This window comes from Azonexus sp. GW821-FHT04F04, from assembly GCF_059420025.1.
On the sequence record NZ_JBWKSX010000001.1, the window covers coordinates 1 to 56,639 of the forward strand.

Sequence of the window (56,639 nt, forward strand, 5' to 3'; positions counted from 1 at the left end):
CTGCGAGGATATTGGGCGAAGCTCCAAGCGCAATGGCAGTCAGAACTACAGCGAATATGGTTTTCATCGGGTCTCCTATTTCATGGGCGCAATACCCAACCAATATAGTCAACTAATCTTAACGCAAGCTTAAGGCCAAGACGGGTTTCCGTGGCTTGTTGAGTCCGCCAGCCGAAGATATTTTCAGCCCAAGTTCAAGCATCATTGGCATAACCCATATTGGCTATTCCTTCAATTTTTGTTATGCACTGAGCGATACTTAAGGAACTGATGTATCAGAGTTTATCGTGTAGGCGTTGCGGCGGGTATCAGCGATAACCAGTCAATCAAATGGCTGCAGATAAAAACAGGCGACCGTCCGCTCATGGCCGATACCAGCGCCAGCCTGAGCGGAATACTGGCAGCAGTGGGGGCTGGGTTCGGCATCACGATGCCTGACCCGGCCGGTCTGCCGGGCAATCTGCAGATTTTGTCAGGCATGCCGGAACTGCCCAGCATAGGCCTGCTACTGCATCGGGCGGAAGCGGAGCCAAACGCTGTCGTCAAGCAACAGGAAACCATCATCCTGGACAAACTCGGGCAACTGCTTCCTGCCCATTGAAGATTCGCCGGTAGATAGAGCAATTGCGGTCAGGATTTGTCGGCGCGTCCCGCGCATAGTGTGCGCTGTGAACCGAGGATGAAAGATGAGCAACACACAGGCTGAAAAATACGCAAGGCGCTTCGCGAAAGTGCTCGACCATATCGAGTCCAACCTGGGCGAAACGCTGAGCACGGACCTTCTGAGCCAGGTCGCCAATTTCTCCAAGTTTCACTTCCATCGGCAATTTGCCGAATACGTCGGCACCAGCGTCGGTCGTTATATCCAGTTGCTGCGTCTGCGGCAGGCCAGTTATCGGCTCGCTTTCAGTCGCCAGGACAAAATCATCGACATCGCCCTGGATGCCGGCTTCGAAAACCCGGAATCGTTTACGCGTGCTTTCAGGAACACTTTTGGCCAGTCGCCCTCCGCATTCAGGCGGCAACCGGACTGGGAATCCTGGCATGACCGCTATCGCTTCCGTATCCCGGAAAGGAAACAAACCGTGCAAGTCGAGATCGTCGATTTTAATACCACCCGTGTCGCCGTCATGGAGCATCGCGGCCCGACCGAAAGGGTCAATGACTCTGTCGGCCAATTCATTGACTGGCGAAAGGCGAGCGGTCTTTCGCCAAAGAACAGCAGCCGGTCCTTCGGCATTGTCTACGACAACCCGGACACCTGCGAACCTGCAGACTTCCGGTTCGATATCTGCGGAGAAGTGCATGACGAGGTGCCGGCCAACCCGCAGGGCGTGATCACGAAATACATTCCCGGCGGCCGTTGCGCGCGGGTGCGGCATAACGGCTCCCACACAAGGATTGGCGAGAGTATCTACCCGCTCTACCGCAGCTGGTTACCGGAGAGTGGAGAGGAGCTGCGTGATTTTCCGCTCTATTTCCATTACCTCAACTTGATGCCGGAAACACCTGAGCATGAACTGGTGACCGATATCTACCTGCCTCTGAAGTCGTAGATCCATGGCAGCTTCCGCGAAACGGGCGTGCAACGAGACGTCATGCCAATTTCTGGAAGCTGCCGATTGTTCAGGTAGGGCGCAGGACCAGAATGCTGCCGAGCGAGCGCAGCCCAACGACTTCTTCGAGCGCCAGCCCGCCGGCCTGAATGAGCGATTTCCATTCACTGAGCGTCCGTTCTCGCCCTCGGCTCCCGACGAACATCTGCATGTCGAATGATGCGCTGGCGACATCAGCGCCGGTTTCCGGTACGACCATTTCCAGCACTGCCGCGCGGGCGCCACTGTCGCCCATGGCGGCACGGAGCTGGCGCATGAGCCGCACGCAGGTCGCATCGTCGAAGGCATGCAGGACGGCCGAAAGTAGATAGATATCCCGCGGACCAGTGGCGGCGGGAATGCTATCGAGCAGGTCTCCGGCCTCAAAATGCAGGCGCTCGACTCCTTGTGCCGGGTGGTTGGCCCAGTAGCGTTGGGCTTCCTCGACGACCTGCGGGCGGTCCACCACCAGCGCGGACAGTCCGGGATGGCGTTGCACGATGGCCAGTGCCTTGCTGCCTCGCGAGCCGCCTAGGTCGATCAGCCTGTCAAACCGGTCCCAGTCCATATCGGTGGCAAACCCGTTGCCGGCCAGGCTTTCGACGCTATCCATAGCGCCCGAGAAAAGCCGGTCGAAATCGGCATGATGGTCGAGATAATCGAACAGTTCCTCCCCATGGGCGAGCAGGAAGGGCGGCGTGCCGCTGCGGATGCCGGCTTCAAGTTGCTCGAACCAGGGGCGGCTCATGGTTTCGGAGTTGTGCAGCAGGATCATGGCGCGAACGCTGTGCGGATCGTCACTGTGCAGGTAATGGGAGAGCTTGTTGTTGCGGAAAACCATGGGTGCCGTTTCTTCGAATACGCCAATTGCTGCGAGCAGGCGCATCAGGCGTCCGAGCGCATCGCCACTTGCACCAAGGCGCCCGGCGAGTTCAGCTGCGCTCAGGCACTCTTCCCCAAGATGCGTGGCAACATCGAGTCGCGCTGCCACGAAGAGCGCCCGCGATTGCCAGTAGGCAGAACCGATCTGGACGAGCCGGAAAGGCGCAGGCATCAGTTTGCCGGGAATCGACTGCAACCAGGCGCCGAATTTCATGGCCTTGGCGAATCGGCGTACCGCGCCGGTATTCATTTGCAGCGTCATTGTTTTTCTCCTTCCTTGCCAGAGACAGACGGCGCCAGGCCGGCGGCGAACAGATGGCCGTTGAACGCTGCCAGGTTATGCAGAAAGGCCTCGTCCATGGGACGGTCCATCTGTTCCTCGAAGATTTCCTTGAGCAGCATGGGTGTCATGGCCAGGCTGACAAAGGCCAGGCGCAGGATGTCTGGATCGATGACCGCTGCGATCTGCCCGTGCGTCTTTAACTCGGCGACCTTGCCTGCGCCGCGGGTGCGTCCGCGCTCAAGTAGCTGTTGGATGAAACGGCGGCCCGGCCCGTGGCGGAGTGCTAGCACCTTGAGAATCAGCTTGGGGAATTCCGGGCGGGCCGACATGGTCCGGTAATACAGTCCGAGGAAGTCCGCGAAACCGGCCGTCGAGGCGAGTAGCTGCCCATCGAGGACGTCGAGCAGCGGGCTCAGGGTCTCGCGGATCATCTCCTCGTAGAGCCCTTCCTTGCTGCCGAAGTAGTAGCGGATCATCGACACATTGGCGCCGGCGCATTCGGCAATGCGGCGGGTGCTGACCTTGTGATAATCGTCGGCGAGGAAGCAATCCAGTGCTGCTTGGATCAGGCGGCTGCGAAGGGGGGCGTTAGCGTTGGATGTTTCCACGATCGGCTCGACTGGTTTTGATGATGGTCAGGTTAGCAGCCGTCCAAGTCCAATCGGTAGGATTATCGTCAATCAATTATGGGGAAATGATTGGTTTGTCAGGGGGATCGGCCAGTGCGAAGGAAATGACCGAAGCCGGGCGTTGCTGCAAGACAATATCGTGAGTAGGCATTTGCTATTGATCGGCGTTCAGGGCTAATAGGTATCGTCGACACGCTAAACGCGGTATCTCGAGGTTTGCGTAATCTGGATCAGACGATTGGTTACTATGCCGAATAGCTGACCCACTGGGGATAATGGCAAACGGAGTGGTGTAGGGAGGTAGCTCGAATTTCCGCTGCTGCTGTTCAGCGGTCGTTCATGAAATGCAGCTTCACCGTCAGCTCTGGCCGAAGAACGGTCTATAAAAAAGCCCACCAGTTTTTCTGTGGGCTATCTTTTGTTGGCTTAGTGACGAAATTGCTGAACATTGTGAAGAAACAATAATTTTGCATTCACTGCAAATTAGGGTGCCAATCTCAGCAGGTCAAAAAAACTTAAAGCAATTTATGGCGTATTTCAGTTTCAACCAATAAGTGGCTAACACGCCAATTAATGGTTAAGAGCACAGCAGATCAACGACCTGCCTGAATTCTATGTGGAGCGGGCGATGGGAATCGAACCCACGGCTCTAGCTTGGGAAGCTAGGGTATTACCATTATACGACGCCCGCTCAGGACAGCAGGCCGCCATTCTAAGCGCAGAAGGCGGCCGGTTCAATGTTCCTGTGCGGGGTCGGCCCGCTTGTTTAGGCGGTCACTGAGAGCAGCGTGGCAGTTCCGCTGTTTTCCTGATCCTGGCCGGTGCCGTAGGCGTGCATCAGTTGCATGATTTTCATCATCACCTCGGCATCGCTGTTGTTTGCCGTGGTCGTCGCGGTGGCTGTGCCGGTATCGGAGGCTGAGGTCGACTCGGTTGATTTGTCGTAGGCCATGGCCTCCTTGAAGCTGACCTTGCCGTCGCTATCGGTGTCCGCTGCTTCAAAATTCTCGACGATCTTGTTGATCAGCTCGGTTCGTTTCGTATCGCTGCTGTCGACCGATTCGAGCTGGCTGGTCAGTTCTTCCTTGGTGAAGCCGGCGTCGTCGGCTGGCGGCGGGGGTGGCATGCCGCCGGGGCCTTGCATCGGGCCGCCGAACTGGCTGCTGACAGATTCCTGCAGTTTGGCGAGAACGGTGGCGAATTCGTCTTTGGTGACCTTGCCGTCGCTGTTGCTATCGAGCGCAGTGAAGACGTCTTCGGCGCTCGTGCTGCTGGTGCTTTGACTGGCGTTGGTGGTGATCTGGCTGAAGGCTGCGGCCAGATCGCTTTTTTCGAGATAGCCCTGGCTCTTGGTGTCCAGTTTTGAGAACAGCATGCTTGCCATTTGAGATGCCTGGTTGATTCCGCTCAACATGATTCGCTCCTTGGATGAAATTGACGAGATGCCTGGCCTTTGGCCAAGTAGCTTTCCTTGTGCAAGTTATCGGCCCGAACCGGGGTGTTTTGACGGCGCTTTGGGTTAATCCGGGTAAAAGAATGTTAAGAAAAACTGTATTCGTGGCGTTTTGTTGGGGAAAAACCGGCAAAAACCGGATTTTTTGGGCAATTGGCGGCAAAAACCGCTCGCCGGCAATATTTGCCGATCGTTACCCGACCGGAGCAATCGGGAATGAGGTAAATCTCTGTAAATCAAGCGCTCCCAGTCGCCGGCCTTGGCTATGATTCAACTGGATAATTTTGTGGGTGAATAGGCAATGGCGGCAGTTTTGCTGGTGGACGACGACGTTGAACTGGCCGAGATGCTGGGCGACTATCTGGCCCAGGACGGCTTTGTGGTGACCACGTTGCACGACGGCCTGAGCGGTGCCGAGGCGGCGCTCTCGGGGCAGTACGCCATTGCCGTGCTTGATGTGATGATGCCGGGCCTTTCCGGTGTCGAGGTCTTGCGCCGGATTCGGGCAGTCAGCGCGATGCCGGTGCTCATGCTGACGGCCAAGGGTGACGACATGGATCGCATCGTCGGCCTTGAGCTGGGCGCCGACGATTATGTCCCCAAGCCCTGCCAGCCGCGCGAGCTGGCCGCCCGCCTGCGGGCCATCCTGCGTCGTGCGGCGCCATCGGCCGAGCCGAGCAGCGCCCCGCTGGTGGTTGGCGAGCTGTGCATTCGGCCGGAACAGCGACTGGCCGAATGGGCTGGCGTCGCTGTGGACCTGACCAGCACCGAGTTCAATTTGCTTGAAGTGCTGGCCCGCAACGCCGGGCGGCCGGTGAGCAAGGGCGATCTGTCGGAGCAGGCGCTGGGCCGGGCGCTGGTCCGTTTTGACCGGAGCATCGACGTCCATCTGTCGAGCATCCGCCACAAGCTGGGCACACTGGCCGATGGGCGCTCGTGCATCCAGACGGTTTATCGGCAGGGCTACCAGTTGATCCGGTCCTGAGATGGGGCGCCTGTTCTGGAAGTTCTTTCTGTTCATCTGGCTCGGTCAGGTGGCCGCCGTGATCGGCACTGGCACTTTTTTCTGGCTGGAGCGCGAGCAGTCGTCGATGCGGGCTGATCGCCCACGTCCCCCGCCGCCTGATTTTGAGGCGCACCGGCCGCCGCCGATGGAGTTCGATCGAGGCGGACCGCCCCACCGCCCGCCACCCCCCGGCGACAAACGACCGGGCGGCCCGCTGCCGATATTTCCCATGATCGCTGCCCTGATCGCCAGCCTGCTCTGTGCGGCTGGCGTGGCCTGGTATTTCGCCAAGCCGATTCGCCACCTGCGAAATGCCTTCGCCACGGCGGCCGAGGGTGATCTCGATACCCGGGTGGGCGGCGCCATGGGCGGCCGGCGCGATGAACTGGCCGATCTGGGCCAGGATTTCGACCGCATGGCCGAGCGCCTGCAGGCCTTGATGGCGGCCCAGAAACGCCTGCTGCACGATGTTTCGCACGAAATGCGCTCGCCACTGGCCCGCCTGCAGGCGGCGATTGGCCTGGCCCGCCAGCAGCCGGGGCGGGTTGAGGATTCGCTGGCACGCATCGAGCGCGAGGGCGAACGCATGAACGGGCTGATCGGCGAGTTGCTGACGCTGTCCCGCCTGGAGGCGGGCGTTTCAGGCCCGCTGGAAAAGCTTGATCTGGGCGAGTTGCTGGCCGGGATCGTCGAGGATGCGCGCTTTGAGGGCGTGGCCGAGCAGGTTGGCGTCGACTTCGCGGCGTCGCCGGGGCTTTTCGTGCAGGCCAATCCGGAGTTGTTGCACCGGGCCATCGAGAACGTGGTGCGCAACGGGCTGCGCTTTTCGCCGGCCGGAACAAGCCTGCAGATCGGGGCGAGACTGGAAGCTGACGGCTTGATCCACCTGCACATCGCCGATCAGGGCAGCGGTGTGCCGGAAGCCGAACTGGAGGCGATTTTCACGCCGTTCTATCGCGGACGGAATCTGGCGACAGGCGACGGCTATGGTTTGGGGTTGGCGATTGCCCGGCAGGTGCTTTCCACGGTCAACGGGAAAATTGCCGCAAAAATGAAAGAGGACGGCAGCCCCGGCCTGCTCATCGAGATCGTTCTGCCGGCGGCAAATTGAGGCGGGAACTCAGGCGAGTTCGGACAATTCCCGATAGCGGCCGGCGTGGAACAGCAGCGGCGCGAGGTCTGGCGTTTCGCTGAAGCGTTCGACGCTGCCGACGAAAATGGTGTGATCGCCGGCCGCGTGTTCGGTGACCTTGGCCATCTCAAAGGTCGCGCAGCATCCCGGAAAAAGCGGGGCACCACCGGCTCCGGCGTGCCACGGCAGGCCGGCAAAGCGGTCGGCCGGCCAGGTGGCGAAGCGATTCGACAGATCCTGCTGGTCGGCAGCCAGCACATTGATGGCGTGGTGCGTGGCCTTGCGGAAGGCTTCGAGGTTGTGCGACTTGTTGTCGAGGCACCAGAGGACGAGCGCCGGATCGAGTGAGACAGCAGCAAATGAATTGACGGTCAGGCCGATGGGATGGCCGTCCGGGTCGATGGCCGTGACGATGGTGACGCCGGTGGCATAGCGGCCCAGGGCGTTGCGCAGGGCGCGGCTGTCGTTTTGCGGTTGGGTCATCGGAGCTGACGGATATGCCGGAAGAAAAAGAGGCCGTATTATCCGTGCTCCCGCAGCCCGCGTCGAGGCAGAATTTGGCCGCCCAGAACCGTTTTACCGCACACCTGATCGCCTGGCAGAAGACCGCCGGCCGCCATGACCTGCCCTGGCAGAAGACGCAAGACCCCTACCGCATCTGGCTTTCCGAGATCATGCTGCAGCAGACGCAGGTCAGCACGGTGATCCCCTATTACGCGCGCTTTCTGGCCAGTTTTCCCGATGTGCTGGCGCTTGCCGCGGCGCCGATCGATCTGGTCATCGAGCATTGGGCCGGCCTCGGCTATTACGCCCGGGCCCGCAACCTGCACCGCTGCGCCCAGCAGATTGCCACGGTCCACGCCGGAAAATTCCCCGAAACCGAGGCGCAGCTGGAGGAATTGCCCGGTATCGGCCGGTCGACCGCAGCAGCCATCGCCGCCTTCGCCTTCGGACGCCGGGCGGCGATTCTCGACGGCAACGTCAAGCGCGTGCTGTGCCGGCAATTCGGCGTCGACGGCTTCCCCGGCGCCAAGGCCGTGCATGACCGCCTGTGGCTGCTGGCCGAAAGCCTGCTGCCGGAGAACGACATCGAGGTTTACACGCAGGGGCTGATGGACCTTGGCGCCACGCTGTGCACGCGCAGTCGGCCGCGCTGTGGCGATTGCCCGGTGGCAGCCGAGTGCGTCGCCAAACGTGATGGCCGGCAGGGCGAATTGCCGGAAGCCAAACCGCGGGCGGCGGTACCGGAACGCACCTCGACTTTTGTTCTGCTCACCGACGGCCAGCGCCTGCTGCTCGAACGGCGTCCGCCCTCCGGCTTGTGGGGCGGCTTGCTGGTGCCGCCGGAAGGCGAGCCGACGGCGGTGGCGGCCCGCTTCGGGATGACGCTCGGCGAGATGACGAAGTTGCCACCGTTCAAACATGTCTTCACGCATTTCCGGCTGACGCTGGAGCCGGTGCTGTGCCGGATCGACGCCCGGTTTCAGGCGACCGAGCCGGGGCTGGAATGGGTTGAAATTGGGCGCGCGGCCGATGCCGGTGTGCCGGCGCCGATCAAGAAGCTGATCAGGCAGGTTGCCAGCGCAAGGGACTGATGCCCCAGCGCTCGAAGTTTTCGGCCCGGACGATCTGGCCGTAGTGGTTGCCGATCTTGCGGGAGAGGTCGACATCGACCGGCGTGGTGACATATTGCTGACGGCCGGTGTGATAAATGACGCGGACGACAGGAGTCAGCATGTTGTCGGAATGGAGCTGCTCCACTACCGCCAGATGCCCGCTTTCGAGCAGGACCAGCGTGCCGACCGGGTAGATGCCGACGGTCTTGACGAAGGCGGCAACGAGCGTCGGATCGTATTGGAAGCCGGCCTCGTCGTAGAGCTGGCGCAATGTGTGCGACGGCGACATGGCGGCCCGGTAGGGGCGATCGGAGGTCATCGCATCGTAGGTGTCGACGATGGCAGCCATGCGGCCGGCCAGGGAAATTTCGTCGCCGGCCATCCGGTACGGGTAGCCACAGCCGTTGTAGCGCTCGTGGTGTTCGAGGACGACGGCGACCGAGGTTTCGGACAGCCTTGAGGTGGCATCGAGCACGGCCAACCCTTCCTCGACATGGCTCTGGACAATTGAGTATTCGGCCTTGGACAACATGCCCTGCTTGGCGGTGAGCCGAGCATCGAGCGAGGCGTGGCCGATGTCCTTGACCATGGTGCCGAGCGCCAGTTTTTCGATTTCCGGCTCGGGCAGGCCCTGATGCCGGCCGAAGGCGATGATCAGCGCCGCCGTCGCCACGGCGTGTTCGGTGGCATAGGCATCGAGCCGCTTGAGGCGGGCCAGCGGCACGAGGGCATCGGGATTGCGGATGACCGAGGCGATCATCTTGCTGACGACCGGTTCGAGATGAGCGGCATCGACCTTGCTGCCGGCCTTGGCGGCGAGCATCAGCCCGCTCACTGTATTGCTGGCTTCATTGAGCAGCCGGCCGGCCCGGCGCCGTTCCTCGCCGAGCGACACCGTGGGCGGCTTGGCGGCGCGTATTTCGGCCAGCGACTTGAGCTTCTGTTCGATCTGGTTGATGCGCGCAATCGGCGTCGGCGGCAGGTCCGCCCCCTTGTCGGTATCGATGCTGACTTCGCTGATGCCTTCTTCCCTGATCTTCGAAACATGCGCATCGTCGCGCACCTTGAATTTCGATTGCCACAGGGAATGGTCGAACCAGCGCTTGTGCAGGTCCACGACATACATGCCGGGCAGCAACTGGTCGATGGTTATCTTGCGGATCATGCCGGCAGTTTCGCTTATTTTTTCTCGGCGGCCTGAGCGGCACGCTGCTCGGCTTCACGCTTTTTTTCGGCAACGCGAGCGTCGTGGTCCGCTTGTTTTTTGCGCTGCTTTTCCGCCTCGGCGATCTTGCGTTTTTCACCTTCGGCCGCCTTGGCGGCCTTGGCGGCGCGGGTTGCGGCCATCTTGTCCTCGGCCGCCTGGCGGGCGTTCATCGACTCGGCCTGACGCAGTTCGAGGTCGGCAGCGCGCCGCGGCGCCTCTTCGGCCTGCACCCTGTTCCGGTCGCTCAACTGCTCGCGCTTCACTTCGCGCTCGATGGCCCTGCCGTCAATCCCCAGACGGCGTGCCTCGCGCGTTGTTTTCAGGTGTTCCCGGGCGGCGGCGTTGCGGCAGTCGTTGATCAGGAATTTGGTCGCGCATTCGGCATTTCTCTTGGTCAGCAATTCGTCAGCTTCGTCCTGGCGCGCCTTGCTCTCGGCCTGCAGCGCCGCGGCCTTGTCGAGGCGCATCTGCCAGGCAGCCTGCTGATCGGCGCTGACTTCGCCCTCGGCGGCGAGCGTGGCAAACGGCAGGGCAAGCAGGACGATCAGGCCGGCAACCACTGATAGGGATCGATTTTCCATTTTTCGTAACTCTCAATACTGGCGACGCGATCCTGCATCTTGGCGAGATCGACGATCTCGGGTGGAACATAGTGCTGCTGGCCGGCATGGTAAAAAACGCGAACCACGGGTTCGAGCAGCTTGCCATCATTCTGCTCGATGACAACGCCCATGCGGTTGCTTTCCAGCCGGACCAGCGAACCGGTCGGATAAATGCCGACGGCGCGGATGAATGCCTGCACCAGTTGCGGATCGAAGTGGTGTTTGCTCCATTCGAGGAGTTTCTTGAGCGCCTGCGTCGCAGGCATGCCGTGGTTGTAGACCTTTTCCGAGGTGATCGCGTCGTACACATCGACGATGGCTGCCATCTGCCCATAGAGGGAAATCTGCGCGCCGACCAGCCGGTTCGGGTAACCGCTGCCATCGATGCGCTCATGGTGCTCACCAACTACCTTGCGTACGACATCGCTGATGCCGGGGGCGTTTTCCAGCAGCTTGGTGCCGGCGCTGACATGTGACTGGATCAGCCGATATTCGTCGTCGGTCAGCTTGCCCGGTTTGTCGATGATGGAATCAGGTATCTGAATCTTGCCGATATCGTGCAGCAGGCCACCGAGGGCTAGCTCCTTGATGGTTTCCTTGGGCAGTTTCATGACCCGGCCGAAAACGATGAGCAGCGCGCTGACGCCAACCGAGTGCTCGAATGTGTAGTCGTCGAGCTTCTTCAAGCGGGCCAGTGGCAACAAGGCATTCTGATTGCGGAACACCGACTCCATCATGCTGTCGATCAGCGGTTCGACGCGGTCTATCTGGATTTTCTGGCCGAAACGGATGTCGTCCAGCACCTGCCGGACGACCTTGTTGGCCTCGGCATGCAGACGCCGGGCGCGGACGGCTTCGTTTTTCAAGTCGGCGACCACCGGCTTTTCGACGGGCTTTTGGGCGATTTCCTGCAGGCGGCGCTCGAGGTCGGCATTGACCTCGGTTTGCGGCCGGGCCTCCCAAACATCCGCCCCCTTCACCGTATCGATGTAGAGCTCGCGGATGCCCAGTTCGAGAATCTTGTCCACGGTGGCCTGATCGCGCACCTTGAATGTGCTGGACATGAAGGAATGATCGAGCCAGCCGCAATTGAGGTCATGAATGAACATGCCCGGCTTGAGCTGGTCGGTGCGGATCTGCTTGATCATTCAGTGATTCTAGCAGGCTGTCGCAAATCGTAGCTAAAATGACTGGAAAGCGCGGCAAGCCTTTGTAATGTTTCAAATTTTGGCCAATTTTTCCGGTTGACCGTGGAAGTCGGCTGAAACGCTGAAAAACCCGTTTCCGGACCCCGCCTCGCTATAATCACCCCCCTCATGATCGCCTTACGCCAAGTCACCTTCGCCCGCGCCGGCCGCCCCCTCGTCATCGACGCCTCCGTCCAGATTCACCCCGGCTGGAAAGTCGGCGTCGTCGGCGCCAACGGCTGCGGAAAATCCAGCCTCTTCGCGCTGCTCGCCAACGAACTGCACGCCGAATCCGGCAACGTCGAAATCCCCGCCAGCTGGCACATCGCCCGCGTCGCCCAGGAAACGCCGGCCCTGCCCGATGCGGCCATCGATTTCGTCCTCGACGGCGACGTCGAACTGCGCCGCATCGAACGCGAACTGGTCGACGCCGAAGCCAGCGGCGACGGCGTCGCCATCGGCCACCTGCACGCCCGCTACGCCGACATTGGCGGCTACTCGGCCAAAGCCCGTGTTGCCGAAGTGCTGCACGGCCTCGGCTTCACCGATGCCGATTTTCAGCGTTCTGTTTCCGAATTCTCCGGTGGCTGGCGCGTCCGCCTCAACCTCGCCCGCGCCCTGTCGTGCCGCGCCGATCTGCTGCTGCTCGACGAGCCGACCAACCACCTCGACCTCGACGCCGTCTTCTGGCTCGAAAACTGGCTCAAAAACACGCCGGCCACGCTGCTTTTGATCTCGCACGACCGCGACTTCCTCGATGCTGTCGTCGGCCAGATCATCGCCATCGACCTCCAGCGCCTGACCCTGACCAGCGGCGGCTATTCCGACTACGAACGCGCCCGCGCCGCCCGCCTCGCCACGCAACAGTCGTCCTACGAAGCCCAGCAACGCGAAATCGCCCACCTGTCGAGCTTCATCGAACGCTTCAAGGCCAAGGCGACCAAGGCCCGCCAGGCGCAAAGCCGGATCAAGACGCTCGAACGCATGGAAATGGTCGCCGCCGCCCACGTCGACTCGCCCTTCCACTTTGCCTTCCGCCAGCCCACCGCCCTGCCCGATCCGCTGCTGACCATCGAAAGAGCCTCGGCCGGCTACGCCGATCACAAGATCATCGACCACGTCACGCTGACCCTGCGCCCGGGCTGCCGCATCGGTCTGCTCGGCCGCAATGGCGCCGGCAAATCGACGCTGATCAAGCTGCTGGCCAACTCAATTCCCCAGCAAGGCGGCGAGCGCAAGGAAGCCAAGGCGCTCAACATCGGCTACTTCGCCCAGCACCAGCTCGAACAACTGCGCCCCGACGAGTCGCCGCTGCAACACCTCGTCCGCCTCGACCCGACGGCCACCGAACAGGAACTGCGCGACTACATCGGCGGCTTCGATTTCCGTGGCGACATGGCGACGCGCGCCATCGAACCCTTCTCGGGCGGTGAAAAATCGCGCCTTGCCCTGGCCCTGCTCATTCGCACCAAGCCCAACCTGCTCCTGCTCGACGAGCCGACCAACCACCTCGACCTCGAAATGCGCGAAGCCCTGACCTTCGCCATGCAGGATTTCGAAGGCGGCGTCGTCTTCGTCTCGCACGACCGCCATCTGCTGCGCACCTGCGCCGACGAACTGCTGCTGGTGGCCGACGGCAAGGTCAGCGAATTCGAAGGCGACCTCGATGACTACGCGGCCTGGCTGGCCGCCCAGCGCAATGCCGAAAAAGCCCCGGAAGCGGATGTCGCCGCCGAAAAATCGGAACGCCTGGCACTACGCGCCGATGCCAAGGCCAATCGCCAGGCCTTGCTCGCCCTACGCCGGCCGCTGGTCAAGGAAATCGAGCAACTGGAGCGCAAGCTGGCCAAGTGGAATGAGGAAAAGGCGGCGCTGGATACGCAATTCGCCGACCCGGACTTCTATGCCACGGTCGACCGGGCGAAAAGCGAGGAAATGCACAAGCAGGCCGGCCTGCTCGGCGAGCAGATCGACGAAGCCGAAATGCGCTGGCTGGAAGTGCATGAGGCGCTTGAGGCCTTGCCATCGGCCGATTGAGCCGAGCGGGAGTTGCTCCGGCCTGCGGGGTTTCCGGAAGCATCACCGCTCGGCAATGCTTCCGTCTGGCCGCCTTGGACTATCGACGCCCGATCAGCATGCCGAGCACCAAACCTATACTGGCCGCGATCCCGACCGATTGCCACGGATTCTTCCGGATACAGGCATCCGTCGCCGCGGCAGCAGCCTTGCTCTTTTCCAGAACAGCGGCCTCGGCATTCGCAACCCGCACCTTGGCAGCCCCCAGACGCTCGCTGATGCGCTGACGCACGTCGACCATCTTGTCGCCAGCAACGCCGGCAGTCTCGCGAAAAATATCTTCGGCATCGGAAACAACCGCTTTCATGTCGGCAACAATTTTCTGGCTGTTGCTCAGATCAGTCACATTGGACATATTTCACCTCGGCAAATTATTAGTAGCCAAACCCGCGGTCCTGGCGCACAGGCAATCCGGCGTCAGCACGGCGCGACACGCACCAAGCAACGCCCCAAGCCTACCAATTGATGTTTTCGCCCTAGCGGATCGCCGGTTTGGGTTGCGGTTTCTTACCCTTTGATTCCTTCTTTTTGTCTTTGCTGCCCATGAGCTTCTCTCCTGACTGGATTGGCTGGAAACTACTTAATTCACGCATTCATCCTAGTCCGGATATTCGATCTTGGCCAATGTTGGCAGATGTATTTTTTTCTTGTTTGGCCAAAAGAAAGTCATGCCGCCACCCCACGGCGGAGGACAACGCCCTATCCCACGGTCAACCGGAAAAACCGCCCAAAAACAAAGCCTGCATCGGGTAAAATCGCGGTTTTCCCGAACTCGCCGCTGGAGCCAAACCGTGCAAATCGTCTGCCTAGACCTCGAAGGGGTCCTTGTCCCCGAAATCTGGATCGAATTCTCCAAGCGCACGGGCATTCCCGAGCTGATGCGGACGACCCGCGACGAGCCGGATTACGACAAGCTCATGACCTACCGCCTGAACATCCTGCGCGAGCACAAGCTCGGCCTGCCGGACATCCAGAAGGTGATCGCCGAAATGGGCCCGATGGCCGGCGCCCGTGCTTTTCTCGACAAGCTGCGCGAGGATTACCAGGTCGTCATCCTGTCCGATACCTTCTACGAATTCGCCCATCCGCTGATGCGCCAGCTCGGCTGGCCGACGCTGTTCTGCCATTCGCTGGAAGACGACGACGCGGGCATGCTGGTCGATTACCACCTGCGCATGCCTGACCAGAAGCGCGAGGCAGTCAAGCGCTTCAAGGAACTGAATTTCAAGATCGTCGCCGCCGGCGATTCGTACAACGACACAGCAATGCTCGGCGAAGCCCACGGCGGCATCCTGTTCCACCCGCCTGAGAACGTCATCCGCGAATTCCCGCAATATCCGGTCGTGCTCAATTACGACGACCTGCGCACTGAAATCGACAAGGCCTTCGCCCGGGCTGCCTGAAGCACCCCTGAACCGCCATGGCTTCGAGCAACAACGTCGATCCGGAATTGATTCGGGGTCTCGAGGCCCTGGTCGAAACCACTTTCCCCAAGCGTTGCCGTTGCTGCGGCCGCAGCTTCACGGACGTGGCCGACTACGTGGCGCAAACCAACGCCATGCCGAACGGCGCCCAGGGGCTCAAACAGTCTCTGGGCGACGACGGTGAAGTCATTGTCGACCTGTTCCGCAACTGCCCCTGCGGCTCGACGTTGATGGATTCATTCAATGACCGGCGCGATACCTTGCCCAAAGGCGAGGCGCGTCGCCGACGCTTCGCCGAGCTGATGGCCTATCTGGTCGAGCGCGGGCTTTCTGCCAGCGTTGCCCGCCACGAGCTGCTCGAGGTCATGCACGGCAAACCCAGTGAAATCCTGACCAAAATTCGCCCACCGGCGACCGGAGTTAACCAGCATGCATAGCGACCGTTTCTACACGCTCTCCGCCTCCTGTCCCGATCAGGTCGGGATCATCGCCAGGGTTTCCGGCTTCATTGCCGGCAATGGCGGCTGGATTCTCGAATCGAGTTTCCATTCAGACGTGCTGACCAGCCGCTATTTCATGCGTATCGAGATCAAGGCCAATTCACTGCCTTTCTTGCTTGCCGAGTTCCGCGAACGCTTCCGCACCGAAGTTGCCGAGCCGCTCGACATGACCTGGCAGATCAACGACAGCGCGGTGAAAAAACGCGTCGTCGTCATGGTTTCCAAGCAGGAGCATTGCCTCTACGATCTGCTCGCCCGCTGGCAGGCCAAGGAACTGGACATCGAGATCCCGTGCGTCATTTCCAACCACGACACTTTCCGTGGCTTCGTCGAATGGCACGGCATTCCCTTCCATCACGTGCCGGTGACACCGGACAACAAGGCCGCCGCCTACGCCGAAATCCAGCGCATTTTTGACGACGTGCGCGGCGACACGATGGTCCTCGCCCGCTACATGCAGGTGCTGTCGCCGGAACTGTGTGCGGCGCTGGCCGGCAAGATCATCAATATCCATCACAGCTTCCTGCCCAGCTTCGCCGGCGCCAAGCCTTACCACCAGGCTTACACGCGCGGCGTCAAACTGATCGGCGCGACCTGCCATTTCGTCACCGCCGAGCTCGACGCCGGCCCGATCATCGAGCAGGACGTCATCCGCATCGACCATTCTGATTCGCCGGAAGACATGGTGCGCTACGGCAAGGACATCGAGAAGACCGTGCTCGCCCGCGGCCTGCGCTACCACCTCGAAGACCGGGTGCTGGTGCATGGCAACAAGACCGTCGTCTTCAGATAAGCCATGCTGATTCGCCGCGCCGATTCGCTGTTGCTCGTCGTCGATATCCAGCAAAAGCTGGCGCCAGCCATTCACGATAGCGCGCGGGTCACCGCCAATTCGGTTCGCCTGCTCGAAGGGGCGCGGCAACTCGGCGTGCCAGCCTTCGTTTCCGAGCAATACGTCAAGGGTCTCGGCCCCAGCCTCGACGCCATCCGCACTGCTGCGGTCGACGCCCGGTTTTTCGAAAAAATGCATTTTTCCTGCGCAGCCGAACCCGGCGTCATCGATCTGTTGCGTGCCACCAAGCGGCCGCAAGTCCTGCTGACCGGCACGGAAACGCATGTTTGCGTCCTGCAAACGGCTTTCGGCCTGCTCGCTGCGGGTTTCGAGGTCTATCTGGTTGCCGATGCGACGTCGTCACGGACGCCGGAAAACCGCAGCGCCGCCATCGAGCGGATGCGGACCGGTGGCGTTCAAATCGTCACGACTGAAATGGCGCTTTTCGAGTGGCTACAGCAGGCCGGCACCGACGACTTCCGCCAGCTCCTGCCGCTGATCAAGTAAGCCCGCGTTCCGCCGGAACAGCGTAGCCGGATAGCCGATTCCACGGTCAACCGGGAAAAACAGCCAAAATCAAAAAGCTTCTCCGCAAAAAAAAACGGGCACCCGAGGGTGCCCGAAGGGAGAGAGACTACAGAGATAAATCTTAGTGGTGGTAAGCGGTTTCGCCGTGCGAGGTGAGGTCAAGACCTTCACGCTCTTCTTCTTCCGGCACACGCAGACCGATAACGATATCGACCAGCTTGTAAGCCACCAGGGAAACGACACCGGACCAGACGACCACGGTACCGACACCCCACAGCTGGCTGATCACTTGCGTCGTCATGTCGAACGGGGCAACAGCGTTGGCCACGTAGTCATAGACACCCGTGCCGCCGAGGGCCGGATCAACGAAGACACCGGTCAGGACAGCACCGAGGATGCCGCCGATACCATGGACGCCGAAGACGTCGAGGGAGTCGTCAGCACCGAGCATCTTCTTCAGGCCATTGACGCCCCACAGGCAGACGATGCCAGCCAGCAGACCGATGATGATGGCGCCCATGACACCGACGAAGCCGGCTGCCGGGGTGATCGCCACCAGACCGGCAACAGCACCGGAAGCAGCACCCAGCATGGAAGGCTTACCCTTCAGGATCCATTCAGCGAACATCCAGGACAGCGCTGCACAGGCAGTAGCAACCCAGGTATTGACCATGGCCAGAGCAGCACCGCCGGAGGCTTCGAGGGCGGAACCGGCGTTGAAGCCGAACCAGCCGAACCATAGCAGGGAAGCACCGATCATCGTGAAGGTCAGGGAGTGCGGAGCCATCGAAACGTTGCCCAGGCCGGTACGCTTGCCAACCATGTAGGCACCGACCAGACCGGCAACAGCGGCGTTGATATGCACAACGGTACCGCCGGCGAAGTCGAGCGCGCCCTTCTGGAACAGGAAGCCAGCCGTCTTGCCGGCAGCTTCGCCAGCAGCAGCATCGATGTAGGCATCAGGACCCGCCCAGTACCAGACCATGTGTGCCATCGGGATGTAGGACAGCGTGAACCAGATGACCATGAAGACCAGCACAGCGGAGAACTTGGCACGCTCAGCAAAGGCACCGACGATCAGCCCGCAGGTAATGGCAGCGAAAGCGCCCTGGAAGATCACGAAGGCCAGTTCGGAGATGACGACCCCCTTGGAGAAGGTCGCGCCAACCGATTCGATCGTGACACCCTTCAGGAAGAGCTTGTCGAGGACGCCGAAGAACTCGTTACCTTCGGTGAAGGCGGCGGAGTAGCCGTAGATCACCCAGAGAACCGAGATCAGCGAGAAGGTGACGAAGACCTGCATGAGCACCGACAGCATGTTCTTAGTGCGCACCAGACCGCCGTAGAACAGGGCCAGGCCGGGGATCGACATCAGGATGACCAGAGCGGCACAGACCATCACCCAGGCGTTGTCGCCCTTGTTGGCAACCAGCGGAGCAGCGGCCGGGGCAGCTTCAGCCGGCGTGGCTTCAGCAGCAGCGGGGGCGGCGGCAGCCGGAGCAGCAGCCGGCGCGGTGGCAACGGCAGCTTCAGGCGCCGCAGCCTTTTCTTCAGCCCAGACCGGAGCGCCGAAACCGACGGCACCGACCAGAGCCAGCAATGCAAATAGACGTTTCATGATTTGTGGCTCCTTAGAGGGCATCGGTACCGGTTTCACCGGTCCGGATACGAATGACCTGCTCGACGTCGAAGACGAAGATCTTGCCGTCACCGATCTTGCCGGTGCTGGCCGATTTTTCGATGGCTTCGATGATCTGATCCAGCTGCTCAGCCTTGACGGCAGCTTCGATCTTTACCTTGGGCAGGAAATCGACGACATACTCGGCGCCCCGATACAGCTCGGTATGGCCCTTCTGCCGGCCGAAACCTTTCACTTCAGTGACCGTGATGCCTTGCACGCCGATGGCGGACAACGCTTCACGCACTTCGTCAAGCTTGAACGGCTTGATGATGGCGGTAACGAATTTCATGATGGCTAGTTCCCCAGAAAGTTGAGACTTGTAATTCCCCCGCCGGCGCCGGCCGGTGCACAAGCGGGGGAGGTTTTAAGCTTGCTTAGAAAGTCTTGGTGAAGGACAGGATGGCGGTTGGGTTAGCGACGCTCTTGCCGCCCCAGCAATAGGTAACGGCGTCCTTGTTGCAGCTCGGAGCATCGGTATCCGAATAAGCCAAGCCAACAACGCCGTAGCCGATATCCTTCGTCACGCCCAGTTTCCAGTCGGTGTACGAGGCTTCAGCAACACGCCGGATTTCCTGGCGGCCTACGTGGGCGTTGACACCCCAGCCATTACCCAGATCATAGTTGGCGGACAGGTCGAGATAGTTACTGTTGCGGGTGCTGGTGTTCTGGTCACCCCATGCAACCATGTACTCTGACAGGGTGTGGCTGTACTTCAGAGTCACGAACTTCCAGCCGATCGCGACATACCCTTCGATGGTATCCGGCGTCACCTTGCCAGCAACTGCCGTACCCGGGTAGTAGTACTTGATGGCGCCGACATCGAAGGTGAAATCTTCAGCGAAGCTGCCCTTGAAACCAGCGTAGAAGTCAGTTTCAAGGCTATTGTTAGCCTTGTAGCCACCAGCATCCACCCAACCAACGTTGGAGGCCCAGAAACCGGCATACACACCGCTGGAGTGCGCGTAGTCGAAACCGCCTTGCAGGGCCGGCTTGTTCTGGGACTGGCTGATGCCGCGGAAAATGTAGTTGCTGACGACAGCGATGTTGCCGGTAACGGTATGGTCAGAGGCCGGTGCAGCTTCTTCAGCGAAGGCCGGTGCGGCAAAGGCGCTAACGAGAGCCAGGGCGATTAGTGACTTCTTCATGTTTTCTCTCCTACAGATTGATTAAAGTGAAAAAAGAATTTTGTGCAATACAGCAATAGCAGAAGGCGTGCCAGGGCATTTTTTTGATCGAAATCAAAGGATTGCCCACTTCCAACCGGATCACGCACCATCCTGTCGCACCATTACAGTGCGGTTACAGAACGTTACGCACCACAGGTGAGCAGCCGTCAAAAACCGCAATAATTCCACTGTGTTAAACTGAAAACCTCACGGAGGACATCATGCTCGACCCCAAGACACTGGAAGAATTCGGCGCCAAGATCAGCGCCCTGCTGGCCAATTCGCCGGCCAAGGACATCGAAAAAAACGCCAAGATGGTGATGAGCGGCTTTTTCTCAAAACTCGATTTGGTGACCCGCGAAGAATTCGACGTTCAGGCGCAAGTTCTGGCCCGTACCCGCGAAAAGCTCAAGGATCTCGAAGCTCGCGTCGACGCGCTGGAAAAATCCCGCTCGGGCCAGTAGCCCGGCTACCGGCATGGCACTGGCCATCGCGCACAGTCGAGGACTGGATGGCCTGAACGCGCCGCCGGTGACGGTCGAGGCTCATCTGGCAAGTGGCCTGCCGAGCTTCACCCTCGTCGGCTTGCCGGACACCGAAGTCAAGGAAGCACGCGACCGCGTTCGCGCCGCCATCGTCAATTCCGGCTTCGAATTTCCGTCCAAACGAATTACGGTCAACCTGGCGCCCGCCGACCTGCCCAAGGAGTCCGGTCGTTTCGATCTGCCCATCGCGCTCGGCATCCTCGCCGCCAGCGGGCAGATTCCCGGCAAGCATCTGGCCGACTACGAATTTGCCGGGGAACTGTCGCTGTCCGGCGAACTGCGCCCGATTCGTGGCGCGCTGGCCATGGCCCTGCAGACGGCCGGCCATGGCAAGCATTTCATCCTTCCCGAAGCGAGCGCCCGTGAAGCGGCGCTGATCGGCAGCAATGAAATACTCTCGGCCCGTTCGCTGCTCGACGTCTGCGCCCACCTCGCCGAGCGCGAGACGCTGCCGCAGGCGATTGCCACGGTCAACCCGGAAAATCAGCCAATTTTCGCAGACCTTGCCGAGGTTCGCGGCCAGTCGCAAGCCAAGCGGGCGCTGGAGATTGCTGCGGCAGGCAACCATTCCTTATTGATGGTCGGGCCGCCTGGCTCGGGCAAATCCATGCTCGCTGCCCGCCTGCCCGGCCTCATGCCGGCACTGCAGGGCGAAGCGGCCAAGGCCTCGGCTGCCGTGCTGTCGCTGGTCGGCCAGTTTCGGCCGGAAGCCTTCGGCGTTCGCCCGTACAGACAACCGCACCACACCGCCTCGGCCGTGGCGCTGGTCGGCGGCGGTAATCCACCGCGACCCGGTGAAATCAGTCTGGCGCATCAGGGAATTTTATTTTTGGATGAGCTCCCGGAATTTGACCGAAAAGTGCTCGAAACACTGCGCGAACCGCTCGAATCCGGCCGCGTCCATATTGCCCGCGCCGCCCGGCAAGCCGAGTTTCCGGCCGAATTCCAGCTCATCGCGGCGATGAATCCGTGCCCATGCGGGCATCACGGCTCGTCGAAAGGCAAATGCCGTTGTACGCCCGATCAGATCGCCCGTTATCGTGGCAAGCTTTCCGGCCCTTTCCTCGACCGCATCGACCTGATCATCGAGGTTCCCGCCCTGTTGGCCGAAAGCCTGGCCGGCAAGACCGATGGCGAATCGTCAGCCACCGTTCGCGCCCGCGTCGAGCGAGCCCAGGATCGCCAGCACGCCCGGCAACAGAAACCGAATGCCCGCCTGAGCACCAAGGAAGTCGATGCCGGCTGCCAGCCGGACGCCACCGGCAACAAGTTGCTGCAACAGGCGACGACCCAGCTCGACCTGTCGGCCCGCGCCTGGCACCGCATTCTCAAAGTCGCGCGGACCATTGCTGACCTGGCCGCCAGCGACGACATCCGCGCCGCCCACGTCGCCGAGGCCATCCAGTATCGACGTTTCGCCCGTGGCTGAGCAGCAGACCCGGCGCGAGACGCGCGGCATCGCCATTTTGCTGGCATCGCTGGCGGCGCTCGGGCCGTTTTCCATCGACGCCTACCTACCGTCCTTCCCTGAGATCGCCGAAAAGCTCAACGCCACGCAGTTGGAAGTGCAGCAGACGCTGTCCATTTATCTGCTCTCGTTCGCCGTCATGACCCTATGGCATGGCGCCATTGCCGACCGCTTCGGCCGGCGCAACGTAATTCTTGTTGCCGTTGGCCTGTTCGCCGTCGCCTCGGCCGGTTGCACGCTGGCCACGCGCATCGAGCACCTGTGGTTCTGGCGGGCGATGCAGGGCATCACCGCCGGCGCCGGCATCGTCATCGGCCGCGCCATCGTCCGCGACCTGTTCGACGGCGCCCAAGCCCAGCGACTGATGTCGCAGATCACCATGATGTTTGCGCTGGCCCCGGCCATCGCCCCGGTGATCGGTGGCTGGCTGCAGATGTTCTTTGGCTGGCGTTCGGTTTTTGCCTTTCTGGTCGTGTCGACCGCAGCATTGTGGCTGGCCTGCTGGAAACTGCTGCCGGAAACCCTGCCCCCGGAAAAACGCCAGTCGCTACGCCCAGCCTACCTCGGCGCGACCTACTGGAAGGTCATGACTTCGCCCGCCTTCCTGTTTGTCTGCGCGGCAGTGTCACTCAATTTCGCCGGATTCTTCGTCTACGTGCTGTCGGCACCGGTCTTTTTGATGACCCATCTCGGCGTCCCGGAAACCGGATTTCTCTGGCTGTTCGGCCCGGCCATGGGTGGCATGATCTGCGGTTCGTGGCTGTCTGGACGCCTGGCCGGCAAGATATCGCCGAGTCGGACCATCCTGCTCGGTTACATGGTCATGGGCGGCGCCGCAACCTTCAACCTGATCATCAATCTCGTGCTGCCACCGGGGCTGCCGTGGAGCGTCATGCCGATCTTTGTCTACACGACGGGGATGTCGCTGGCCATGCCCAGCCTGACCCTTTTCGCCCTCGACCCTTTTCCAGCCCAACGCGGCCTTGCTGCCTCCTGCCAGACTTTCTTCCAGTCAGGTTTCAACAGTATTTCTGCGGCCCTCATCGCCCCCGCCCTGTGGGGCTCGACCCTGACCATGGCGTTCGGCATGGCCGGGCTGCTTCTGGTTGGCGGCATCGCCGCCCTGCTCCACCAGCGCCTACGTCTGAAACCAGGGTAGCCCGCGAAAGCGCCAGCCAGCCAGCGTGCCGCGGTGATAGTTCTCGTCGAGTGGCCCTTCGAAACCTTCGAGAACGTTGATGACCTGGGTGAAGCCCGCCGTCTCGAGGGCATCACCAGCATGGATCGAACGCTGGCCGCTGCGGCAGATGATCAGCACCGGCCGGTCCAGCTTGTTGCGCACGATCCGTTTGACCTTGTCGGTGAATTCCGGATCGATCTCCCAGTCCGGCCCTTCCTGCCAGGCGACATGCTCGGCGCCGGCCGGGTGGCCGACGTACATGTGCTCGATTTCCGTCCGGCAATCGATGAGCACGGCTTCAGGGTTCTCCTGAAGCAGGGCGTGGGCGGCGAGAGGGTCGAGATGCAGCATCGGCATATCCGAAAATTAGGGTAGTCCGATATTATGAAAGCAAGCCGCGCAAAGCGACAACCTGATCGAACCGCCCCATCGGAGCCCGCATGAAACTTCCCGCCTGGATCACGACCGCCGCGACGGCCCTCATCGCCGCCCTGCCCGGCTGCGACTACGTCAACATGCAGGAAATGAAGCCGGGCATCACAACGCAGGCCGAAGTCCGCGCCCGCATGGGCGACCCGGGCTTCGTGCACTGGAACAACGACGGCACGGCAACCTGGGAATACGCCCGGCAACCGAATGGCACCCACTGCTACATGATCACCTTCGGCAGCAATCAGGTGATCAGCAAGATCGAACAGGTGCTCAACGAGGCCAACTACGGCAAGGTCCGCGTCGGCATGAGCAAGGACGACATCCGCCGCCTGTTCGGCGCCCCGGCTACGAAGCAAGTCTTTGACAACCTGCGCGAGGAAATCTGGGAATGGCGCGTCGAGGGCATCCCGTCGACCGAGGAAACCTACTTCATGGTGCATTTCGACACCGAGCACGGCGGCGTCAAGAAAACCTCCAGCCGCGTCCAGCCCAAGGGTTGATTCAGGTTCAGTAAGTCAGCGTCCGCCACTCGGGATCGAGCCCGCGGACGACAAACGCCGTCGCCCCGGCATGGCGGCAGCCGACCAGCAGGCTTTCCCCTGCATTCACCCACTGCGCCTGCGCCATGCCGCAGGCGTAAAGCATGACGCCTTCCTGCTGCACTTCACGGAGAAAATCGCCGATCGACTTTTCCCTGTCCGGCGTGGCGTAGGCAGCATCGGCGACGCCGTCGACCAGCCAGCGCACGGCCGGCCCGGCAAAGTGGATTTCGACCTCGGCATCGAGCGCCCGCGCCGCCAGCGCGTGGATCAGCGGCGTAACGGCCAGTTCGGGATGATCGGGCGTCGCCGCCCAGATCAGGAAGGCCAGTTTGTCATCCAAAGCTCGCCTCCGGTTCAATCTTCAAAATGTGCTGGCGATAGACAGCCGCATCGACCAGCGTCAGCATTTCCTCGGCCCAGCGCGTCGGCCGGGCCCGCGCCATCCAGCCCTTGCCATACGGTTCAAGATTGACCAGCTTGGGCCGCTCCTCGGCCGCGTCGTTGCCTTCGAGCAAGACAAAAGACACCGGCGCATGCACCGCCAGCACCGTCTTGCGGCACTCCACCGTTCCCATTCCCCGCCCGATCTCCACCGCCGCCCCCTTCGGTTTGCTGGTGAAGGCGATGATCTCGCCAGCCAGAAAAATCCCGAAACTGGTCGCGCCGATCAGCACTTCGCCGTCAACAGTTTCCTGCACCCACATGTCGTGGCGCGGGCAGTAGAGGCGGTCGTCGGGGATGGTGCCGGTGAAGGGAGTGTGGGCCATGTCGAACGTTTGAGAAATGGGCTACGTTTGCATTGCATTCAGGACGCGAAGACGAGCCGAAGGCAGTGCTATTGCACGACGAGGCGAAGTCGACAAAGTCATGGATGCAATGCAAACGATAGCTGGCGGAAGAGAGCAGGAGTCGAACCTACCCAAACCTGTTTGACAGGTCCTGCCGGTTTTGAAGACCGGCCGTCCCACCGGGGAACGATCTCTTCCGTTGTTCATGATCCGAATTGCTCCGGCGAGCCCCGTAAAACATGGGTATCGCGCACGCGGCGAGTGTAGCCGATGCGGTCGAAGAATTCGAGGATGTGGATGGCCACCTTGCGGCCGCCGCCGATCTCGTCACGCAGGCTGGCAGCGCGGGCGCAGCCGTCGCGTTGGTTCAGTGCCGCGACTTTGCGGGCCAGTTCGGCGACGGCTTCGGCGGTAAAGAAATGGTCGTGCGCCACCGGCCAGGCGTCGCCGTGGCGGGCGATGCGTTTGAACAAGTTGCGCACGGTGTCTTCCCCGGTGCCGCTGGCCTTGGCGATGTCGCGCACGCGCGGCGGAGCGTAGGGTTCGGCGGAGAGCAGCTGTTTCAAGGTCTGCCACAGCTCGCGGTCGGCCACAGCGAGCTGGACGCGATGTTCCGGCAAGTGCAGCCAGGCGTTGGTCTGGGCGATGCGGCCATCGGCCAGCGGCGTGGCGAGCAGTGCGTCGAAAGCCGGGCGGGACAGCGTCGGCAGGGTCAGGCGGCGCAGGCGGTCGCGTTCGACGCCGGTGAGGTCGGGGGCGCGCTCGTGCTCGGCGGCGATGGCGGCGAGCAGGCGGGCTTCGAGTTCCTGCCAGCGACTCGGGGCGAAGGCGGTGGCGCCGACGACTTCGAGCTTCAGTTGCTGGCACAGCGCTCCGAGCGTGCCAGCGTCGAGATTGCGGTTGAGGGCGTGGGTGGCGAGGTCGACGCCGGCCGGCTGTTGTTCGGCGGCCAGTTGTAGCGCCGTCGCCGGGTTGGCGTCGGCCAGTGCGGCGAGCATGGCCAGGCGTTCCGGGCTGCTCTTCTTGCGGCTGGGCGGGAAGATGTCGAGCACGATGCCGCCGCCGATGGTGTGGCGGGCCGCGGCGTCGCGCAGGATGAAGCGGTCGCCGGCCAGCGCGCCGATTTCACGGTCAACGGCAATTTGGGCCCAATTTTCACATCCCGGCGCGATCTCGTCGGCACCGAGCAAGCCGATGCGGGCCGGGACGTCTTCGGCGCCGAGGTGGAGGTGCACCTGCGTCCAGTGCTTGAGCGCCGGCTGGCCGGAGAGGACGCGGATCCTGGCATCGAAGCGGCGGACCGAGGCGTGCAGCCCGGGCGCGACGATCCACTGGCCGCGTTCGACTTCGGATTTTTCAACGCCGGAGAGCGCCAGCGCGATGCGCTGCCCGGCGTGGCCGGATTCGGCCGGCGCATCCTGGACGCGCAGGCTGCGCACGCGGACGGGCTTGTTGGGTGGCGTGAGGATTAACTGATCGCCGACCTTGACCGAACCGGCGAAGGCTGTGCCGGTGACGACGGTACCGGCGCCGGACAGGGTGAAGCAGCGGTCGATGGCGAGGCGGAAGCCGCCGGCGCTCTGCCGCTCGCCCTGCTCCGCCGCAGCAGTTTCGAGATGGGCGCGCAACTCGGCGATGCCGTCGCCGCTGACGGCAGCGACCGGAAAGATCGGCGCGTCGGCCAGCGCGGTGCCGGCAAGCAATTCGGCAATTTCCGTTTTTGCCTCATTTTTCCGGTTGACCGTGGCAACGTCGATTTTGGTCAGCGCCACCGCGCCGCGCTGGATGCCGAGCAGTTCGACGATTTCCAGATGCTCGCGGGTCTGCGGCATCGGCCCGTCGTCGGCGGCAATCACCAGCAGCGCGAAATCGATGCCGGTGGCGCCAGCCAGCATGTTGTGGATGAGCTTTTCATGGCCGGGCACGTCGATGAAACCGAGCTTTTCGGTGTAGGCGTAGCCAAGGTCGACAGTGATGCCACGCGCCTTCTCTTCCTTCAGGCGGTCGCAGTCGACGCCGGTCAGGGCTTTGACCAGCGTGGTTTTGCCGTGGTCGATGTGGCCGGCGGTGCCGATGATCATGCAGCGCCCTCGCCGGGTTCGATCAGCGTGAACGTATCGCCACAGGCCAGACAGCCGGAGGCGAGCACATTGGCGCGCAACCCGCCGCGACCGAGCCAGTATTTGACGACTTCGGGCGCCGACAGGGTTTCGTTAGCCAGCCTCTGGCCCAGCGTGCGGCAGGGTTCGCAGGTTTCGACGCCAATCAGCAGGCAGCCGCCGAGGCGGAACTGCCGGCCGACCAGCCCGTTCAGGCGGATACCGCGCGTCACGACATTGCGGCGGGTCAGCGACAGATCGTTGGCACGCCCGGTATGGGCGCAGAAACGCTCGATTTCCTCGGCCTCGACCAGCGTCAATTGCTGACCGGCCCAGTTCGCCTTGGCGAAATGGCGGTCGCCAAGCACGCCCTGCCCGGCCAGCAACTCAAGCTGCCGGCATTCCCGCTGCGTTTCGCCGCGGGAGGGGCTGAGGAAAAGGCGTTGGACGACCATCTAGGCCGGCTGCCCCGAAAAATAGCGGATCGCCGCAGCCATCGCTTCGCCATCGGCGAGCACCGCATCCGGCGCCCCGCCTTTGCCCCAAAGCGGTTCCTGCCATTGCATGCCAAGGAATTCGGCGCACAGGCGATAGCTGTCGAGCATCGGCTGGGCCTTTTCGCGGTTGCCGCTGGTGGCGATGACCCACAGGCGCTTGCCGACCATCGCTTCCTTGAAATCGAGGCCGGGGACGCGCAGCCAGGCGCTCCAGTTGTCGAGATAGGTTTTCAGCGGCGACGGGATCGAGAACCAGTAGACCGGCGAGACGAAAACCAGGTCGGTGGCCGCCAGCGTGGCGTCGAGCAGGGACTTGGCGTCGGCCATCGGCATCGGATAGGTGCCGGCGGTATGGCGCAGATCGACGAAAGGCGGCAGTTCCAGGTCGGCCAGCTTGACCCAGGTTTGCTTGGTATCAGCCGACAGAGCGGCGGCGGCACGACGGGCCAGGGTTTCGCTGTTGCCGATGTGGCCCGGTTCGCGGGTACTGGCATTGAGGAAGAGGAATTTATGCATGGAAGACCCTGGGTTTTGGCTAAAGCTGGAATTCTAGCCGGGCCAGTTGCGCCACGAAGCGGGCTTCATCCTTCGCTTCGAGGCAACGCAGGTCGAGATGATAGGCATCGTCGCGGATGTAGCCGATGACCGGCGTCGGCAGGCTGCGGAAGGCGGATTCCACGGTCAACAGGAATTTTCCGGCTTTTTTGAAATTGGGCCGGACGACCAGCGCCGCCGACCGCAGGCGTTCGACCGGCAAGGCGCCGCTACCGATCTGGCTGCTGCAGGCTTCAACACTGACCGTCGCCAGTTCGCCGATGGCCGCCTGCACGGGCAGAAGCACGCGCTCGGCCAGCGCGCTGATTTCCGAGACAGGCCGGGTCAGCAGACGCAAGGTCGGCAGGCGTTCGGCCAGGCGATCCGGGTCGCGGTACAGACGCAGTGTCGCTTCGAGCGCCGCCAGGGTCGTCTTGCCGACACGCAGGGCGCGTTTGAGCGGGTTCTTCTTGATCTTCGCGATCAAGTCCTTGCGGCCAACGATGAGCCCGGCCTGCGGACCGCCGAGCAGCTTGTCGCCGGAGAAGGTGACGATGTCCGCCCCCGCCGCCAGCGCCTGCTGCGGCGTCGGCTCGGCCGGCAGGCCGTGGGCGGCGAAGTCGCACAGCGTGCCGCTGCCGAGGTCGATGACGAAAGGCAGGCCGGCGGTGTGGGCGATCCCGGCAATGACTTTTTCGTCGACCGCCGCCGTGAAGCCGGTGACGGCGTAATTGCTCGTGTGGATTTTCATGAGCAGCGCGGTTTTCGGGCCGATGGCTTCCTGAAAATCCTTGGCGTGGGTGCGGTTGGTCGTGCCGATTTCATGCAGCTTGACCTGCGCCCGACGCATCACGTCGGGGATGCGGAAAGCGCCGCCGATCTCGACCAGTTCACCGCGCGACACCACGGCCTCCTTGCCCTGGGCCAGCGCGTTGAGCGTCAGCAGCACGGCGGCGGCGTTATTGTTGACGATGGTCGCGGCGATGTCGGGCGAGCCGCCGGCGATCAGTTCAGCCAGCAGGCCGGAGACCAGATCGTCGCGGTCGCCACGCCCGCCGGAGGCCAGGTCGTATTCCAGCGCGCAGGGCGAACGGGCGGCGTCGACCATGGCAGCGATGGCCTCTTCGGCCAGTTGGGCGCGGCCAAGGTTGGTGTGGAGCACGGTGCCGGTCAGGTTGAAGACGGGACGCAGATTGGCCCGGCCGGCGTCGTCGGCGCGGCGGCGGATGGCTGATAACAGACTGTTTTCGTCGGGCAGCGGCAGGCCATGTTTGAGGCCCTCGCGGGCGGCGGCCAGTTCGGCCCGGACGCAACCGGTGACCAGCTGGCGGCCGTGCACTTCGATTAATTCAGGAATTTGCCCTAAAACGCGGTCGACCGCAGGAAGGTGTCTTTTTTCGTTCATGGCTTTCACCCGGACCGGGCAGAAAGGTTAATCAAATGGCTTTAGCCGCTATACGCGCCGATCAGCAGCAGATTCGGGCCGGAGCGCTCGTAACCGGCTTCGTCGACCAGCATGTCGAGGGCCAGCGTGGCGAGGTCGTCGGCCACCGGGTCGACGTGCGGGTCTTTCTCCTGATAGACGATTTTCAGGTAGCTCTTGCAGGCGTCGCAGGTTTCGGCGCGGACGGCGCCCTTCGAACCGTCGACCTCGTGCAGGGCGACTTCCTTGTCGGTGTCGCAGGCCGTGCAGGTAGCGCGCGGCACGTTCCATTCGGTGTTGCACAGGCTGCAATGCAGGTAGCGCAGGTTGTTGATGGCGGCGCCGAGGCGCACGACGCTGGCCACCGCCGGGCTGCCGCAGCACGGGCAGACGCCGTGGGCGTCGAGTTTTTGCAGCTGGCTGGCATCGAGCTGGCTGGCCAGCTGGGTGAAGACGACCTGCAGGGCGGCCGCGACAAAGGGCAGTTCGGCCGCGTCGCCGGCTTCGATCTCGCCGCTCAGCAGCGCATCGGCCAGCTTGTCGAGCCAGGTGTCGTCAGCGGCGAGCAATGCATCGAGCGAATTGCGGGCACCTTCCGGTGCATCTTTGTCCAGTTCGCGAATGATCTGACGCAGGGCGTCACGCCAGGCGCTCGGGCGAACGGCGAGATTCAACGGGGGCATGCCGTGGGTGCGCGCCTGTTCGAGCCTTGCGGCATCGGGCAGTGGCAGCACCGGCAAGGTTTTCAGGGCTGTGTGCTGGGCCCGGCTCAACTGGCCAAGAAAATCCAGCCAGTCGCCAAGGCTGTGGCCGCTGGCCAACGCAGCGAAGCGGTCGGCCCGGTCGGCAAACAGGGTGGTGGTCACCGGCAGCAGAATCGGTGCGGCTTCTTCGGCTGGCGGATGGAAATCGATTATTTGGGTCTGCATGTCAGCTCAAAAAAATGGGGGTTGCGGAACATTGCTCCGCAGAGCCCCCTAAACGCAAGGTAAAGCTAAATCGTTCCGGCAAATGACCGGGCGCCGCAGGATCAAGGCGCGCCCGCGCAGACAGTACACTTGGTACGGCCAGCGGGCGCAACGCCGAGCCTGCAAGCCCGGCCATTCGTTATTTGCCAGTCATCTGACGGTACCAGCCACGGTGATGCTGCTTGGCCCAGCCCCGGGTCACCGTGCCGTACCACATGGCGCGGATGGTGCCCTTGACCCAGATAGCGGCATAAACGTGAACCATGATCAGACCGATGATGACGGCGCCCGCAGCAGCGTGCACCACGGCGCCCATGCGGACGAGCGTGATGTCGAAGCCGAACCAGGCGCGCCAGATGAACAAGCCCGATACCGTCATGAGCAGCATGCAGATGGCCATCGCCCAGAACATGACTTTCTGGCCGCCGTTGTACTTGCCCTGCTCCGGCATGTTGTGGTCGTCGCCGTCCACCATCTGCTTGGCCTTGCTCAGCCATTCCTTATCCGCCGGCGTCATCTTGTTGAGATGCTTGAAGCGGAAAAAGAGAGCCAGGAAGGACAGCGCCATCAGCACCCCGAGGTAGGGGTGGATGATGCGTGCCCAGGTCGGCCCGCCGAACAACTGCGTCAGTGGGAAAAACGCCGGGTGGAAGAAGGCCAGACCGGAGAGGGCGAGCAGGATGAAGCTGATGCCCACCACCCAGTGATTGGCCCTTTCCCTGGGCTCGTAGCGCTTGAGGTCTTTCGGGTCGCGGATCATTTTGCATCCTCCTTCTCGATCTCGTCCTCGATCTCTTTCGAGACCTCGTTCGGACCCTTGGTCACGTAATGGAACAGGCTACCCAGCGCCACCGCCCCCATGGCCAGCGTTGCCAATGGCTTGGCGAAGCCCTTCCACAGCGAGACCAGCGGGCTGATCGACGGATTGGCCGGCAGGCCGGCATAGAGGTCGGGCTTGTCGGCGTGGTGCAGTACGTACATGACGTGCGTGCCGCCCACCCCTTGCGGGTCGTACAAACCAGCCTGATCGTAGCCACGTTCCTTGAGGTCGGTGACGCGCTTGGCCGCGTAGTCCTTCATGTCCTCCTTGCTGCCGAACTGGATCGCGCCAGTCGGGCAGGCCTTGGCACAGGCCGGAGCCTGGTTGACGGCCACCCGGTCGGAACACAGCGAGCACTTGTAGGCCTTGCTGTCCTCCTTCGAGATGCGGGGGACGTTGAACGGACAGCCGGTGACGCAGTAGCCGCAGCCGATGCAGTTTTCCTGATGGAAATCCACAATGCCGTTGCTGTACTGGATGATCGCGCCCGGGGCCGGGCAGGCCTTGAGGCAGCCGGGGTCGGCGCAGTGCATGCAGCCGTCCTTGCGGATCAGCCACTCGAGCTTGTTGTTCTGCTCGACCTCGGTAAAACGCATCACCGTCCACGATTTCGCCGTCAGGTCCATCGGGTTGTCGTAGACGCCGTGGCAGTTGCCGACTTCGTCGCGGATGTCGTTCCACTCCGAACAGGCGACCTGACACGCCTTGCAGCCGATACAGGCGGATACGTCGATAAGCTTGGCGATTTCGATGGTTTCCCGCACTTGCGTGGAGGGTGTCGTCGTCGCGGAGCGCTGTTTGATGTCTAGCGATTGCAGTGCCATGTCAGCTCTCCCTTAGATTTTCTCGACGGCGACCAGGAACGCCTTGAACTCAGGCGTCTGGACGTTGGCGTCGCCGACGAACGGCGTCAGGGTGTTGGTGAGGAAGCCAGGCTTCGTCGCCCCCTTGAAACCGAAGTGGATGGGAATGCCGACCGTGTGCACTTTCCGGCCATCGACCTCGAGCGCCTTGATCCGCTTGGTGACCACCGCCACGGCCTTGATGAAGCCGCGGTTGGAGCGCACCTTGACCTTGTCGCCGGCCACGATGCCCTTCTCCTTGGCCAGCTCCTCGCCGATTTCGACAAACTGTTCCGGCTGCATGATCGCGTTGATGCGGCTCTGCTTGGTCCAGTAGTGGAAATGCTCGGTCAGGCGGTAGGTGGTTGCCACGTACGGGAAGTCCTTGGCCGTGCCGAACGCTTCCATGTCGCCCTTGTACACCCGGGCGGCCGGATTGGACTTGGCCTTGGGGTTCTTCGGGTGCATCGGATTGGCTTCGAGCGGGCTTTCGAACGGCTCGTAGTGCTCGGGGAACGGTCCTTCGGCCATCATGTCGCGGGCAAACAGACGGGCCACGCCTTCGGGATTCATGATGAAGGGCATGACGTTCTGGTCGGGTGCGGCATCGGGGCGCATGTCGGGCACGTCGTTGCCGGCCCACTTGTCGCCGGCCCACTTGAGCACCGTCCGCTTCGCATCCCACGGCTTGCCGGCCAGGTCGGCCGAGGCACGGTTGTAGAGGATGCGCCGATTGACCGGCCAGGCGAAGCCCCAGTTCAGCGTCTGGCCGAGGCCGGACGGATCACTGTTGTCGCGCCGCGCCGAGTTGTTGCCGGCCTGCGACCAGACCCCGGAATAGATCCAGTTGCCGCAACTCGTCGAACCGTCGTCACGCAGCATGGCAAAGCTCGGCAATTGCTCGCCAGCCTTGACCAGAACCTTGGTCGGATCCTTCGGGTCGAGCACGTCGGCCAGCGCCTTGCCGTTGATTTCGCGCAGGAGTTCCTCCGGCGACGGCTTGGTCGGCTGGTTGTAGGCCCAGGTCAGCTTGAGGATCGGGTCGGGGAAGGCACCGCCATCCTTGGCATACATTTCCTTCAACTTCAGGAAAAGCGTCGCCATGATTTCGGTGTCGTCCTTCGAGTCGCCCGGCGCATCCGCCGCCTTCCAGCGCCACTGGATGACGCGGCCGGAGTTGGTGAAGGTGCCGGCGGTTTCGGCGAACAGCGAGGTTGGGAGGCGGAAGACTTCGGTCTGAATCTCGGCCGGCTTCACATCGTTGAACTCGCCATGCGGCTTCCAGAACTCGGAAGTGTCGGTCGCCAGCGGGTCCATGATGACCAGCCACTTGAGCTTGGCCAAGCCGTCACCGACCTTCTTCTTGTTCGGCACCGAGGCCAGCGGGTTGAAGCCCTGACAGAAGAAGCCGTTGATCTTGCCTTCGTACATCGCATTGAAGATCGACAGCGTGTCGGACGCGCCGCCCAGCTTGGGCAGGTAGTCGTAGGCGAAGCCGTTCTCCTTGGTTGCCGCATCGCCCCACCAGGCCTTGCACAGGCTGGTAAACCACTTGGGGAAGTTCTGCGGGAAGTTCATCTGGCCCGGCCGCAAGGGCTTGGGCGTGCGCGCTGCCAGATAGGTCTCGCGGTCCTTGTCGGCGTCGGTCGGCGCCTTCAGGTAACCCGGCAGGTTCTGCGCGTACAGGCACATGTCGGTGATGCCCTGGACGTTGGCATGACCACGCAGCGCGCCGATGCCGCCACCCGCCATGCCCATGTTGCCGAGCAGTTGCTGGATGATCGCCATGCAGCGGATGTTCTGCGAACCGACCGAATGCTCGGTCCAGCCCAGCGCGTAGAGGCTGGTCATCGTCTTGTCCGGCGCTGCCGTCGCGGCGATGTATTCGCAGACCTTGAGGAAGGCCTCCTTCGGCGTGCCGCAGATCTTGCTCACCATCTCCGGCGTGTAGCGGGCATAGTGCGCTTTCATCAATTGAAAGGCGCAACGCGGGTCCTGCAGGGTTTCATCGACCTTGGCGAAGCCGTCCTCGCCCATCTGGTATTTCCAGGTGGACTTGTCGTAGCTGCGCTTCTCTTCGTTGTAACCGGTGAAGATGCCGTCCTCGAAACCAAAGCCGCCATCGATCAGGAAGGATGCGTTGGTATACGCCTTCACATAGTCGTGATGGATCTTGTCGTTCGACAACAGGTAATTGATGACGCCGCCGAGGAAGGCGATGTCGGTACCGGATCGGACCGGCGCGTAATAGTCGGCCACGGATGCGGTGCGGTTGAAACGCGGATCGACGACGACCAGTTTGGCCTTGCGTGTCTTCTTTGCTTCGATCGCCCACTTGAAGCCGCAGGGATGCGCTTCAGCGGGATTGCCGCCCATGACAAAAACCAGATCAGCGTTCTTGATGTCCACCCAGTGGTTGGTCATCGCACCACGCCCAAAACTCGGAGCCAGACTGGCCACCGTAGGGGAGTGTCAAATGCGAGCCTGGGTATCGAGACCGGTGATGCCGAGTGCGCGAAGCGTCTTGACCGTCAGGTAGCCTGCTTCGTTCTGCGCCGCAGACGAGGCCAGGAAGCCGGTCGTGGTCCACCGGTTGACGGTCTGGCCGTCCTTGTTCTGCGCCATGAAATTGGCGTCGCGGTCGGCCTTCATGTGCTTGGCGATGCGCTCGAAGGCTTCCTGCCAGGAAATCTTCTTCCATTCGTTCGTGCCAGCCTCCCGCACTTCCGGCCACTTCAGGCGATTGGCGCTCTGCACCATGTCGCGCAGGCCGGCGCCCTTCGGGCACAAGGTGCCGCGATTGACCGGATTATCCGGGTCGCCTTCGATGTGGATGATCTCGGCCGGGGTGTTTTTCGACTTGTCCCCTGTCGAGTAGATCAGCACGCCGCAGGACACCGAGCAGTACGGACAGATGTTCCGTGTTTCGGTGGCGCGGGCGAGCTTGAAGGTGCGTACTTCCGCCTGGGCTGCGGTCGGCGAGAAACCCATCAAGGCGATGGATGACCCACTGAGCCCGGCGGAGCAGACCTTGAAGAACTGCCGCCTGTTCATGTTCATTGTGTTTTTCCTCCTCATGCGACCCCATGTCGCAAGGGGAAAACATCGCAACGAATGTGCCATCGGCGTAAGTCATTGAACGATGGGGAATCAGCGATTCAGACGGAAGGAGAAAACCGGGACATTTTGTCCATCGCCACCGCGAGTGGGACATTTTGTCCCGCCCCGCAAACCGCGCCAACGCCTTCCGGACAACGACGGAAACCGGCCATTCCCACGGTCAACCGGAAATAGCGGCCAAAATTGAAATACTCATCCGGCGCAAATCAGAAGGTGATCACCTTGTCCGCCGCCAGCGTCGCCTCGGCCAGCTCGACCAGCGTGCCGATAGATGTGCCGGGAATCAGCGGCAACTCGCCAAGCCCACGGGCCAGCGCGCAAGTCCGGCACAGGCGAATGTCGACGCCCTGCCCGACCAGTCCCTCGACCATGCCCTGCAGCCCATTGCCGGCGCCGTCGATCTGGTTCGGCAAACCAAGCACCGTGGCGTCGGACATCAAGAAAATGCGCACCGCCGGCTTGGCGTCGCTACCGGCCAAGGCCGTGGCCAGACGCAAAGCGGACAGGCAGCGCTCGCTGCCGTAGGGGGCGGCGTTGATGATGATCAGGATGTTTTGCATGGAAGCTCCTTACTGCAAGGCATTGGCAATGAGGCGAAAGCTGTTCAGCCCCGCCTCCAGGTTTTCGATGATGTCGCCAGCCAGCTCATCCGGCTCCGGCAGGTTATCGAGGTCAGCCAGGCTCTTGTCCTTGAGCCAGAAAATATCCAGGCTGGTCTTGTCGCGGGCGACGATCTGCTCATAGCTGAACTTGCGCCAGCGGCCTTCCGGGTTTTCAATTTCGTGCCAAATTTCCTGTCGACCGTGGCGATTGTGCGGCTGATAGCAGGTGACGAAATCCGCCAGATCCCCGTAGCGAAGAGGCTTCTTTTTCAGCGTGTGGTGGATGTTGGTGCGGTAGTCGTACACCCAAACCTCGCGCGTCCACGCTTCCTTGCGGGCCGGCTGGTTGTCGAAGAACAGCACGTTCGCCTTGACGCCGTTGGCGTAGAAAATCCCCGTCGGCAGGCGCAGGATGGTGTGCAAATCGGTGGTTTCAAGCAACTTGCGGCGCACCGTCTCGCCCGCCCCGCCCTCGAACAGCACATTGTCCGGCACCACCACGGCAGCGCGGCCGGTACTCTTCAACAGGCTCTTGATGTGCTGCACGAAATTAAGCTGCTTGTTCGAGGTCGTCGCCCAGAAATCCTGGCGGTTGTAAGTCAGCGCATCGGTTTCCTGCTCGCCTTCCTCGTTGGTGAAGCTCATGCTGCTCTTCTTGCCGAAGGGCGGATTGGCCAGCACGTAATCGAAAGTCTGCGCCGGCGCGGCAACCAACGCATCGTTCGGCGAAATCGGGCTGTCGCCGTCGATCTCGCCGATGTTGTGCAGAAACATGTTCATCAGCGCCAGGCGGCGCGTGCCGGCGACGATCTCGTTGCCAAAAAAAGTGTCGTGCTTGAGGAAAGCCCGCTGCTCGCTGTCCATGCCCGGATACGTGGCAACCAGAAAATCGTAGGCCGCGAGGAAAAAGCCGCCGGTGCCACAGGCCGGGTCGGCAATCGTCTTGTTCGGCAGCGGCCGCATGCACTCGACCATCGCCCGAATTAACGGCCGTGGCGTGAAATACTGCCCCGCCCCCGACTTCGTATCCTCGGCGTTGCGCTCCAGCAACCCCTCGTAAATGTCGCCCTTGACGTCCGCCCCCAGCGTCACCCAACTGGTTTCATCGACCATGTCGATCAACCGCGACAGCTTGGCCGGGTCCTGAATCTTGTTCTGCGCCTTGGTGAAAATCTGCCCGAGCAAGCCCGGCTTGTTGCCCAGCTCGCGCAGCACCGTCACGTAATGCACCTCCAGCGCCGCCCCGCGCGCGCCCTTCAGGCTGGCCCATCCGAGGCCTTCGGGAATACCGATCTTGCGGCTGTACGGCGGCCGGCCGTACTCGTCGGCCATTTTCAGGAAGATCAGGTAAGTCAGCTGTTCGAGGTAGTCGCCATAGCTGACCCCGTCGTCGCGCAGCGTGGTACAGAAGCTCCAGACGCGGGAGACGATAGATGCGGTTGCGTTCATTTCGGTAAGACTTTCAAACAAATTTGATGCGGAAGCTCTGGAGGTATGGCGCCTAACCTCCAGAGTTAAAGGAGCTTAGCTGTGGAGGTATACCAGTGGCGCCCTTGAGGTATCGCCAAGTTAAAGGCGATAACGCCCACTTGTTGGCCAGTAATCAAGAGTTTTACGGAGCAATAATAGGCCTAACAAATTGATTTTATTGAAGATGACATCTGTCTGCTTAGCCCCGCTACCCCTCTGAATCAAAACAGGATCAAGAAACTACGCCCAACCCGGAACATACCCGCCTCGCGGGTGTTCCGGATCGGCAATCCTGATCAGATTAGCCTCCAGCGCCTTATTGATGACCGTGCTCGCCTGCGCCGCATTCCGGCTGGCAATGCCCAATCGGGTACATAGAGTGGCGTTTTTCATCTTGTCGCCGCTCAGGAACTTGAACACCGCATGGAAGTAACAAGCACGGACGCGCTCGTCAGGCGTCATGTCGGCAAACATCCGCGGTCCATACAAAACGACCTGCGTGGCATGGTTTTCGGCACGAAACCATGGCGCTGGAAGCTGGTGCAACTCGACCAGCTCAATCACCTTGTCCAGACCACTCCCCTGTTCCTCACAAAAACTCATCCGCCTCATCAAGCTGGCCAGCGCCTCGTTGCGGGAACGTGGTGGCAAATCGACCATCCGGTCGGGTTGAACCAGCGGGATGCCGGGATTGCTGATTTCAATGCGGTCGCTAAACAATTCGATCAGCGGCCCCGCTCCGGTAATCGTCATGTCCTGGTGAATCATGGCATTAGCGACGAGTTCTCGTATCGCCAACTCCGGGAACATCGAATGCGATTCCCGCAGCGCCGCGCCGATCTGCTCATTCTTCGGTTGCAGATCGTTCAGGTAAGCGACCAGCCCCTCGAACCCCACCGCATAGCCTTTTTGCCCATCATGGCGATGCTTGACTGTCGTTGCGCGTGTCTTCCCCTCGTAGGCCACAAAGCGGATCGCCTTGCGGGAAATGCCATCGTCGAATTCCGACAAACGGTTGGCAAACAGAATGGCCCCGAGATTGGTGATATTCCACCGCTCACCAACATCCTTCACCGCCAGCCGGTCCGCCACCAGCTTCTCGAAAATTCCCTGCCGGTTATCCGGCAACGGCTGCTTGGTCAAACGGAAATACTGGCTATAGTCCAGCAGTGCCAGCACATCGTCGCCCGAAACATACTGGCGGGCGATGCCGCCCTCCCAGCGATAGGGACGCATGCGATCGATCAGGGTCTGGTAGCGCTCGGGATAGTCGGTCAGCTTCGGCGTCGCGCTACCGATGCGGATGTAGGGCGTTCCGTTGAAACAGACTGGCGCGCCGGTTGCAGCCGGGATCTCCAGCAAAACAACCCGTCCCTCAGGATGACTGACCTCCCTGAAGGCAAAAGCAATGCTCGGCTGCAAACGTTGAGCCAGCCAGAACTGCAAGGGTTGATTCCCCATTTTTTCCGACTCGGGGTGGAAACCCGTGCCAATCACGCGATGGCTGCCGTCCTCAATCCCCCACAGCATGAAGGCTGCCTCCCGCCCCACCATACGGGCCGCGTTGGAGAGCGCAGAACAACGCAAGCCAATCATCTCTGGATCGGCATTGTTCGCCTTGAATTCCAGCCACTCCATTTCGTCGGGCTGGGCCCGGAGTTCATTCACCAGATCAATATCGCGGGCTGCGCTCATCGCGTGGCTCCTGCTGTTGAAATTGTTTTCTTCTTGCCGGGTGCCGACAGCCGTGCAGCACGGATGCGTTCGAGCAGGACGGTGGCGGGTTCTTCGTTTTTGGCCTGTTTTTCCAGTTGACCGTGGAAAGCCTTTTTCAAGATGGACTGGCGCAGCGCGTCGGCCTGTTGCAGCGCGGTGGCAAGGGTTTGGTCGAGTTGGTCAGCTTCGGAGAGTTTGGATTCGAGTTCTTGGGCGATTTCCATCTGCTCTTCCAAAGAACACACCGGTACAGGCCAGTTTCTTAACTCTGTTAGCCCAATAAATGGCTGCGCTCCACCCTTTGACTTAGCCAAGACCAAATCGAGGCCGATTTTCGATTGGTAGAAATAGCAAAGAAATTTGTTGGATTGAAACTGATCGAAGAATTTGAAAAGCCCAACGTTTTTGATGCTGAATACCAGATCAGTATCAACGACGCAGCACTGACCTCGACCATGTCCGATCATCGAAATAATTACATCACCACGCTGAACGTTGGATCTTTTGAAAAATAAGTGGTGGTCGCATTCCGAGATAAACGACACATCGCCAAGGTCTAGTTTGCCGTCGCGAATGTTTTTCTGAGTGACAAACGGCACACCATTCTCCACGTAGGAAGGAGTGTCGTGAGTGCCGTCTTTCACCTCAAACAAATAGTTTTGGTTCTTTGCCCACCCCCAACCCGCTGGCAGTTCTGGCAACTCGACGAGCTCATCGGCGGTGAGCTGCGGCAGAGGCTTGGGGGGTTTGGGTTTGGGGCCTGCTTGGCCGGCGGTTTGCCAGTCGGCGAGTTGTTGCTGGTAGCGGGTTTGGCGTTCGCGGGCGATGCGTTGTTGCAGGGCGGCGGCAGTTTCGAGCTGGTCGCGGTGGGCGGTGCGCCATGCTGCGGTCAACTTGCCTTCGAAGGCATTTTTGAGCAGCGACTGGCGATAGACCTTGAGCTGTTCGCGGGCGGTGTTGAGGCTGGCCACACCCTGATCGAGTTCGGAAAATAGTTCCTCGATCTTGGCGACGATGCGGTGTTGTTCGGCTGGTGGTGGCACCAAAAGCTCGAACTCGCCAATCTGGTCGAAATTGACGCGGGGTCGGTCGCCTTCGTTCAGATGGCTGGCGAAACTCACGAAATCCGCTGCGTTTAGTCGAAAACGCAAAAACTTGCTGTGAAGTAGCTCAGTGTCAGGAAAGACAATGAATTCGGCTGATGCCAACCCATGAAAATTCGGTTGCGCAACTTTGTTCAAGTACGGCCGCAGACGACCGTACAAAACATCACCCGCAAAAAACCGAGCGGCGCTGCTTTTCATGCTCGAAGCCGGGACGCTGCCTAGGATTCGCGTTGTCTGTGCCTCAACGTGGTCCATTCCAAGAAATGGCAAATCGGGAAGCTCAGACGGGAGAGCCCTCTCGCCCCGAGGTTCAATAACATCAGAGAGCTTGGCCCGCAGCCAACCCTCCGGCAATTCCCCAAACTCCATCACGCCACCAACGCCTCATTCAGCTCGTCCAGCAACGGGTCCAAGCCCTCGCCGAACAGTTGCCACATCTTTCCCAGCCCGCCCTGGGCGTCGAAGGGGCTGTAGTCGAGGTCGCTGCGGTCGACGTGGCAGGAGTGGGCGATATGGTCGCGGAGCATGCGTAGCCAGTTCATTTGTTCGTCGTTGAATTTGTCGGCGCCGCCGGCGTGGTGCTGCATGATCCAGGTCTGGAAGTTCTTGCGCACGGTGTCGGCGAACGGGGTGATTTGAGCGTCCAGGCCGCAGACGCGGCGGATCAGGGCGACCAGCGCGGTCAGTTCCTGTTCGGGCGGGGCACCATTGTAGCCGTCGAGCTGGCCGTAGGCTTGCCAGATGCGCAGCGGGGCGAGTTTGGGTTTGTCGGCTTTGAGCTTGTCGAGGACTTGGCGCACCAGTTTCAAGGTGACTTCGCGCCGGCGCCAGGGTTGGGCGAAGAAGATAGTGAGCGCCTCGATTTCGTCACGATTCGCCGCCAGCCAGTCGGCGAATTCGTCGGTCAGGGCCTCGGCGTTGGCGGCGCTGTCCTTGCTCCAGCCGGCGTAGGTGACGCCATCCAGATTGTCGTGGTCGATGGTTTGTTCTTTTTCGCGGCGGATGGTGTCGATCAGTTCGATGAATTCGCCATTCATCAGCGCCGCCGCTTCGCCGACGAGTTGTTGCTGGGCTTGGTCGCGCAGGGTGTCGCCGGGGTCGTTGCCGATGGGCAGGTTTGCCAGTTCGAGGGCGCGGGCTTCGATGAGGTCGCCGTCGATGGCGTTGAACAGCTTGCTGACCAGGTGGCTGAGTTCGACGCCGCCGGCTGCTTCGCGCAGACGGCGCTGGTCGTCGGCGTCGAGCTGCTTGTTGAGGCGGGCGAGACGGCCGGCCAGTGAGGAGACGCTGTCGGTATCGGTGGCGCCCATCAGGATGCCCATGGCCAAATCCTTGAGCGGCACGCCGGGCTTGGTGATGAGCGGCTGGCTGGCGGTCTTCAGCGATTTGGTGACGCCGATGGCGTCGACGATGACGTAGTGGGTCTTGGCGGTTTTGGCGCTGGGCGTGACCTTTTTGAGGTCGTCCATGTCCAGCGTGCGGGTGCCGCGGCCTTTCATCTGCTCAAAGTAATTGCGGCTTTTGACGTCGCGCATGAAGAGCAGGCATTCGAGCGGCTTGACGTCCGTGCCAGTGGCGATCATGTCGACGGTGACAGCGATGCGCGGGTGATATTCGTTGCGGAACTGGGCGAGGATGGATTTGGGGTCTTCGCCACGGTCGACCGTACCATTTGGCAGATTTTTATCCTGCGCGGCGCGGTAGGTGACTTTCTTGCAGAAGGCGTTGCCTTCGCCGAATTCCTCGCGCACGGTGTTGATGATGTCGTCGGCGTGACTGTCGGTCTTGGCGAAGATCAGGGTCTTGGGCACTTCGTCGCGGCCGGGGAAGATGGCCGGCAGGTTGTCGCGGAAGGCGCGGATGACGGTGCGGATCTGGTCCGGGTTGACGATGTCGCGGTCGAGCTGGGTGGCGGTGTAGGCGGCGTCTTCGTCCTGCTGTTCCCAACGCTTCTTGCGGGTCAGGCGTTCGCGTTTTTCAACCTGCTGTTCGGCGGCGATGACGGCGCCTTGCTGGGTGATGCGGGTGTCGATCAGGTAAATCTCGTTGCCGACATTGACGCCGTCGGCGACGGCTTTTTCATGGCTGTAGTCGCTGACGACATTCTTCTTGAAGAAGCCGTAGGTGCGGTTGTCGGGCGTCGCGGTGAGGCCGATCAGGCTGGCGTCGAAGTAGTCGAGCACCTGCTGCCAGAGGTTGTAGATGCTGCGGTGGCATTCGTCGATGAAGATGAAATCGAAGAATTCGGGCGGGATCTTGGCGTTGTAGGCGACGGGGGCCGGGGCTTTCGGCTGGGTCAGCTCGGCCGGGTTGATTTCTTCGGCGGCTTCGTCGAGTTCCTTGTCTTGCAGCAGCGAATAGAGGCGCTGGATGGTGGAGATGCAGACGTCGGCGCCCTTGTCGACGAAGCTGCTTTTGAGCCGCTGCACCGTGTAAAGCTCGGTGAATTTGCGGTTATCGTCGATCGGCACGTAGGCCATCATTTCCTGCTCGGCCTGTTCGCCGAGGTTCTTTGTGTCGACCAGGAAGAGGACGCGTTTGGCGTCGGCGTGCTTGAGCAGGCGGTAGATGCTGGTGATGGCGGTGTAGGTTTTGCCGGCACCGGTGGCCATTTGAATGAGCGCGCGCGGCCGCGCTTCGCGGAAGGATTGTTCGAGGTTGGTGATGGCCGTTTCCTGGCAGTCGCGCAGGCGCAGCTGGGCGGCGGGCAGGTCTTCCGGGTTGAGCGGCGGCAGTTCGGCGAGGCGGGCGCGCAGGCTGTCGCCCTCAGTCAGCCAGTCGCGCAGGGTTTCCGGACGGTGGAAGCTGAAGATTTCACGCGAACGCGGCTTGGGGTCGCGGGCGTCGGTAAAGCGGGTGACGATGCCGGTGGCTTCGTAGAGGAAGGGCAGCGGCAGCTGGTTGTTGACCCACTTGAGTTTGGCGGCGGCGTAGCCTTCGGTTTGCGTTTCGTGCACGGTCAGGTGCTGGCCTTCTTCCTCGCGCTTGGCTTCGATGACGCCGACCGCCTTGCGATCAACAAACAGCACGTAGTCGGCGGGGCCGGCGTCGGTGTGCCATTCGCGCACGGCCTGCCCGGCGCCAGCGGAAAAATCGATTTTCTTCTGCACTGACCAGCCGGCGGCGCGCAGTTGCGCATCGATGCGGTCGCGGGCTTGTTGTTCCGGGTTCTGGTTGGCAGTCATGGGCGGCTGGGCGCTATGGGCAATCCGGCGATGATAGCTGAACTGGGGTGCTCGGATGCTGGATGGATGGCGAGGCACCCATCCCCCACCCAACCTCCCCCTTGAAGGGGGAGGAGTCGATCCCGGATGGGTGCCTTGCCGACAGCTTGCTACGGTCAACCGGAAATTTTGGCCAAAAATGAAATCTTTTGACCGGTTCAGCGCATGGCCCGACGCAACCACGCACTGGATTGATCGACGGCTATCGACAGGAGAAGCATGGCGATGATGACCGTCGACGCCTGCGCGTGGTGGAACAGCGAGAGTTCGAAATAGAGCAGTTGGCCGAGGCCGCCGGCGCCGACGAAACCGAGGATGGCGGCCATGCGGATGTTCATTTCCCAGCGGTAAAGCGTGTAGGCGATGAGCTGCGGGGCGGCGCCGGGCAAGGTGCCGTAGAGGAAGGCGAAGCCGCCCGGCGCGCCGGCCAGACGCAGGGCCTGACCGGGAGCTGGCGGGGCGTTGTCGAGGGCTTCGGCGTAGAGGCGGCCAAGGACGCCGGCGGTATGCAGGGCCAGCGCCAGCGCGCCGGCGAAGGGACCGAGGCCGACGGCGAGCGCGGTGATGGTGGCCCAGACCAGTTCCGGCACCGAGCGCAGGGTGTTGAGCAGGAAGCTGAACGGCGCGCGCCATTTGGGCAGGGCGAGCAGCAGGCCGGCGACGGCGGCAAGCAGGGTGCCGACGACCGAGATGGCCAGCGTTTCCCAGATTCCCTGGCCAACTTTGCCCAGCCACTCGGCCGACAGGTCGGGCGGGAAGAAGCCGGCAACGAATTCGCCGATGCTGCGGGCGGCTTCCACGGTCAACAGGGATTTCAGGCCAATTTCCAAATAGCTGAAACTGGCGACGATGCCGACGACCAGCGCCAGCCCGAGCCCGCCGCTGCGCCAGCCGAAGGGCGAAGCGCGGTTGGCCGGCGGCGTGTCGAGCGCCCGGCGCAGCCAGCCCGAAAAACCGTCGGCAGCAAAAACGAGGACCATGAAAGCGAGCAGGATGGTCGCCGCCTCGCCGCCGTTGAGCATTTTCATGGCCTGATCCATGAGCTGGCCGAGGCCGCCGGCGCCGACGAAGCCCATGACGACCGAGGCGCGGATGGCGCATTCCCAGCGATAAACCGTGTACGAGGCCAGCTCCTTCGAAGCCTGCGGAATCAGCCCGTAGAGGATGGCCAGCGGCCGGCCGGCGCCGTTGTGGCGGAGCGCCCGGGCCGGGGCGGCATCGACCGATTCGAGGATTTCGGCATAGACCTTGGCCAGCATGCCGCCGTAAGTCAGGCCCAGCGCCAGCACGCCGGCGGCCGGGCCGAGGCCGAAGACGCGGACAAAAACGAGCGCCCAGACCAGCTCGGGAATGCCGCGCAGGATGGTCAGCAGGCTGCGCGTGACGGGGTTGAGCGTCGCCTTTTCGCGCCCGGCGCCGGTGGCCAGATAGCCCATCGGCACGGCGATCAGGAAGGCCAGCGCCATGCCGGCCGTGGCGATGGCCAGCGTTTCGAGCGTTGCCTTGGCGAGGTAGCCCATGAATTCGGCGCCGGTTTCGGGCGGCAGGAAGCCGGCCAGGAAGTTGCCGATGACTTTGAGGTTGCCGGGGTCGAACAGCACGCCGGGCTTGACCTCGGCGGCCTGAAAGAGCGGCCAGAGGATGACCAGCGTGGCCAGCACGCCGATCAGGCGGCCACGTGCCGCCGGGTCGCGATCGGCCGGATTCAGCAGCATGCAGCGCGGGTGGCCGCCTCGTTGGCGGCGGCTGGCGGCTGGAAGTGCTGCTCGTGCGCCTGCACCGGCAGTTCGTCACCTTCACTGGCATACAGCTCGTGCAGCATCGGCACGCTGACTTCGCTGGCCGGCAGGTCGAAGGCGATGCGCCCGGCCTTGACGCCGACGATGCGCGAAAAATTGCCGATGGCCAGATCGACCGCATGCAGGCTGGCGACCAGCGTTGCGCCGCGCGCTTCGGCTTCGGCAATCAGCAACCGGATGGTGGCCAGGGCCAGCGTCGGGTCGAGGGCGGAGACCGGCTCGTCGGCGAGGATCAGTTCAGGCTGCTGGTAGAGCACGCGGGCGATGCCGACGCGCTGCAGCTGGCCACCGGACAGCTGGTCGCAACGGGCGAACAGCTTGTCGGCCAGATCGACGCGTTCGAGCGCGGCACGGGCACCCGGCACATCGAGCGGATAGAGCAGCGAGGCCAGCGACTTCCAGGCCGGCCATTGGCCGAGCTTGCCGGCCAAAACCGCCGTCACGACACGCTGCCGACCGGGAATCGGCGGCGCTTGATGGACGGTGCCGATGCGGGCGCGCAGTTTGGCCAGTTCCACGGTCAACCGCGCCCCGAAGGAAGTCCCCTTGGGGGAGATATTTTGGCCAAAATCCAAAATGTCGGCCGTGCCGGCCGTCGGCGCCAGCGCCGTGCCGAGCACGGAAAGCAGCGAGGTCTTGCCTGCGCCGGAAGGGCCGATCAGGGCGATGCGCTCGCCCTTTTCCGCCTTGAGCGTGATCTCCCTGAGCGCGGCAAAACCATTGGCGTGGGTCAGCCCCACGCCATTCAAGGCAAAACTCACTTCAACAAGCCGGCGGCGTGCGCTGCCTTTTCGATGCCGTCATAGTTCTCCTTCTTGGTCGGGATGAACCTGGCGGCGCGTTGCAGGGCGAGGATTTCCTTGTGTTCCGGGTTGGCCGGATCGAGCTTGAGGAAGGCGTCGGTCAGTTTCTTGATAACAACCGGATCGAGATCGCCGCGCACCGTCCAGTTGTAATCGAAGTACGGCGGCGTCGTGGCGAAGACACGGACCTTGTCGGTATCGACCTTCTTCTGCTCAACCAGTTTGTCCCAGACCGAGGCGTTCAACACGCCGGCTTCAGCCTTGCCGGCGGCGACGAAGGCGACGGTGGCGTCATGGGCGCCCGAGAAGGCGACGTTCTTGAAATCCTTTTCCGGGTTCAGCCCGGCCTGTTGCAGGAAGAAGCGCGGCATCAGGCTGCCCGAGGTCGACGACGGCGCGCCGAAGGCGAAGGTCTTGCCCTTCAGATCGGCCAGCGCCTTGATGGCCGGGTCGGCGGTGATGAATTTGGAGGTGAACTTGGCATCCTCCTCGCGCTGGGCGATGGGGATGGCCGTGCCGTTGGTGCGGATTTTGGCCTGCACGAAGGTGAAGCCGCCGAGCCAGGCGAGGTCGATTTTCTTTGTAGCCAGCGACTCGACAACGGCCGCGTAATCGGTCACCGGGGTGAACACGACCTTCATGCCGGTCTGCGCTTCGAGGTATTTGCCGAGCGGGGCGAACTTGCGTTGCAACTCGGTCGGCGCTTCGTCGGGAATGGCCGAAACGCGCAGAATGGCGTCGGCGGCAAAGGCCGGGATGGCAGTGATGGCAGCGCAGGCGACCGCGCCCTTGAGCGCCATGCGGCGCAGGGTGGAAAATTTCATTTTGTACTCCGTTTTGTCCAGCAACCGCCGCCGTGCGGATGTCACGGCAGCTTACAAGGCACCGGGGTGCCACCTCTTCAATGCGGTACTCAGACCGCGCGCCGGCATTATAGCCGGCGCTTGGTCGCAGCAATTTCGGTGCCTGCTACGGTCGACCGGAAAAAACGGCCAAAATCGAAATAGCCGGCCCGGCGTTGCGACATTTCGGCGCACCGGGCAGACAAAATGACCCGCCACCCGGCTGCCGAGGCATGCGAAAATCAGCCGGAAATCACCAAAATAACGATCATGGACGAGACAAATCCAAGCCATCACGCCGCCCCCTGGCAGCAATACTCGGTGCTTATCGTCGACGATGAGCCAGGCATGCAGAGCTTCATGCAACGCGCGCTCAGCACCCGTTGCGGCGTTGCCGATTGCGCCGGCAGCGTCGAGCAGGCGCGACCGATGGTCAGCCGCAGCCATTACGACCTGATCGTCCTCGACATCGCGCTGCCCGGCCTGTCCGGCATCGACTGGCTGCACGAGCTGCGCGACGAGGGTTATGTCGGCGACGTCGTGCTGATGACCGCCTACGCCGATCTCGATACCGCCATCGATGCCCTGCGCGCCGGTGCCGCAGACTTCCTGCTCAAGCCCTTCTCGCTGGCCCAGGTGCTCAATGCCATCCAGCGCTGTTTCGAACGTTCCAGCCTAGCCCGCGAAAACTTCGTGCTGCGTCGCGAAGTGAGCACCAACTCGGCCGACATCGAAGGTGTCATCGGTCAGTCGGAAGCCATGTTCAGAGTCTGCGAACGCCTCAAGCGCATCGCCCCGACCCCGGCCACCGTGCTGCTCAGCGGCGAATCCGGCACGGGCAAGGAAGTCGCCGCGCGTGCCGTGCATCGCATGAGCCCGCGCGCCGGCGGCCCCTTCGTGCCGGTCAATTGCGCGGCGATTTCGGCCGAACTCATCGAATCCGAGCTGTTCGGCCACGTCAAGGGCGCCTACACCGGCGCCGCGCAAAGCCGCGAAGGCCTCTTCTATTACGCCCGCGGCGGCACGCTGTTCCTCGATGAAATCTCCGAACTGCCGCTTGCCGCACAGGCCAAGCTGCTCCGCGCGCTGGAGGAAAGACGCATCCGGCCGGTCGGCTCGGAACAGGAAATCGCCGTCGACGTGCGCGTCATCGCCGCCACCAACCGCGATCTCAAAGCCGAAGTCGCCGCCCAGCGCTTCCGGCCCGATCTCTACTACCGGCTGCAGGTGCTCGAAGTCACGCTGCCGCCGCTGCGCGACCGGCCGGAGGACATCCCGCTGCTCGTCGAGCATTTCATGGCCCTGCTCACCCCCAGCCTCGGCGTGCCGCCGCTCAGCCTCGACCCGCGCACCCTGGCCCGGATGGCCGATTACGACTGGCCGGGCAATGTGCGCGAGCTGCGCAATCTGGTCGAACGCTCGCTGATCCTCGGCTGGTTCGACATCGGCAGCGAACCGGAAATCGGCATCACGGCCATTTCGAGCAACGCCGAGACCCTCGAAGCCGTCGAAAAACGCCACATTCTCGCCGTGCTCGCCGCCAGCGACGGCAACAAGTCCGAAGCCAGCCGCCGGCTCGGCATCTCGCGCAAGACGATGGACCGCAAGTGTCAGGCCTGGGGAATCTGACTCCCCCGGAGACCCCGCCGATCCGGCGCTCGATCCGCGCCCGGCTCCTGCTGCTGGCGCTCATCCCTCTCGGCATCGTGCTGCCGCTGACGATGGCTGCGCTGGCCTATTGGGGCGGCGATTATCTCGACCGTCTGCTGGTCACCAAGGTGCGCTCCGACCTTGCCGTCGCCCACGGCTATTTCGAACGGGTGACCGATGGCGTCGGCCGCTCGGTGGCCAGCCTGGCCGCCTCCGAACGGCTGGCGCGCACCCTGCGCAACGCGCACGGCCAGCCGGAACAAGTCGTCGCCAGCCTGCTCGACTCGACGCAGCTCGAATACAAACTCGATTTTTTGCACTTTTTTGACGTTGACCGTAGCAAACAGGATGCCGCCACCTGGTCGGTGATCGCCGCCGCACTCGAAGGCAAGGCGAGCACCGAAACGGAAGTGTTCTCTGCCCCCCAACTGTTCACCATCAGCCCCGAGCTGGCCGCCCGCGCCCGCACGCCCATCGTCGCCACGCCCAATGCCCGTCCCGACCCGCGCGAGGCAGAAACGCGCGGCCTGGTCATCCACTCGGCCGCCCCGGTGCACGATGCCGAGGGCCGGCTGATCGGCGTCCTGACCGGCGGTGTGCTGCTCAACAAGAATCTCGATTTCATCGACCGCCTAAACGCCATCGTGTACCCCGAAGGCGCCCTGCCCTTCGGCAGCGCCGGCACGGCGACGCTGTTTCTCGACGACGTGCGCGTCGCCACCAACGTCCGGCTGTTTGGCGACACCCGGGCCATCGGCACGCGCGTTTCGCAGGCCGTCCACGACACCGTGCTCGGCGCCGGCCAGACCTGGCTGGATCGCGCCTTCGTCGTCAGCGACTGGTACGTCTCGGCTTACGAACCGCTGCTCGACAGCCGCCAGCAACGGATCGGCATGCTCTACGTCGGCTTCCTCGAAGGCCCATTCGTCGATGCCCGCCAGCAGGCCTTTGCCGTCGTCATCGTGCTCTTCGGGCTGGCCATGTTGATCGCCGGCGTCTTTGCCGTGCTCTGGGCGCGTCGTGTTTTCAAGCCGATCGAGCGCATGCACGCCACCATGCATGCCATCGAAAACGGCCAGGACGAAGCCCGCGTCGGCGCGGTGGCCAGCCAGGATGAACTCGGCGTCGTCGCCGCCCACTTCGACCGCATGCTCGACCGCCTGCAGGCCCAGGCCACCTCGCTCAAACGCTGGGGCGCCTCGCTCGACGTCAAGGTGGCGGAACGCACAGCCGAACTGGAACAGGCCGTGGCCGACCTCAAGGCCGCCCAGTCGCAACTGGTCATGAACGAAAAACTCGCCGCCATCGGCCAGCTGACCGCCGGCATCGCCCACGAGATCAACAACCCGATCGCCGTCATCCAGGGCAACCTCGATGTCCTGCGCGACCTGCTCGGCCCGCAGGCCGAACCCGTCGCGCCTGAAATCAAGCTGATCCACGAACAGGTCCAGCGCATCCGGCTGATCGTCGCCAAACTGCTCCAATTCGCCCGGCCGCAGGATTACGTCGGCTATCTCGAACCGACCGACCCGGCCCAACTCATCCAGGACAGCCTGCTCCTCGTTCGTCACCTGTTGAAGACCGGCAACATCGCCATCGAACAGCAGGTCGATTCGACCCGCCAGATCATCTGCAACAAGAACGAGCTGCAGCAAGTCGTCATCAACCTGCTGGTCAACGCCATCCAGGCCATGCCTGACGGCGGCGTCCTGAAAATCGCCGTCGACGACTGGGACGAAGCCGACATGCCGGTCGGCATCCAGCTCTATGTCGAGGACTCCGGCCCGGGCATCAGCAAGGCCGACCTCGAGCACCTGTTCGAACCCTTCTTCACGGCCAAGAAGCCCGGCGGCAACGGCCTCGGCCTGTGGGTCAGCAAGAACCTCATCGAACGCTACGGCGGCCACCTGACGGCGACCAGCGCCCCCGCCGCCGGCGCCCGCTTCACCGTCTGGCTGCGCTGCGAACCGCTGGGCTGATTGCCACGGTCAACCGGGTTTACTACGTGAAACGTAAAAAACGGCCAAAATTGAAATCCTTCACTCCTCCCCTGACCAGGGGAGGGCCGGGGACGGGTTTCGTTTAGCCAATGAACTGTTCCCCGCCCCCCGCTGTCCCAAGTTGCGACAACAATCAGTCCGAGAAAGCCCCCATGTCCGACCCGACCACTTACACCCCACCCAGAATCTGGACCTGGGACAAAGCCAACGGCGGCCGTTTCGCCAACATCAACCGGCCGATTGCCGGTGCGACCCATGAGCAAGCCTTGCCGCGCGGCAAACACCCGCTGCAGCTCTATTCGCTGGCCACGCCCAATGGCGTCAAGGTCACGCTCATGCTCGAAGAATTGCTCGCCCTTGGCCATGCCGGCGCCGAATACGATGCCTGGCTGATCCGCATCACCGAAGGCGATCAGTTCGGCAGCGGTTTCGTCGAGGTGAACCCCAATTCCAAGATCCCCGCCCTGCTCGACTGCAGCGGCCCCGAACCGGTCCGGGTCTTCGAATCCGGATCGATCCTGCTCTACCTGGCCGAAAAATTCGGCGCCTTCGTGCCGACCGACCCGGCCCGCCGCGCCGAATGCCTGTCCTGGCTGTTCTGGCAGATGGGCAGCGGCCCGTTCCTCGGCGGCGGCTTCGGCCATTTCTATGCCTACGCGCCGAGCAAAATCGAATACGCCATCGACCGCTTCGCCATGGAAGTCAAACGCCAGATGGACGTCCTCAACCGCCGGCTGGCCGACAACTCCTACGTCGGCGGCGACGACTACAGCATCGCCGACATGGCCATCTGGCCCTGGTACGGCGCCCTGGCCAAAGGCCAGCTCTACGAGGCCGGCGAATTCCTGCAGGTCGATCAATACACCCACGTCATTCGCTGGGCCGACGACATCGCCCAGCGTCCCGCCGCCAAACGCGGCCGCATGGTCAACCGGGTGACCGGGCCACTCGAAGAGCAACTTCACGAGCGCCACGACGCGAGCGATTTCGCCACCCGGACGCAAGACAAACTGCAAGCCCGGCCATGATGCCCGCCCACTCCCTTGAAGATCGCGCCATGGGCGCCCTGCTCGGCGCCTTCATCGGCGACGCCCTGGCCCTCGGCCCGCACTGGTACTACGATCTGGACCAACTCCATGCCGATTATGGCCAGTGGATCAGCGACTACAGCGCCCCCAAACCCGGGCGCTACCACGCCGGCATGCAAGCCGGGCAGCTTTCACAATCAGGCGTCCTGCTGCGCCTCACCGTCCAGTCGCTCGTCGATAGCGGCCGCTACGACGAAGCCGACTTCTGCCGGCGCCTCGACGACGAACTCTTCCCCCAGCTTGACGGCACACCGATGAACGGACCGGGCGGCTACACCAGCCAGTCGATCCGCGAAGCCTGGCGCCTGCGGGTGAAATCCGGCTTGCCCTGGGGGCAGGTAGCCGGCAACGCCGACACCACCGAAGCCGCCGAACGCACCCTCGCCATCGCCATCCGCTACGCCCTGCAGCCGGCACAACTCGCCGCGGCCGTCAGCCGGAACACGGCGCTGACACAAACAGACGGAACGGTCATGGCAATGACCGTCGCCTTCGGCGCCGTCCTCGGCATGCTGGTTGAAGGGCAGAAACTCGATGCCAACATCTCGGGCAAACTGATGGCCCGGGTCAAATCCGGCGAACTACCCTTCCACACCGTCACCAGCGGCAACCTGCAGGCACCGCAAGCCGGCCAGCCCGAAGCGCCAACCGCCGGACACTTCCCCTCGCCAGACGCCCTGCTCAGCCAGTCATCGATTGCCCTGGCCGCGACCGACCCCGACATCCACATCGAACCCGCCTGGAAAGTCTCCCTCGTCTACGGCCTGCCCTGCGCCGTCTACCACCAGTTCCCGGCCGCCTACTACCTGGCCACCCGCTTTCACGACGACTTCGAATCAGCCGTGCTCCACGCCATCAACGGCGGCGGCCAAAACCAGTCCCGCGCCATCCTCGCCGGCGCCCTGACCGGCGCCCAAACCGGCCTCTCGGGAATTCCCCGGCGCTTCCTTGATGGTCTGGAAAATAGCGGGGAGTTGCTGGATCTGGCGGGACGACTGGCGAAACAGATGGTTGAGTAGCGGGGCGTTGAAGAGGGCAGTTGCTGACTGTGTTGCCGCCTTGGATTAGCGGCTGCCGAGGCGGGATTTCGGCCAATGCGGTTGGTGGCATCCTCAATGAAAAGTGGCCGGTTCTGAGTACAGACCGGCCACTAGCACTTTGAGGCAGTGAATGCCCGTATTTATAAATGGATTATGTCGGCTTTTCGTCTTGTGCTGACCGACGCACCTGATGATAGCGTCCATTGCGGCAACCAATATCGAAAAGGTGTTTCAATCACAGCATTGTCGATCCAAGCGGTGGCGTGAGCGCGAAACTTCAGCTCATGATCCAGTTGTTGCAGAACAGTCTAATGATCTCGCTGCATTGCCCGGTCCGCTCGTTCGTCTGCTCAGGTAAGCCCGGCCTTGTCCAGACCGAAGGCCTTGTCGTGTGCACCGGGCGTGGTGCGGAAAGCCACGTTGGCACGGTTCCAGGCGTTGATACTCATCACGAGAAAGGTCAGCGTCGAGAGCTCCTTTTCGCTGAAATGTTCGCATATCTCGGCGTAGAGCTCGTCGGAGATACCGGTTGGCGCGATCTGAGTCAGCGCCTCGGTGAAAGCCAGCGCGGCGCGTTCCTTGGGACTGAACAGCGGGGACTCGCGCCATATTGCCACGTGATGCAGACGCAACTCGCGTTCGCCTTGTAGCTTGGCTTCCTTAACGTGCATGTCCAGGCAGAACGCACAGCCATTCATCTGCGAGGCACGGATATCCACAAGACAGGAAAGCCCTTGCTCAATGCCGCTATCGGCGATGGCCATGCTGAGATCCATGAGCTTCTTGACCAGTTCAGGCGACTGTTGCATGTAATTCAGGCGGGATGGGGAATGGTGATGGGTCATGATCGTTTTCTTTCCTTTGACTGATGGGGAGGAGTGACACATTGCTTGTGATCACACACTTAAGACGATCCGGACTCGTATCTTGTGACATCTCCGCCGAAGAACTTCATCGTTCGTTTGTGCTCGGCGTCCTTGCCCGTTCCTCTTCAGCCGGAGGTGCGGCAGCCCAGCGCGGCCAGCACGCCCTGCAGTTTCTCGGGGTTACGCTGGATGTAGAGTGCGCCAATTCGACCCAATTCGGTGGTCGAAGGCGCCAGCGCGATGGTCTGCACCAACTGACCGGTCGAGTCATCGAAGATCACACAGCCCGGCAGTCCATTGATGCACGCAGATTCGAGGCGCCAGGCGCGGCTGGTCGGTAGCTTGGCAAAGCCGATAAAGACTTTGGCGATCAGCGCGCCACCCTTCAGCGGACGTGGCACCGCGCTAACCTTACCGCCGCCGTCGGCCAGCATTACCGCGTCTTCGGTCAGCACCCGAGCCAGGGCATCAACATCGAAATTGCGTACCGCATGGCAGAAGGCGCCGAACAGGCGCTCGCGCTCCTCCTGACCCACTTCGCGGCGAGCGTAATCGGCTTTGACATGGCTGCGCGCACGGCTGGCCAACTGGCGGCAGTTAACCGGGCTGCGCTCGAGATGCCGCCCGATCTCATCGAAATCCACCTCGAATACTTCATGCAACAGAAAAGCCACGCGCTCAAGCGGCGAAAGCCGCTCCAGTGCGAGCATGAAGGCCACGGATACATCGTGCGCGTATTCGGCCTGCACTTCCGGGCCAGGCGACCAGCCAGCCACATCGTCAAGAAGCGGCTCAGGCAGCCAAACACCAACGTAGAGCTCGCGTTTCGTGGCGGCCGAACCCAGCTTGTCCAGGCACAGGTTGGTCACCAGGCGCGAGAGGTAGGCCCCAGCATGAAGAATGGAGCTTTCATCGACTTCAGCCCACCGCAGCCACGCCTCCTGCACGATGTCCTCGGCATCGGCGCGCGAGCCGAGCATGCGGTAGGCCAACGCACGCAAACTGCGCGCATATTCACAATCGTAGCGCTGGGCGCGTTCGGCAGGAGTTTTCATGATGGCGGCGCTCGTCCGGGTATAGAAACTTTATTAGACACCTTCTGTAGACGGGACAGCACCGCCGTTTGTGACATTCGGCAGCGCTAACCATCTTTACACATGCTTCGCCGAAGGACTTGCGCGCCATCATGACAACGAGCAGCGAGAGTCTGATCAGAGGCGAGGTCCGTGCATCCTGATATTGACGTCGAACCTTCATCACCAAACCGGCCATGGGGACTGCTGGCTAACCGATAGCAGCTGCTCGTTAGATTCAACCGGAATAGCCGAGAACTCGGCGATCAGCAACCGCCAGTATGTTGCTGCACATCGTTGGCGCCAGACAATTCCTGAAAGCCTCGCAATTTCGACCAGCCAATAATTCACAGCCGTCAGGCTGAGCTTTTCCGCGTAATCAGTTGCTTAACTTGGCAGCACGAACAAGGCTCGTTAAACTACGTGCCTCTGCCGAGGAGCGCTGCGACCCTTTTCATGCTTTTGCGTGGATCCGGGGCCAGGCTCGGCAATGATCAACGGCGCTCGCAAACCCAGCCGGTTTGTGGCGCCGTTCGTTTTTGCGGCGTGCCCGGCGTAATTTTGCTTTGCCGAGGTGATCATGCAGCAACCCGACCGTACCGCCGAACTTTCCGCCCTGCTTGCCAAGAAGATGCTCGTCCTTGACGGCGCCATGGGCACGATGATCCAGCGCCACGGATTGCAGGAGGCCGATTACCGCGGCACACGTTTTGCCGATCACGCGCACGATCTCAAGGGCAACAATGACCTGCTGGTGCTGACCCGGCCGGACATCATCGGCGGCATTCACCGCGAATATCTTGAGGCCGGTGCCGACATTCTCGAGACCTGCACCTTCAATTCGACCGCCGTGTCGCAGGCCGACTACAAGCTCGAAGCCATCGTCTACGAGCTGAACATGGAAGGCGCCGCGCTGGCCCGCCGGCTGTGCGACGAATTCACCGCCGCCAACCCGGCCAAGCCGCGTTTTGTCGCCGGCGTGCTCGGCCCGACGAGCCGCACCGCGTCGATCTCGCCGGACGTCAACGACCCTGGTTACCGCAACGTCACTTTCGATGCGCTGGTCGCCGATTACCTCGAAGCGATCCGCGGCCTGACCGACGGCGGCGCCGACATCCTGCTCGTCGAAACCATTTTCGACACGCTGAACGCCAAGGCCGCCCTGTTCGCCATTGAAAAGTTCTTCGATGCCGCTGGCCGGCGCTGGCCGGTGATGATCTCCGGGACGATTACCGATGCCTCCGGCCGCACGCTGTCCGGCCAGACGGCTGAAGCGTTCTGGAATTCGCTGTCACACGTCAAGCCGGTTTCCTTCGGCCTGAACTGTGCGCTCGGCGCCAGCGAGTTGCGCCAGTACGTCGAGGAACTCTCCCGCATTTGCGACTGCTACGTCTCGGCTCACCCGAATGCCGGTCTGCCCAACGCGTTTGGCGGCTACGACGAAACAGCCGACATGCTGGCCAACGAAATCGAGAGCTGGGCCAAGGCCGGCATAGTCAATATCGTCGGCGGCTGCTGCGGCACCTCGCCCGAGCACATCAAGGCCATCGCCGAACGGGTTGCCACGGTCAACCCGAGAAAAGTGCCGAAAATCGAAAAGAAGCTGCGCCTGTCCGGGCTCGAGCCCTTCAACGTCGGCGCCGATTCGCTCTACGTGAACGTCGGCGAGCGGACCAACGTCACCGGCTCGAAGGCTTTCGCGCGCATGATTTTGGAGGGACGCTTCGATGACGCGCTGGCCGTCGCCCGCCAGCAGGTCGAAAACGGCGCGCAGGTCATCGACATCAACATGGACGAGGCGATGCTCGACTCGATCGCCGCCATGGACCGCTTCCTCAAGCTGATCGCCTCGGAGCCGGACATTTCGCGCGTGCCGATCATGATCGACTCGTCGAAATGGGAAGTCATCGAAGCCGGCCTCAAGTGCATTCAGGGCAAGGGCATCGTCAATTCGATCTCGATGAAGGAAGGCGAGGCCAAGTTCATCGAACACGCCCGCCTCGCCCGCCGCTACGGCGCCGCGGTGATCGTCATGGCCTTCGACGAGAAGGGTCAGGCAGATACCTATGCCCGCAAGACCGAGATCTGCAAGCGCGCCTATGACCTGCTGCTGAGCATTGGTTTCCCGGCCGAAGACATCATTTTCGACCCGAACATTTTCGCCATCGCCACCGGCATTCCGGAACACGACAACTACGCCGTCGATTTCATTGAATCGGTGCGCTGGATCAAGCAGAACCTGCCGCACGCCCACATTTCCGGCGGCGTTTCCAACGTGTCGTTTTCTTTCCGCGGCAACGATG

General features: G+C 62.1%; 51 protein-coding genes, 2 tRNA genes and 1 riboswitch (1 of these 54 running past the window's edge). Of the genes, 19 read left to right on the forward strand and 34 right to left on the reverse strand.

Going from position 1 to position 56,639, the window contains the following annotated elements:
• The first annotated feature begins 364 nt into the window (after window positions 1-364).
• Both AC07TV_RS00005 and AC07TV_RS00010 read left to right on the forward strand, forming a co-directional pair.
• On the forward strand, window positions 365-601 hold the full coding sequence (locus AC07TV_RS00005) for a hypothetical protein (protein WP_494646344.1): 237 nt from the start codon (window positions 365-367) through the stop codon (window positions 599-601).
• 85 nt (window positions 602-686) lie between these two features.
• Entirely contained in the window at window positions 687-1,556 is an 870-nt protein-coding gene (locus AC07TV_RS00010; protein WP_494646345.1) for an AraC family transcriptional regulator, read from the forward strand.
• Window positions 1,557-1,626: 70 nt separating this feature from the next.
• Here AC07TV_RS00010 and AC07TV_RS00015 read toward each other — a convergent pair whose 3' ends face one another.
• The 4 genes from AC07TV_RS00015 to AC07TV_RS00030 form a co-directional block, all read right to left on the reverse strand.
• Window positions 1,627-2,739 carry a methyltransferase gene (locus tag AC07TV_RS00015; protein WP_494646346.1) on the reverse strand — a complete coding sequence of 371 codons (1,113 nt, stop codon included), beginning with the start codon at window positions 2,737-2,739 and terminating at the stop codon, window positions 1,627-1,629.
• Window positions 2,736-3,368 carry a TetR/AcrR family transcriptional regulator gene (locus tag AC07TV_RS00020; RefSeq protein WP_494646347.1) on the reverse strand — a complete coding sequence of 211 codons (633 nt, stop codon included), beginning with the start codon at window positions 3,366-3,368 and terminating at the stop codon, window positions 2,736-2,738. Before AC07TV_RS00020 ends, AC07TV_RS00015 begins: the two co-directional genes overlap by 4 nt.
• A 638-nt stretch (window positions 3,369-4,006) precedes the next feature.
• Window positions 4,007-4,080, reverse strand: a tRNA-Gly gene (locus AC07TV_RS00025).
• 75 nt (window positions 4,081-4,155) lie between these two features.
• Entirely contained in the window at window positions 4,156-4,803 is a 648-nt protein-coding gene (locus AC07TV_RS00030) for an EF-hand domain-containing protein (protein WP_494646348.1), read from the reverse strand.
• A gap of 340 nt (window positions 4,804-5,143) precedes the next feature.
• On the opposite strand from AC07TV_RS00030, the gene AC07TV_RS00035 reads away from it, so the two are divergent.
• Both AC07TV_RS00035 and AC07TV_RS00040 read left to right on the forward strand, forming a co-directional pair.
• Complete coding sequence (locus AC07TV_RS00035; protein WP_494646349.1) at window positions 5,144-5,827, forward strand: response regulator transcription factor; 684 nt, start codon at window positions 5,144-5,146, stop codon at window positions 5,825-5,827.
• Between the two features lies 1 nt (window position 5,828).
• A complete protein-coding gene (locus tag AC07TV_RS00040; RefSeq protein ID WP_494646350.1) occupies window positions 5,829-6,959 on the forward strand; it encodes an ATP-binding protein in 1,131 nt (376 codons plus the stop codon).
• Between the two features lie 9 nt (window positions 6,960-6,968).
• Here AC07TV_RS00040 and AC07TV_RS00045 read toward each other — a convergent pair whose 3' ends face one another.
• Window positions 6,969-7,463, reverse strand: a complete 495-nt coding sequence (locus AC07TV_RS00045; protein ID WP_494646351.1) for a flavin reductase family protein — start codon at window positions 7,461-7,463, stop codon at window positions 6,969-6,971.
• 74 nt (window positions 7,464-7,537) lie between these two features.
• Between AC07TV_RS00045 and mutY the strand changes: the two genes are divergently transcribed.
• Window positions 7,538-8,575 carry an A/G-specific adenine glycosylase gene (gene mutY, locus AC07TV_RS00050; RefSeq protein ID WP_494646352.1) on the forward strand — a complete coding sequence of 346 codons (1,038 nt, stop codon included), beginning with the start codon at window positions 7,538-7,540 and terminating at the stop codon, window positions 8,573-8,575.
• Here the strand turns inward: mutY and AC07TV_RS00055 are convergent.
• The 3 genes from AC07TV_RS00055 to AC07TV_RS00065 are packed head-to-tail and all read right to left on the reverse strand — an operon-like array spanning window position 8,547 to window position 11,553.
• On the reverse strand, window positions 8,547-9,761 hold the full coding sequence (locus AC07TV_RS00055) for an HD-GYP domain-containing protein (protein WP_494646353.1): 1,215 nt from the start codon (window positions 9,759-9,761) through the stop codon (window positions 8,547-8,549). The genes mutY and AC07TV_RS00055 overlap by 29 nt on opposite strands.
• Before the next feature lie 14 nt (window positions 9,762-9,775).
• The gene (locus AC07TV_RS00060; RefSeq protein ID WP_494646354.1) at window positions 9,776-10,384 is read right to left on the reverse strand and encodes a hypothetical protein; all 609 of its coding nucleotides are present in this window, start codon (window positions 10,382-10,384) and stop codon (window positions 9,776-9,778) included.
• Entirely contained in the window at window positions 10,348-11,553 is a 1,206-nt protein-coding gene (locus tag AC07TV_RS00065; protein WP_494646355.1) for an HD-GYP domain-containing protein, read from the reverse strand. The genes AC07TV_RS00060 and AC07TV_RS00065 overlap by 37 nt, the downstream gene beginning before the upstream one ends.
• Before the next feature lie 168 nt (window positions 11,554-11,721).
• On the opposite strand from AC07TV_RS00065, the gene AC07TV_RS00070 reads away from it, so the two are divergent.
• Complete coding sequence (locus AC07TV_RS00070; protein WP_494646356.1) at window positions 11,722-13,629, forward strand: ATP-binding cassette domain-containing protein; 1,908 nt, start codon at window positions 11,722-11,724, stop codon at window positions 13,627-13,629.
• A 79-nt stretch (window positions 13,630-13,708) separates the two neighbouring features.
• Here AC07TV_RS00070 and AC07TV_RS00075 read toward each other — a convergent pair whose 3' ends face one another.
• Entirely contained in the window at window positions 13,709-14,023 is a 315-nt protein-coding gene (locus AC07TV_RS00075; protein ID WP_494646357.1) for an ElaB/YgaM/YqjD family protein, read from the reverse strand.
• A 436-nt stretch (window positions 14,024-14,459) separates the two neighbouring features.
• On the opposite strand from AC07TV_RS00075, the gene thrH reads away from it, so the two are divergent.
• The 4 genes from thrH to AC07TV_RS00095 are packed head-to-tail and all read left to right on the forward strand — an operon-like array spanning window position 14,460 to window position 16,931.
• On the forward strand, window positions 14,460-15,071 hold the full coding sequence (thrH, locus tag AC07TV_RS00080) for a bifunctional phosphoserine phosphatase/homoserine phosphotransferase ThrH (protein ID WP_494646358.1): 612 nt from the start codon (window positions 14,460-14,462) through the stop codon (window positions 15,069-15,071).
• 17 nt (window positions 15,072-15,088) lie between these two features.
• Window positions 15,089-15,529 (forward strand): oxidoreductase, encoded by a 441-nt coding sequence (locus AC07TV_RS00085; RefSeq protein ID WP_494646359.1) that lies wholly within the window; start codon window positions 15,089-15,091, stop codon window positions 15,527-15,529.
• Window positions 15,522-16,385 carry a formyltetrahydrofolate deformylase gene (gene purU, locus AC07TV_RS00090; RefSeq protein ID WP_494646360.1) on the forward strand — a complete coding sequence of 288 codons (864 nt, stop codon included), beginning with the start codon at window positions 15,522-15,524 and terminating at the stop codon, window positions 16,383-16,385. The genes AC07TV_RS00085 and purU overlap by 8 nt, the downstream gene beginning before the upstream one ends.
• 3 nt (window positions 16,386-16,388) lie before the next feature.
• Entirely contained in the window at window positions 16,389-16,931 is a 543-nt protein-coding gene (locus AC07TV_RS00095; RefSeq protein WP_494646361.1) for a hydrolase, read from the forward strand.
• Between the two features lie 142 nt (window positions 16,932-17,073).
• Here AC07TV_RS00095 and AC07TV_RS00100 read toward each other — a convergent pair whose 3' ends face one another.
• From AC07TV_RS00100 to AC07TV_RS00110, 3 genes are all read right to left on the reverse strand, one after another.
• The gene (locus AC07TV_RS00100) at window positions 17,074-18,570 is read right to left on the reverse strand and encodes an ammonium transporter (protein WP_494646362.1); all 1,497 of its coding nucleotides are present in this window, start codon (window positions 18,568-18,570) and stop codon (window positions 17,074-17,076) included.
• Window positions 18,571-18,583: 13 nt separating this feature from the next.
• Window positions 18,584-18,922 carry a P-II family nitrogen regulator gene (gene glnK / locus AC07TV_RS00105; protein ID WP_226403271.1) on the reverse strand — a complete coding sequence of 113 codons (339 nt, stop codon included), beginning with the start codon at window positions 18,920-18,922 and terminating at the stop codon, window positions 18,584-18,586.
• 85 nt (window positions 18,923-19,007) lie between these two features.
• Entirely contained in the window at window positions 19,008-19,778 is a 771-nt protein-coding gene (locus AC07TV_RS00110; RefSeq protein WP_494646363.1) for a TorF family putative porin, read from the reverse strand.
• A 242-nt stretch (window positions 19,779-20,020) separates the two neighbouring features.
• On the opposite strand from AC07TV_RS00110, the gene AC07TV_RS00115 reads away from it, so the two are divergent.
• From AC07TV_RS00115 to AC07TV_RS00125, 3 genes are read left to right on the forward strand one after another with little or no spacing between them, the layout of a single operon-like run.
• Window positions 20,021-20,263 (forward strand): accessory factor UbiK family protein, encoded by a 243-nt coding sequence (locus AC07TV_RS00115; protein WP_226403269.1) that lies wholly within the window; start codon window positions 20,021-20,023, stop codon window positions 20,261-20,263.
• A gap of 13 nt (window positions 20,264-20,276) precedes the next feature.
• Window positions 20,277-21,773, forward strand: coding sequence for a YifB family Mg chelatase-like AAA ATPase (locus tag AC07TV_RS00120; RefSeq protein WP_494646364.1), 1,497 nt, complete (start codon window positions 20,277-20,279; stop codon window positions 21,771-21,773).
• Window positions 21,766-22,971, forward strand: coding sequence for a multidrug effflux MFS transporter (locus AC07TV_RS00125; RefSeq protein WP_494646365.1), 1,206 nt, complete (start codon window positions 21,766-21,768; stop codon window positions 22,969-22,971). The genes AC07TV_RS00120 and AC07TV_RS00125 overlap by 8 nt, the downstream gene beginning before the upstream one ends.
• On the opposite strand, the gene AC07TV_RS00130 is transcribed toward AC07TV_RS00125, so the two are convergent.
• Window positions 22,951-23,343, reverse strand: a complete 393-nt coding sequence (locus AC07TV_RS00130; protein ID WP_494646366.1) for a rhodanese-like domain-containing protein — start codon at window positions 23,341-23,343, stop codon at window positions 22,951-22,953. The genes AC07TV_RS00125 and AC07TV_RS00130 overlap by 21 nt on opposite strands.
• 89 nt (window positions 23,344-23,432) lie before the next feature.
• On the opposite strand from AC07TV_RS00130, the gene bamE reads away from it, so the two are divergent.
• Window positions 23,433-23,924, forward strand: a complete 492-nt coding sequence (bamE, locus tag AC07TV_RS00135; protein WP_494646367.1) for an outer membrane protein assembly factor BamE domain-containing protein — start codon at window positions 23,433-23,435, stop codon at window positions 23,922-23,924.
• A 7-nt stretch (window positions 23,925-23,931) separates the two neighbouring features.
• Here bamE and AC07TV_RS00140 read toward each other — a convergent pair whose 3' ends face one another.
• The 19 genes from AC07TV_RS00140 to AC07TV_RS00230 form a co-directional block, all read right to left on the reverse strand.
• Complete coding sequence (locus AC07TV_RS00140) at window positions 23,932-24,306, reverse strand: DsrE family protein (RefSeq protein WP_494646368.1); 375 nt, start codon at window positions 24,304-24,306, stop codon at window positions 23,932-23,934.
• Complete coding sequence (locus AC07TV_RS00145; protein WP_494646369.1) at window positions 24,299-24,733, reverse strand: glycine cleavage system protein H; 435 nt, start codon at window positions 24,731-24,733, stop codon at window positions 24,299-24,301. The genes AC07TV_RS00140 and AC07TV_RS00145 overlap by 8 nt, the downstream gene beginning before the upstream one ends.
• A 123-nt stretch (window positions 24,734-24,856) precedes the next feature.
• Window positions 24,857-24,952 (reverse strand) — tRNA-Sec (locus AC07TV_RS00150).
• Window positions 24,953-24,957: 5 nt separating this feature from the next.
• A complete protein-coding gene (selB, locus tag AC07TV_RS00155) occupies window positions 24,958-26,835 on the reverse strand; it encodes a selenocysteine-specific translation elongation factor (RefSeq protein WP_494646370.1) in 1,878 nt (625 codons plus the stop codon).
• Window positions 26,832-27,308: an MOSC domain-containing protein gene (locus tag AC07TV_RS00160; RefSeq protein ID WP_494646371.1), complete on the reverse strand. Its 477-nt coding sequence runs from the start codon at window positions 27,306-27,308 to the stop codon at window positions 26,832-26,834. Before AC07TV_RS00160 ends, selB begins: the two co-directional genes overlap by 4 nt.
• A complete protein-coding gene (locus AC07TV_RS00165) occupies window positions 27,309-27,866 on the reverse strand; it encodes an NAD(P)H-dependent oxidoreductase (RefSeq protein WP_494646372.1) in 558 nt (185 codons plus the stop codon).
• A 19-nt stretch (window positions 27,867-27,885) separates the two neighbouring features.
• Entirely contained in the window at window positions 27,886-29,289 is a 1,404-nt protein-coding gene (gene selA, locus AC07TV_RS00170) for an L-seryl-tRNA(Sec) selenium transferase (RefSeq protein ID WP_494646373.1), read from the reverse strand.
• 41 nt (window positions 29,290-29,330) lie between these two features.
• Window positions 29,331-30,236, reverse strand: coding sequence for a formate dehydrogenase accessory protein FdhE (gene fdhE / locus AC07TV_RS00175; RefSeq protein ID WP_494646374.1), 906 nt, complete (start codon window positions 30,234-30,236; stop codon window positions 29,331-29,333).
• A gap of 178 nt (window positions 30,237-30,414) precedes the next feature.
• Window positions 30,415-31,035, reverse strand: coding sequence for a formate dehydrogenase subunit gamma (locus AC07TV_RS00180; RefSeq protein WP_494646375.1), 621 nt, complete (start codon window positions 31,033-31,035; stop codon window positions 30,415-30,417).
• Window positions 31,032-31,919 (reverse strand): formate dehydrogenase subunit beta, encoded by an 888-nt coding sequence (fdxH, locus tag AC07TV_RS00185; protein ID WP_494646376.1) that lies wholly within the window; start codon window positions 31,917-31,919, stop codon window positions 31,032-31,034. Before fdxH ends, AC07TV_RS00180 begins: the two co-directional genes overlap by 4 nt.
• 12 nt (window positions 31,920-31,931) lie before the next feature.
• On the reverse strand, window positions 31,932-34,997 hold the full coding sequence (gene fdnG / locus AC07TV_RS00190) for a formate dehydrogenase-N subunit alpha (RefSeq protein WP_494646377.1): 3,066 nt from the start codon (window positions 34,995-34,997) through the stop codon (window positions 31,932-31,934).
• A 266-nt stretch (window positions 34,998-35,263) separates the two neighbouring features.
• Window positions 35,264-35,617, reverse strand: coding sequence for a DsrE/DsrF/TusD sulfur relay family protein (locus AC07TV_RS00195; protein WP_226496735.1), 354 nt, complete (start codon window positions 35,615-35,617; stop codon window positions 35,264-35,266).
• Between the two features lie 9 nt (window positions 35,618-35,626).
• Complete coding sequence (locus AC07TV_RS00200) at window positions 35,627-37,108, reverse strand: class I SAM-dependent DNA methyltransferase (RefSeq protein ID WP_494646378.1); 1,482 nt, start codon at window positions 37,106-37,108, stop codon at window positions 35,627-35,629.
• Window positions 37,109-37,369: 261 nt separating this feature from the next.
• Window positions 37,370-38,824, reverse strand: a complete 1,455-nt coding sequence (locus AC07TV_RS00205) for an ATP-binding protein (protein ID WP_494646379.1) — start codon at window positions 38,822-38,824, stop codon at window positions 37,370-37,372.
• Window positions 38,821-40,149, reverse strand: a complete 1,329-nt coding sequence (locus AC07TV_RS00210; RefSeq protein ID WP_494646380.1) for a restriction endonuclease subunit S — start codon at window positions 40,147-40,149, stop codon at window positions 38,821-38,823. The genes AC07TV_RS00205 and AC07TV_RS00210 overlap by 4 nt, the downstream gene beginning before the upstream one ends.
• A 170-nt stretch (window positions 40,150-40,319) precedes the next feature.
• Window positions 40,320-43,136, reverse strand: coding sequence for a type I restriction endonuclease subunit R (locus AC07TV_RS00215; protein WP_494646381.1), 2,817 nt, complete (start codon window positions 43,134-43,136; stop codon window positions 40,320-40,322).
• A gap of 197 nt (window positions 43,137-43,333) precedes the next feature.
• Complete coding sequence (phnE, locus tag AC07TV_RS00220; RefSeq protein ID WP_494646382.1) at window positions 43,334-44,890, reverse strand: phosphonate ABC transporter, permease protein PhnE; 1,557 nt, start codon at window positions 44,888-44,890, stop codon at window positions 43,334-43,336.
• Window positions 44,881-45,735 (reverse strand): phosphonate ABC transporter ATP-binding protein, encoded by an 855-nt coding sequence (locus AC07TV_RS00225; RefSeq protein WP_494646383.1) that lies wholly within the window; start codon window positions 45,733-45,735, stop codon window positions 44,881-44,883. The genes phnE and AC07TV_RS00225 overlap by 10 nt, the downstream gene beginning before the upstream one ends.
• Window positions 45,732-46,601 (reverse strand): putative selenate ABC transporter substrate-binding protein, encoded by an 870-nt coding sequence (locus tag AC07TV_RS00230; protein WP_494646384.1) that lies wholly within the window; start codon window positions 46,599-46,601, stop codon window positions 45,732-45,734. The genes AC07TV_RS00225 and AC07TV_RS00230 overlap by 4 nt, the downstream gene beginning before the upstream one ends.
• A gap of 288 nt (window positions 46,602-46,889) precedes the next feature.
• Here AC07TV_RS00230 and AC07TV_RS00235 point away from each other — a divergent pair, with 288 nt between their 5' ends.
• The 4 genes from AC07TV_RS00235 (at window position 46,890) to AC07TV_RS00250 (ending at window position 52,376) form a co-directional block, all read left to right on the forward strand.
• Window positions 46,890-48,248: a sigma-54-dependent transcriptional regulator gene (locus AC07TV_RS00235; RefSeq protein WP_494647365.1), complete on the forward strand. Its 1,359-nt coding sequence runs from the start codon at window positions 46,890-46,892 to the stop codon at window positions 48,246-48,248.
• A complete protein-coding gene (locus tag AC07TV_RS00240; RefSeq protein WP_494646385.1) occupies window positions 48,227-50,248 on the forward strand; it encodes a sensor histidine kinase in 2,022 nt (673 codons plus the stop codon). Before AC07TV_RS00235 ends, AC07TV_RS00240 begins: the two co-directional genes overlap by 22 nt.
• Before the next feature lie 173 nt (window positions 50,249-50,421).
• Window positions 50,422-51,297 carry a glutathione-dependent disulfide-bond oxidoreductase gene (gene yghU / locus AC07TV_RS00245; RefSeq protein WP_494646386.1) on the forward strand — a complete coding sequence of 292 codons (876 nt, stop codon included), beginning with the start codon at window positions 50,422-50,424 and terminating at the stop codon, window positions 51,295-51,297.
• Window positions 51,294-52,376 carry an ADP-ribosylglycohydrolase family protein gene (locus tag AC07TV_RS00250; RefSeq protein WP_494646387.1) on the forward strand — a complete coding sequence of 361 codons (1,083 nt, stop codon included), beginning with the start codon at window positions 51,294-51,296 and terminating at the stop codon, window positions 52,374-52,376. The genes yghU and AC07TV_RS00250 overlap by 4 nt, the downstream gene beginning before the upstream one ends.
• Before the next feature lie 371 nt (window positions 52,377-52,747).
• On the opposite strand, the gene AC07TV_RS00255 is transcribed toward AC07TV_RS00250, so the two are convergent.
• Together AC07TV_RS00255 and sigJ are read right to left on the reverse strand one after the other, a co-directional pair.
• Window positions 52,748-53,242, reverse strand: a complete 495-nt coding sequence (locus AC07TV_RS00255; RefSeq protein WP_494646388.1) for a carboxymuconolactone decarboxylase family protein — start codon at window positions 53,240-53,242, stop codon at window positions 52,748-52,750.
• A gap of 146 nt (window positions 53,243-53,388) precedes the next feature.
• Complete coding sequence (gene sigJ, locus AC07TV_RS00260) at window positions 53,389-54,318, reverse strand: RNA polymerase sigma factor SigJ (RefSeq protein ID WP_494646389.1); 930 nt, start codon at window positions 54,316-54,318, stop codon at window positions 53,389-53,391.
• A 446-nt stretch (window positions 54,319-54,764) separates the two neighbouring features.
• Window positions 54,765-54,849, forward strand: a riboswitch (S-adenosyl-L-homocysteine riboswitch).
• Between the two features lie 67 nt (window positions 54,850-54,916).
• Here sigJ and metH point away from each other — a divergent pair.
• On the forward strand, window positions 54,917-56,639 hold the start of the coding sequence (gene metH, locus AC07TV_RS00265) for a methionine synthase (RefSeq protein ID WP_494646390.1). The gene runs 1,943 nt beyond the window's last position; only the first 1,723 of its 3,666 coding nucleotides appear in the window; the start codon lies at window positions 54,917-54,919; its stop codon lies off the right edge, out of view.

Excerpts from the sequence above, each read along its gene's own strand:
- AC07TV_RS00005 (WP_494646344.1), top strand. The coding sequence starts at position 365 with ATGGCCGATACCAGCGCCAGCCTGAGCGGAATACTGGCAGCAGTGGGG.
- AC07TV_RS00010 (WP_494646345.1), top strand. The coding sequence starts at position 687 with ATGAGCAACACACAGGCTGAAAAATACGCAAGGCGCTTCGCGAAAGTG.
- AC07TV_RS00015 (WP_494646346.1), bottom strand. The coding sequence starts at position 2,739 with ATGACGCTGCAAATGAATACCGGCGCGGTACGCCGATTCGCCAAGGCC.
- AC07TV_RS00030 (WP_494646348.1), bottom strand. The coding sequence starts at position 4,803 with ATGTTGAGCGGAATCAACCAGGCATCTCAAATGGCAAGCATGCTGTTC.
- AC07TV_RS00035 (WP_494646349.1), top strand. The coding sequence starts at position 5,144 with ATGGCGGCAGTTTTGCTGGTGGACGACGACGTTGAACTGGCCGAGATG.
- AC07TV_RS00040 (WP_494646350.1), top strand. The coding sequence starts at position 5,829 with ATGGGGCGCCTGTTCTGGAAGTTCTTTCTGTTCATCTGGCTCGGTCAG.
- AC07TV_RS00045 (WP_494646351.1), bottom strand. The coding sequence starts at position 7,463 with ATGACCCAACCGCAAAACGACAGCCGCGCCCTGCGCAACGCCCTGGGC.
- AC07TV_RS00055 (WP_494646353.1), bottom strand. The coding sequence starts at position 9,761 with ATGATCCGCAAGATAACCATCGACCAGTTGCTGCCCGGCATGTATGTC.
- AC07TV_RS00060 (WP_494646354.1), bottom strand. The coding sequence starts at position 10,384 with ATGGAAAATCGATCCCTATCAGTGGTTGCCGGCCTGATCGTCCTGCTT.
- AC07TV_RS00065 (WP_494646355.1), bottom strand. The coding sequence starts at position 11,553 with ATGATCAAGCAGATCCGCACCGACCAGCTCAAGCCGGGCATGTTCATT.
- AC07TV_RS00070 (WP_494646356.1), top strand. The coding sequence starts at position 11,722 with ATGATCGCCTTACGCCAAGTCACCTTCGCCCGCGCCGGCCGCCCCCTC.
- AC07TV_RS00075 (WP_494646357.1), bottom strand. The coding sequence starts at position 14,023 with ATGTCCAATGTGACTGATCTGAGCAACAGCCAGAAAATTGTTGCCGAC.
- AC07TV_RS00085 (WP_494646359.1), top strand. The coding sequence starts at position 15,089 with ATGGCTTCGAGCAACAACGTCGATCCGGAATTGATTCGGGGTCTCGAG.
- purU (WP_494646360.1), top strand. The coding sequence starts at position 15,522 with ATGCATAGCGACCGTTTCTACACGCTCTCCGCCTCCTGTCCCGATCAG.
- AC07TV_RS00095 (WP_494646361.1), top strand. The coding sequence starts at position 16,389 with ATGCTGATTCGCCGCGCCGATTCGCTGTTGCTCGTCGTCGATATCCAG.
- AC07TV_RS00100 (WP_494646362.1), bottom strand. The coding sequence starts at position 18,570 with ATGAAACGTCTATTTGCATTGCTGGCTCTGGTCGGTGCCGTCGGTTTC.
- glnK (WP_226403271.1), bottom strand. The coding sequence starts at position 18,922 with ATGAAATTCGTTACCGCCATCATCAAGCCGTTCAAGCTTGACGAAGTG.
- AC07TV_RS00110 (WP_494646363.1), bottom strand. The coding sequence starts at position 19,778 with ATGAAGAAGTCACTAATCGCCCTGGCTCTCGTTAGCGCCTTTGCCGCA.
- AC07TV_RS00115 (WP_226403269.1), top strand. The coding sequence starts at position 20,021 with ATGCTCGACCCCAAGACACTGGAAGAATTCGGCGCCAAGATCAGCGCC.
- AC07TV_RS00120 (WP_494646364.1), top strand. The coding sequence starts at position 20,277 with ATGGCACTGGCCATCGCGCACAGTCGAGGACTGGATGGCCTGAACGCG.
- AC07TV_RS00130 (WP_494646366.1), bottom strand. The coding sequence starts at position 23,343 with ATGCTGCATCTCGACCCTCTCGCCGCCCACGCCCTGCTTCAGGAGAAC.
- bamE (WP_494646367.1), top strand. The coding sequence starts at position 23,433 with ATGAAACTTCCCGCCTGGATCACGACCGCCGCGACGGCCCTCATCGCC.
- AC07TV_RS00145 (WP_494646369.1), bottom strand. The coding sequence starts at position 24,733 with ATGGCCCACACTCCCTTCACCGGCACCATCCCCGACGACCGCCTCTAC.
- selB (WP_494646370.1), bottom strand. The coding sequence starts at position 26,835 with ATGATCATCGGCACCGCCGGCCACATCGACCACGGCAAAACCACGCTG.
- AC07TV_RS00160 (WP_494646371.1), bottom strand. The coding sequence starts at position 27,308 with ATGGTCGTCCAACGCCTTTTCCTCAGCCCCTCCCGCGGCGAAACGCAG.
- AC07TV_RS00165 (WP_494646372.1), bottom strand. The coding sequence starts at position 27,866 with ATGCATAAATTCCTCTTCCTCAATGCCAGTACCCGCGAACCGGGCCAC.
- selA (WP_494646373.1), bottom strand. The coding sequence starts at position 29,289 with ATGAACGAAAAAAGACACCTTCCTGCGGTCGACCGCGTTTTAGGGCAA.
- fdhE (WP_494646374.1), bottom strand. The coding sequence starts at position 30,236 with ATGCAGACCCAAATAATCGATTTCCATCCGCCAGCCGAAGAAGCCGCA.
- AC07TV_RS00180 (WP_494646375.1), bottom strand. The coding sequence starts at position 31,035 with ATGATCCGCGACCCGAAAGACCTCAAGCGCTACGAGCCCAGGGAAAGG.
- fdxH (WP_494646376.1), bottom strand. The coding sequence starts at position 31,919 with ATGGCACTGCAATCGCTAGACATCAAACAGCGCTCCGCGACGACGACA.
- AC07TV_RS00195 (WP_226496735.1), bottom strand. The coding sequence starts at position 35,617 with ATGCAAAACATCCTGATCATCATCAACGCCGCCCCCTACGGCAGCGAG.
- AC07TV_RS00200 (WP_494646378.1), bottom strand. The coding sequence starts at position 37,108 with ATGAACGCAACCGCATCTATCGTCTCCCGCGTCTGGAGCTTCTGTACC.
- AC07TV_RS00205 (WP_494646379.1), bottom strand. The coding sequence starts at position 38,824 with ATGAGCGCAGCCCGCGATATTGATCTGGTGAATGAACTCCGGGCCCAG.
- AC07TV_RS00210 (WP_494646380.1), bottom strand. The coding sequence starts at position 40,149 with ATGAAAAGCAGCGCCGCTCGGTTTTTTGCGGGTGATGTTTTGTACGGT.
- AC07TV_RS00215 (WP_494646381.1), bottom strand. The coding sequence starts at position 43,136 with ATGACTGCCAACCAGAACCCGGAACAACAAGCCCGCGACCGCATCGAT.
- phnE (WP_494646382.1), bottom strand. The coding sequence starts at position 44,890 with ATGCTGCTGAATCCGGCCGATCGCGACCCGGCGGCACGTGGCCGCCTG.
- AC07TV_RS00230 (WP_494646384.1), bottom strand. The coding sequence starts at position 46,601 with ATGAAATTTTCCACCCTGCGCCGCATGGCGCTCAAGGGCGCGGTCGCC.
- AC07TV_RS00235 (WP_494647365.1), top strand. The coding sequence starts at position 46,890 with ATGGACGAGACAAATCCAAGCCATCACGCCGCCCCCTGGCAGCAATAC.
- yghU (WP_494646386.1), top strand. The coding sequence starts at position 50,422 with ATGTCCGACCCGACCACTTACACCCCACCCAGAATCTGGACCTGGGAC.
- AC07TV_RS00250 (WP_494646387.1), top strand. The coding sequence starts at position 51,294 with ATGATGCCCGCCCACTCCCTTGAAGATCGCGCCATGGGCGCCCTGCTC.
- AC07TV_RS00255 (WP_494646388.1), bottom strand. The coding sequence starts at position 53,242 with ATGACCCATCACCATTCCCCATCCCGCCTGAATTACATGCAACAGTCG.
- sigJ (WP_494646389.1), bottom strand. The coding sequence starts at position 54,318 with ATGAAAACTCCTGCCGAACGCGCCCAGCGCTACGATTGTGAATATGCG.